55 protein-coding genes and 1 pseudogene (1 of these 56 only partly in view) are annotated in these 55374 nt (G+C 68.7%); 30 read left to right on the forward strand and 26 right to left on the reverse strand.

Annotated elements, in window-relative coordinates; translation table 11 throughout:
- The 9 genes and pseudogenes from IB278_RS10330 to IB278_RS10370 form a co-directional block, all read left to right on the forward strand.
- Nucleotides 1-221: pseudogene (locus tag IB278_RS10330) on the forward strand (hypothetical protein); the annotation flags it as partial.
- Between the two features lie 67 nt (nt 222-288).
- Nucleotides 289-627, forward strand: a complete 339-nt coding sequence (glnK, locus tag IB278_RS10335) for a P-II family nitrogen regulator (RefSeq protein WP_007833403.1) — start codon at nt 289-291, stop codon at nt 625-627.
- 22 nt (nt 628-649) lie between these two features.
- Nucleotides 650-2185, forward strand: a complete 1536-nt coding sequence (locus tag IB278_RS10340; RefSeq protein WP_186454156.1) for an ammonium transporter — start codon at nt 650-652, stop codon at nt 2183-2185.
- Between the two features lie 278 nt (nt 2186-2463).
- On the forward strand, nt 2464-3399 hold the full coding sequence (locus IB278_RS10345; RefSeq protein WP_145742951.1) for an SMP-30/gluconolactonase/LRE family protein: 936 nt from the start codon (nt 2464-2466) through the stop codon (nt 3397-3399).
- 11 nt (nt 3400-3410) lie between these two features.
- Nucleotides 3411-4292, forward strand: a complete 882-nt coding sequence (locus IB278_RS10350; RefSeq protein ID WP_192323371.1) for a LysR substrate-binding domain-containing protein — start codon at nt 3411-3413, stop codon at nt 4290-4292.
- A gap of 112 nt (nt 4293-4404) precedes the next feature.
- Nucleotides 4405-5907, forward strand: coding sequence for an FAD-linked oxidase C-terminal domain-containing protein (locus IB278_RS10355; RefSeq protein ID WP_145742948.1), 1503 nt, complete (start codon nt 4405-4407; stop codon nt 5905-5907).
- A 23-nt stretch (nt 5908-5930) separates the two neighbouring features.
- On the forward strand, nt 5931-7052 hold the full coding sequence (gene glcE, locus IB278_RS10360) for a glycolate oxidase subunit GlcE (protein WP_192323372.1): 1122 nt from the start codon (nt 5931-5933) through the stop codon (nt 7050-7052).
- Nucleotides 7053-7071: 19 nt separating this feature from the next.
- The gene (glcF, locus tag IB278_RS10365) at nt 7072-8304 is read left to right on the forward strand and encodes a glycolate oxidase subunit GlcF (protein WP_192323373.1); all 1233 of its coding nucleotides are present in this window, start codon (nt 7072-7074) and stop codon (nt 8302-8304) included.
- Nucleotides 8305-8393: 89 nt separating this feature from the next.
- Complete coding sequence (locus tag IB278_RS10370; protein ID WP_145742944.1) at nt 8394-8822, forward strand: carboxypeptidase regulatory-like domain-containing protein; 429 nt, start codon at nt 8394-8396, stop codon at nt 8820-8822.
- Between the two features lie 7 nt (nt 8823-8829).
- On the opposite strand, the gene IB278_RS10375 is transcribed toward IB278_RS10370, so the two are convergent.
- The 3 genes from IB278_RS10375 to lplT all read right to left on the reverse strand — a co-directional run bounded on the left by IB278_RS10375 (nt 8830) and on the right by lplT (nt 11741).
- Nucleotides 8830-9321, reverse strand: coding sequence for a glutathione peroxidase (locus tag IB278_RS10375; RefSeq protein WP_145742943.1), 492 nt, complete (start codon nt 9319-9321; stop codon nt 8830-8832).
- Nucleotides 9322-9334: 13 nt separating this feature from the next.
- Complete coding sequence (locus tag IB278_RS10380) at nt 9335-10225, reverse strand: DMT family transporter (protein ID WP_192323374.1); 891 nt, start codon at nt 10223-10225, stop codon at nt 9335-9337.
- Nucleotides 10226-10436: 211 nt separating this feature from the next.
- Nucleotides 10437-11741: a lysophospholipid transporter LplT gene (gene lplT / locus IB278_RS10385; protein WP_145742941.1), complete on the reverse strand. Its 1305-nt coding sequence runs from the start codon at nt 11739-11741 to the stop codon at nt 10437-10439.
- 173 nt (nt 11742-11914) lie between these two features.
- Between lplT and alr the strand changes: the two genes are divergently transcribed.
- The 3 genes from alr to IB278_RS10400 all read left to right on the forward strand — a co-directional run bounded on the left by alr (nt 11915) and on the right by IB278_RS10400 (nt 14397).
- Nucleotides 11915-13015: an alanine racemase gene (gene alr, locus IB278_RS10390; protein WP_192323375.1), complete on the forward strand. Its 1101-nt coding sequence runs from the start codon at nt 11915-11917 to the stop codon at nt 13013-13015.
- Nucleotides 13012-13746: a hypothetical protein gene (locus IB278_RS10395; protein WP_145742939.1), complete on the forward strand. Its 735-nt coding sequence runs from the start codon at nt 13012-13014 to the stop codon at nt 13744-13746. Before alr ends, IB278_RS10395 begins: the two co-directional genes overlap by 4 nt.
- Nucleotides 13747-13863: 117 nt before the next feature.
- The gene (locus tag IB278_RS10400; RefSeq protein ID WP_186454155.1) at nt 13864-14397 is read left to right on the forward strand and encodes a DUF4329 domain-containing protein; all 534 of its coding nucleotides are present in this window, start codon (nt 13864-13866) and stop codon (nt 14395-14397) included.
- Nucleotides 14398-14424: 27 nt separating this feature from the next.
- Here the strand turns inward: IB278_RS10400 and IB278_RS10405 are convergent, their stop codons facing one another.
- The 14 genes from IB278_RS10405 to hpaR form a co-directional block, all read right to left on the reverse strand.
- Nucleotides 14425-15402 (reverse strand): 2-dehydropantoate 2-reductase, encoded by a 978-nt coding sequence (locus IB278_RS10405; protein WP_145742937.1) that lies wholly within the window; start codon nt 15400-15402, stop codon nt 14425-14427.
- A gap of 1 nt (nt 15403) precedes the next feature.
- A complete protein-coding gene (locus tag IB278_RS10410; RefSeq protein ID WP_145742936.1) occupies nt 15404-16201 on the reverse strand; it encodes a class II aldolase/adducin family protein in 798 nt (265 codons plus the stop codon).
- 138 nt (nt 16202-16339) lie between these two features.
- Nucleotides 16340-17329, reverse strand: a complete 990-nt coding sequence (locus IB278_RS10415; RefSeq protein WP_192323376.1) for a Bug family tripartite tricarboxylate transporter substrate binding protein — start codon at nt 17327-17329, stop codon at nt 16340-16342.
- 35 nt (nt 17330-17364) lie between these two features.
- A complete protein-coding gene (gene ilvD / locus IB278_RS10420) occupies nt 17365-19095 on the reverse strand; it encodes a dihydroxy-acid dehydratase (RefSeq protein ID WP_145742934.1) in 1731 nt (576 codons plus the stop codon).
- 14 nt (nt 19096-19109) lie between these two features.
- Nucleotides 19110-19931 carry a 4-hydroxy-2-oxoheptanedioate aldolase gene (gene hpaI, locus IB278_RS10425; RefSeq protein WP_145742932.1) on the reverse strand — a complete coding sequence of 274 codons (822 nt, stop codon included), beginning with the start codon at nt 19929-19931 and terminating at the stop codon, nt 19110-19112.
- A 10-nt stretch (nt 19932-19941) separates the two neighbouring features.
- A complete protein-coding gene (hpaH, locus tag IB278_RS10430; protein ID WP_145742930.1) occupies nt 19942-20745 on the reverse strand; it encodes a 2-oxo-hept-4-ene-1,7-dioate hydratase in 804 nt (267 codons plus the stop codon).
- A gap of 5 nt (nt 20746-20750) precedes the next feature.
- A complete protein-coding gene (locus IB278_RS10435) occupies nt 20751-21155 on the reverse strand; it encodes a 5-carboxymethyl-2-hydroxymuconate Delta-isomerase (protein WP_145742928.1) in 405 nt (134 codons plus the stop codon).
- Nucleotides 21156-21164: 9 nt separating this feature from the next.
- Entirely contained in the window at nt 21165-22028 is an 864-nt protein-coding gene (gene hpaD, locus IB278_RS10440) for a 3,4-dihydroxyphenylacetate 2,3-dioxygenase (RefSeq protein WP_145742927.1), read from the reverse strand.
- Nucleotides 22029-22049: 21 nt separating this feature from the next.
- Complete coding sequence (locus IB278_RS10445) at nt 22050-23024, reverse strand: tripartite tricarboxylate transporter substrate binding protein (RefSeq protein WP_192323377.1); 975 nt, start codon at nt 23022-23024, stop codon at nt 22050-22052.
- Entirely contained in the window at nt 23021-24487 is a 1467-nt protein-coding gene (gene hpaE / locus IB278_RS10450) for a 5-carboxymethyl-2-hydroxymuconate semialdehyde dehydrogenase (protein WP_192323378.1), read from the reverse strand. The genes IB278_RS10445 and hpaE overlap by 4 nt, the downstream gene beginning before the upstream one ends.
- Before the next feature lie 20 nt (nt 24488-24507).
- A complete protein-coding gene (locus tag IB278_RS10455; RefSeq protein WP_145742921.1) occupies nt 24508-25500 on the reverse strand; it encodes a Bug family tripartite tricarboxylate transporter substrate binding protein in 993 nt (330 codons plus the stop codon).
- Between the two features lie 41 nt (nt 25501-25541).
- Nucleotides 25542-26312: a fumarylacetoacetate hydrolase family protein gene (locus IB278_RS10460; RefSeq protein ID WP_145742920.1), complete on the reverse strand. Its 771-nt coding sequence runs from the start codon at nt 26310-26312 to the stop codon at nt 25542-25544.
- Nucleotides 26309-26944, reverse strand: coding sequence for a fumarylacetoacetate hydrolase family protein (locus IB278_RS10465; RefSeq protein ID WP_145742918.1), 636 nt, complete (start codon nt 26942-26944; stop codon nt 26309-26311). Before IB278_RS10465 ends, IB278_RS10460 begins: the two co-directional genes overlap by 4 nt.
- Nucleotides 26941-27375: a homoprotocatechuate degradation operon regulator HpaR gene (hpaR, locus tag IB278_RS10470; protein WP_192323379.1), complete on the reverse strand. Its 435-nt coding sequence runs from the start codon at nt 27373-27375 to the stop codon at nt 26941-26943. The genes IB278_RS10465 and hpaR overlap by 4 nt, the downstream gene beginning before the upstream one ends.
- A gap of 99 nt (nt 27376-27474) precedes the next feature.
- Between hpaR and radA the strand changes: the two genes are divergently transcribed.
- Together radA and IB278_RS10480 are read left to right on the forward strand one after the other, a co-directional pair.
- The gene (gene radA, locus IB278_RS10475) at nt 27475-28863 is read left to right on the forward strand and encodes a DNA repair protein RadA (protein WP_192323380.1); all 1389 of its coding nucleotides are present in this window, start codon (nt 27475-27477) and stop codon (nt 28861-28863) included.
- Nucleotides 28864-29113: 250 nt separating this feature from the next.
- Complete coding sequence (locus IB278_RS10480; protein WP_192323381.1) at nt 29114-29557, forward strand: glycerate kinase; 444 nt, start codon at nt 29114-29116, stop codon at nt 29555-29557.
- 24 nt (nt 29558-29581) lie between these two features.
- Here IB278_RS10480 and IB278_RS10485 read toward each other — a convergent pair whose 3' ends face one another.
- A complete protein-coding gene (locus tag IB278_RS10485) occupies nt 29582-30586 on the reverse strand; it encodes a recombination-associated protein RdgC (RefSeq protein ID WP_192323382.1) in 1005 nt (334 codons plus the stop codon).
- A 130-nt stretch (nt 30587-30716) separates the two neighbouring features.
- Between IB278_RS10485 and IB278_RS10490 the strand changes: the two genes are divergently transcribed.
- The 3 genes from IB278_RS10490 to IB278_RS10500 are packed head-to-tail and all read left to right on the forward strand — an operon-like array spanning nt 30717 to nt 32306.
- The gene (locus IB278_RS10490; RefSeq protein WP_124958353.1) at nt 30717-31670 is read left to right on the forward strand and encodes a branched-chain amino acid transaminase; all 954 of its coding nucleotides are present in this window, start codon (nt 30717-30719) and stop codon (nt 31668-31670) included.
- 7 nt (nt 31671-31677) lie between these two features.
- Complete coding sequence (locus IB278_RS10495; RefSeq protein WP_012745419.1) at nt 31678-31887, forward strand: zinc-finger domain-containing protein; 210 nt, start codon at nt 31678-31680, stop codon at nt 31885-31887.
- Nucleotides 31884-32306 carry an ABZJ_00895 family protein gene (locus IB278_RS10500; protein WP_145742909.1) on the forward strand — a complete coding sequence of 141 codons (423 nt, stop codon included), beginning with the start codon at nt 31884-31886 and terminating at the stop codon, nt 32304-32306. The genes IB278_RS10495 and IB278_RS10500 overlap by 4 nt, the downstream gene beginning before the upstream one ends.
- On the opposite strand, the gene IB278_RS10505 is transcribed toward IB278_RS10500, so the two are convergent.
- The 7 genes from IB278_RS10505 to IB278_RS10535 all read right to left on the reverse strand — a co-directional run bounded on the left by IB278_RS10505 (nt 32307) and on the right by IB278_RS10535 (nt 40939).
- Complete coding sequence (locus IB278_RS10505) at nt 32307-33566, reverse strand: O-antigen ligase family protein (protein ID WP_192323383.1); 1260 nt, start codon at nt 33564-33566, stop codon at nt 32307-32309.
- 70 nt (nt 33567-33636) lie between these two features.
- On the reverse strand, nt 33637-34836 hold the full coding sequence (locus IB278_RS10510; protein WP_145742906.1) for an ATP-binding protein: 1200 nt from the start codon (nt 34834-34836) through the stop codon (nt 33637-33639).
- A 7-nt stretch (nt 34837-34843) separates the two neighbouring features.
- Nucleotides 34844-35566 carry a response regulator transcription factor gene (locus IB278_RS10515; RefSeq protein ID WP_012745423.1) on the reverse strand — a complete coding sequence of 241 codons (723 nt, stop codon included), beginning with the start codon at nt 35564-35566 and terminating at the stop codon, nt 34844-34846.
- A complete protein-coding gene (locus IB278_RS10520; RefSeq protein WP_145742904.1) occupies nt 35563-37269 on the reverse strand; it encodes an NAD(P)/FAD-dependent oxidoreductase in 1707 nt (568 codons plus the stop codon). The genes IB278_RS10515 and IB278_RS10520 overlap by 4 nt, the downstream gene beginning before the upstream one ends.
- A 6-nt stretch (nt 37270-37275) precedes the next feature.
- Nucleotides 37276-38115 (reverse strand): beta-ketoacyl synthase chain length factor, encoded by an 840-nt coding sequence (locus tag IB278_RS10525; RefSeq protein ID WP_192323384.1) that lies wholly within the window; start codon nt 38113-38115, stop codon nt 37276-37278.
- A 112-nt stretch (nt 38116-38227) separates the two neighbouring features.
- Nucleotides 38228-39424 carry a beta-ketoacyl-[acyl-carrier-protein] synthase family protein gene (locus IB278_RS10530; RefSeq protein WP_192323385.1) on the reverse strand — a complete coding sequence of 399 codons (1197 nt, stop codon included), beginning with the start codon at nt 39422-39424 and terminating at the stop codon, nt 38228-38230.
- 129 nt (nt 39425-39553) lie between these two features.
- Nucleotides 39554-40939, reverse strand: a complete 1386-nt coding sequence (locus IB278_RS10535; protein ID WP_145742901.1) for an AmpG family muropeptide MFS transporter — start codon at nt 40937-40939, stop codon at nt 39554-39556.
- A 58-nt stretch (nt 40940-40997) separates the two neighbouring features.
- Here IB278_RS10535 and IB278_RS10540 point away from each other — a divergent pair, with 58 nt between their 5' ends.
- The 13 genes from IB278_RS10540 (at nt 40998) to IB278_RS10600 (ending at nt 53888) form a co-directional block, all read left to right on the forward strand.
- Nucleotides 40998-41864, forward strand: a complete 867-nt coding sequence (locus IB278_RS10540; RefSeq protein ID WP_192323386.1) for a M48 family metallopeptidase — start codon at nt 40998-41000, stop codon at nt 41862-41864.
- Nucleotides 41865-42002: 138 nt separating this feature from the next.
- Nucleotides 42003-43712, forward strand: coding sequence for an allophanate hydrolase (gene atzF / locus IB278_RS10545; RefSeq protein WP_192323387.1), 1710 nt, complete (start codon nt 42003-42005; stop codon nt 43710-43712).
- A gap of 17 nt (nt 43713-43729) precedes the next feature.
- Nucleotides 43730-44734 (forward strand): ABC transporter substrate-binding protein, encoded by a 1005-nt coding sequence (locus IB278_RS10550; protein WP_192323388.1) that lies wholly within the window; start codon nt 43730-43732, stop codon nt 44732-44734.
- Between the two features lie 2 nt (nt 44735-44736).
- Nucleotides 44737-45567: an ABC transporter permease gene (locus IB278_RS10555; RefSeq protein ID WP_145742895.1), complete on the forward strand. Its 831-nt coding sequence runs from the start codon at nt 44737-44739 to the stop codon at nt 45565-45567.
- 123 nt (nt 45568-45690) lie between these two features.
- A complete protein-coding gene (locus IB278_RS10560; RefSeq protein WP_192323389.1) occupies nt 45691-46524 on the forward strand; it encodes an ABC transporter ATP-binding protein in 834 nt (277 codons plus the stop codon).
- Nucleotides 46521-46901 (forward strand): oxalurate catabolism protein HpxZ, encoded by a 381-nt coding sequence (gene hpxZ, locus IB278_RS10565; protein ID WP_192323390.1) that lies wholly within the window; start codon nt 46521-46523, stop codon nt 46899-46901. Before IB278_RS10560 ends, hpxZ begins: the two co-directional genes overlap by 4 nt.
- A 48-nt stretch (nt 46902-46949) precedes the next feature.
- On the forward strand, nt 46950-48068 hold the full coding sequence (locus tag IB278_RS10570; protein ID WP_192323391.1) for a BMP family ABC transporter substrate-binding protein: 1119 nt from the start codon (nt 46950-46952) through the stop codon (nt 48066-48068).
- A gap of 25 nt (nt 48069-48093) precedes the next feature.
- Nucleotides 48094-49155 (forward strand): ABC transporter permease, encoded by a 1062-nt coding sequence (locus IB278_RS10575; RefSeq protein WP_192323392.1) that lies wholly within the window; start codon nt 48094-48096, stop codon nt 49153-49155.
- Nucleotides 49152-50075 (forward strand): ABC transporter permease, encoded by a 924-nt coding sequence (locus tag IB278_RS10580; protein WP_145742885.1) that lies wholly within the window; start codon nt 49152-49154, stop codon nt 50073-50075. The genes IB278_RS10575 and IB278_RS10580 overlap by 4 nt, the downstream gene beginning before the upstream one ends.
- Nucleotides 50076-50080: 5 nt before the next feature.
- On the forward strand, nt 50081-50785 hold the full coding sequence (locus IB278_RS10585; protein WP_192323393.1) for a cysteine hydrolase family protein: 705 nt from the start codon (nt 50081-50083) through the stop codon (nt 50783-50785).
- Between the two features lie 7 nt (nt 50786-50792).
- Complete coding sequence (locus tag IB278_RS10590; protein WP_145742881.1) at nt 50793-52388, forward strand: ABC transporter ATP-binding protein; 1596 nt, start codon at nt 50793-50795, stop codon at nt 52386-52388.
- Nucleotides 52389-52455: 67 nt separating this feature from the next.
- On the forward strand, nt 52456-53127 hold the full coding sequence (locus tag IB278_RS10595; RefSeq protein ID WP_192323394.1) for a cysteine hydrolase family protein: 672 nt from the start codon (nt 52456-52458) through the stop codon (nt 53125-53127).
- Nucleotides 53124-53888, forward strand: coding sequence for a GntR family transcriptional regulator (locus tag IB278_RS10600; RefSeq protein ID WP_192323395.1), 765 nt, complete (start codon nt 53124-53126; stop codon nt 53886-53888). The genes IB278_RS10595 and IB278_RS10600 overlap by 4 nt, the downstream gene beginning before the upstream one ends.
- Before the next feature lie 26 nt (nt 53889-53914).
- Here the strand turns inward: IB278_RS10600 and IB278_RS10605 are convergent, their stop codons facing one another.
- A protein-coding gene (locus IB278_RS10605) for a DUF4034 domain-containing protein (RefSeq protein ID WP_192323396.1) crosses the window boundary here: on the reverse strand, nt 53915-55374 show its 3' portion. Its footprint extends 526 nt past the window's final position; only the last 1460 of its 1986 coding nucleotides appear in the window; its start codon lies off the right edge, out of view — the gene reads right to left on this strand; its stop codon occupies nt 53915-53917.

Here is a 55374-nt window from a genome sequence, read left to right on the forward strand (position 1 = left end):
GCAGCCTGGGCTACAAGAGCTACGTGGACTACAACGTGGGCGTGTCGTACGACTTCGGCAACGGCCTGGCGCTGGCCGGCTCGGTGCAGGGCGCCAACAAGAAGAGCTCGTACCTGGCGGTGGCCAATCCCGGCTACGACTTCGGCTTCGGCACCTTCGGCCAGACCACCTATTCGCCCAACAAGGCGCGCTTCATCGTTACGCTCAGCAAGACGCTGTAAGCAGGCACAAGAACAAGGTGCGGCCCAAGCTGCCGCACCATTCATTCCATCCAAGAAGGAGAAAGTCATGAAGCTGGTCACAGCCATCATCAAACCGTTCAAGCTCGACGAGGTGCGCGAAGCCCTCTCGGCCATCGGCGTGCAGGGCATCACGGTCACGGAGGTCAAGGGCTTCGGCCGCCAGAAGGGCCACACCGAGCTGTACCGCGGCGCGGAGTACGTGGTCGACTTCCTGCCCAAGGTGAAGATCGAGGCGGCGGTCTCCGACGACCTCGTCGACCGCGTGATCGAAGCCGTGGAGGGTGCGGCGCGCACCGGCAAGATCGGTGACGGAAAGATTTTTGTCTACAACCTCGAGCAGGTCGTTCGCATCCGCACCGGTGAAACCGGCCGCGAAGCCCTCTGATCCAGCCCGGAAAACAACAACCATGAAAAAACTGCTTGTTTCTCTCGCGCTCGGCCTGAGCCTGCTCGCCGCAGGCACGGCGAGCTTCGCCCAGGCGCCTGCTGCTGCCACGCCCGAGGCGCCCGCGGCATCGGCGCCCGCAGCCGCCGCACCGGCACCCGCGGCCGCCCCGGCCGCCGCCGCGCCTGCAGCTGCTGCCGAAGCAGCGCCCGCCGCGGCGCCTGCCGCTCCTTCGTTCAACAAGGGCGACACCAGCTGGATGATGCTGTCCACGCTGCTTGTCATCATGATGACCATCCCCGGCCTGGCGCTGTTCTACGGCGGCCTGGTGCGCAGCAAGAACATGCTGTCGGTGCTGATGCAGGTGATGGTCACCTTCTCGATGATCGTGGTGCTGTGGCTCATCTATGGCTACAGCCTCGCGTTCACCGAGGGGAATGCCTTCTTCGGCGGATTCGACCGGCTCTTCATGAAGGGCGTGTTCGATCCGGCCACCGGCGTGTTCGCGCCCGGCGCCACCTTCAGCAAGGGCGTCTACATCCCCGAGCTGCTGTTCGCCGCCTTCCAGGCCACCTTCGCCGGCATCACCTGCTGCCTGATCGTGGGTGCCTTCGCGGAGCGCGCCAAGTTCTCGGCCGTGCTGCTGTTCATGGTGATCTGGTTCACCTTCAGCTATGCGCCGCTCGCGCACATGGTCTGGTTCTGGATGGGCCCTGACGCCTATGCCAGCAAGGACGTGGTCGACGCCATGAACGGCAAGGCCGGCCTGATCTGGCAATGGGGCGCGCTCGACTTCGCAGGCGGCACCGTGGTGCACATCAACGCCGCCGTGGCGGGCCTGGTCGGCGCCTACGTGATCGGCAAGCGTGTCGGCTACGGCAAGGAATCCTTCACGCCGCACTCGCTCACGCTCACCATGGTCGGCGCTTCGCTGCTGTGGGTCGGCTGGTTCGGCTTCAACGCAGGTTCGGCCCTCGAAGCCGGCACCAGCGCCGTGCTCGCCTTCATGAACACCTTCTCGGCCACCGCCGCGGCCGTGCTCGCATGGTGCATCGGTGAAGCGCTGATGCGCGGCAAGGCCTCGATGCTGGGTGCCGCTTCGGGTGCTGTCGCAGGCCTTGTGGCCATCACCCCGGCTGCCGGCAACGTCGGCCTGATGGGCGCGATCATCATCGGCTTCATCGCCGGCTTCGCCTGCCTCTGGGGCGTCAACGGCCTCAAGAAGATGCTCGGCGCGGACGACTCGCTCGACGTGTTCGGCGTGCACGGTGTCGGCGGTATCGTCGGCGCGCTGCTCACCGGCGTGTTCAACACCCAGTCACTCGGCGGCCCCGGCCTCGTGGGCGACTGGGTCACGGCCAGCGTGGTGTCCAACGGCATCGGCGCGCAGGTCTGGATCCAGCTCAAGGGCGTGCTGCTGACCATCGTGTGGTCGGGCGTGGTGGCGTTCATTGCCTTCAAGATCGCCGACCTCACCATCGGCCTGCGTGTGTCGGAAGAAGAAGAGCGCGAAGGCCTCGACATCTCCTCGCACGGCGAGACCGCATATAACAGGTAACCCCAAAAAATAGGCAACCCCCCAGTCTTCGCGCACTTCGTGTCGCTACGCCAACCCCCCTGCTGGGGGCAACACCAGAGGCCCGGCAAAGCCGGTTCCTCGGTGTTTCTGGAAGAAGGCATGCGGTGTACAGGCTGGCTATAAGAATTACACGGAACTCTTTTTCAGCGAGGTCTCCTTTGGATGTTCAGCCCGCGAGCGCTTCGGCGCCAGCGGGCTTTTTTTTGCCTGCGTTTTTCCTCTGGAGCGGCGATGCCCGCCCATGCACAATTCCGGGCATGTGGACCTCCATCGACAACAGCCTCTGCGAGCTCGGCGAATCGCCGTTCTGGCATCCGCGGGAACGCGCCCTGTACTGGCTCGATATTCCGGGCCGCGCCGTGCTGCGAACGCGCGGCGAGATCGGCACGCCTTCCGCCACGGTCGAGCGCTGGGCCTTGTCCACCGAGCCCGGCTGCATGGCACCGGCGCGCAGCGGCGGCCTCGTGATTGCGCTGCGCGACGGCATCTACCGGGCGCGCGAGTGGGGCGGTGAACTCGTCGCCATCGCGCGCGTGGAACACGACGTGCGCACCATGCGCTTCAACGACGGCAAGTGCGATGCGCTCGGCCGCTTCTGGAGCGGTTCGATCAACGAGGCGAAAGACCGCGCCAACGCCGCGCTCTACTGCCTCGACGCGCGCCCCGGCCGCGGCGTGGCGCCGACCCTCACGCTGATGGCCAACCAGGTGACCACGGCCAACGGGCTCGCGTTCTCGCCCGATGCGCGCACCCTGTACTGGGCCGATACGCCCGCGCACCAGGTGCGCGCCTGGGACTGGGACGCCGAGGCCAACACGCTCTCGCAGCCCCGCGTGTTCCGCCAGTTCGACGCCAAGCCCGAAGGCTGGACCCCCGATTCGCCGATGCTGCGCTACGCAGGCCGCCCCGACGGCGCCACCGTCGATGCGCAAGGCCACTACTGGGTTGCGATGTTCGAAGGCGCCCAGTTGCTGCGCCTCGCGCCTTCGGGCGAGACCGTGGCCGCCGTTCCCGTTCCGGCGCAATGCCCCACCATGCCCTGCTTCGGCGGCGACGACCTGAAGACCCTCTTCGTCACCACCGCCCGCAAGGGCCGGCCCGCCGCCGAGATCGAGCGGCTGCCGGCCTCGGGCACGGTGGTCTCCATGCGCGTCGACACCCCGGGCCTGCCGGTCGCCTTCTTCGAAGATTGAGCGGCCCCCGCATGGCCCTGCAGCACATCCCGCCGATCCAATGCCTGCTGACCTTCGAGGCCGTGGCACGGCTGCGGCATGCGGGCCGCGCGGCCGATGAGCTGTGCGTGACCGCCAGCGCCGTGAGCCACCGCATCCGCCAGCTCGAGGCGCACGTGGGCTTCAAGCTCTTCGGCCGCGGCGACTTCAGCCTCACGGCCGACGGCGCGGCCTACCTCGCCAACGTGCGCACCGGCCTCGCGGCGCTGCAGGCCACGCCGCTGAGCGCCACAACGCAGCGCGCCACGCGCCTGCGCATCGCCGTCACGCCCACCTTCAGCCGCGTGTTCCTGATGCCGCGGCTCGAACTGTTCCGCAACATCTACCCCGACATCGAGCTGGTGCTGCAGGTGTCGATCCCGCTGCTCGACGTGACGGCCGAGCAGGCCGACCTCGAGGTGCGCTACGGCAGCGGCGCCTATGCCGACTGCGAGCACCGGCTGCTGCTCGAGGAAGAAGTGCTGCCCGCCTGCAGCCCGAGCTATCTCAACGAATTCGGCCCGTTCGACGGCTTTCGCACCGCGGCGGAAATTGCGAGCGCGCGGCTGATCCGCAGCCCGCTCGAACCCTGGGGCACCTGGTTCGCGAGCTGCGGCCTCGACCAGCCCGAGCCGCACGTCGGCTCCCAGTTCAACGACTTGGGCCTGGTCTACGACGCGGCCGCGAGCGGCTTCGGCGTGGCGCTGGTGCGCCAGAAGATGGGCGCCGCCTGGTTCGAATCGGGCCGGCTGGTGCCGCTGTCCGACCGGCCCGTGCCCTCGCCGCACCGCCACACCATCTGCTGGCAGCCCGGCACGCTCGATCGCTGGGAATGCGCGGCTTTTGCCGACTGGCTGGCGCTGGCGCTGCGCTGAGCCGGCGGCCGGCCGCCGCATGCGGCAAAGTTCTCTCAAGCCCGGCGCAAAAAAGCTTCAACCCGGTGCCGCCGCATTTTGCGTAGAGTGCAGGGCACCACGAGAGACATCCATGAACGCGCCGCTCACCGCCGCCCAGCACGATTCGCTGCAGAAAACCGACCGCCAGTCGCAGATCGTGCGCGCCCTGCAGGCCCACCTGCCGGCGCACGCGCTGATCTGGCACGCCGAGGACACCACGCCCTACGAGTGCGATGGCCTCACCGCCTACCGCCAGCGCCCGCTGGTGGTGGCCCTGCCCGAGACCGAGGCGCAGGTGGCGGCCGTGCTCAAGACCTGCCACCAGCTCGGCGTGCCCGTGGTGGCGCGCGGCGCGGGCACCGGGCTTTCGGGCGGCGCCATGCCGCATGCGCTGGGCGTGACGCTGTCGCTCGCCAAGTTCAACCGCATCCTGAAGATCGACCCGGTGGGCCGCACGGCCGTCGTGCAGTGCGGCGTGCGCAACCTGGCCATCAGCGAGGCCGCCGCGCCCTTCAACCTGTACTACGCACCCGACCCGTCGAGCCAGATCGCCTGCACCATCGGCGGCAACGTGGCCGAGAATTCGGGCGGCGTGCACTGCCTCAAGTACGGCCTCACGCTGCACAACGTGCTGCGCGTGCGCGGATTCACGGCGGAGGGCGAGCCCGTCGAATTCGGCGGCGAGGCGCTCGACGCGCCGGGCCTGGACCTGCTCGCGCTGGTCATCGGCAGCGAAGGCATGCTGGCCGTGACCACCGAGGTCACCGTCAAGCTGGTGCCCAAGCCGCAGCTCGCGCGCTGCATCATGGCCAGCTTCGACGACGTGCGCAAGGCCGGCGATGCGGTGGCCGCGGTGATTGCGGCCGGCATCATTCCCGCGGGGCTCGAGATGATGGACAAGCCGATGACAGCCGCCGTCGAAGATTTCGTGCACGCGGGCTACGACCTCGATGCGGCCGCGATCCTGCTGTGCGAATCTGACGGCACCGCCGAAGAGGTGGAAGAAGAAATCGGCCGCATGACGGCCGTGCTGCGCTCCTCCGGCGCCACCGCCATTGCGGTGAGCACCAGCGAAGACGAGCGCATGAAGTTCTGGAGCGGCCGCAAGAACGCCTTCCCCGCCTCGGGCCGCATCAGCCCCGACTACATGTGCCTCGATTCGACCATTCCGCGCAAGCGCCTGGCCGACATCCTGCTGGCCATCCAGCAGATGGAGAAGAAATACAACCTGCGCTGCTGCAACGTGTTCCACGCGGGCGACGGCAACCTGCATCCGCTGGTGCTGTTCGATGCCAACGACCCCGACGAGCTGCACCGCTGCGAGCTCTTCGGTGCCGACATCCTCGAGACCAGCGTCGCCATGGGCGGCACCGTGTCGGGCGAGCATGGCGTGGGCGTGGAGAAGCTCAACAGCATGTGCGTGCAGTTCACCGCGGCCGAGAACGAGCAGATGTCCGGCGTCAAGCGGGCCTTCGACCCGGCCGGCCTGCTGAACCCCGGCAAGGTGATCCCCACGCTGCAACGCTGCGCCGAATACGGCAAGCAGGTGGTGCGCGGCGGCCGGCTGCCGCATCCCGACCTGCCGCGCTTCTGAGAACGACAACAAGAACACGGACGATGGAACCCGCCCTCCGCCAGATCGCCGAGCGCATCCGCGCCGCGGCCGCCGACGCCACGCCCCTTCGCATCCGCGGCGGCGGCACCAAGGACTTCCATGGCGAGACACCGCACGGCGAAGTACTGAGCACCACCGCGCTCACCGGCATCACGAGCTACGAACCCAGCGAACTGGTGGTCACCGTGCGCGGCGGCACGCCGCTCGACGAACTCGAAGCCGTGCTGGCCGAAAAAGGGCAGTGCCTGCCTTTCGAGCCGCCGCACTTCGGCGCGGCGGGCGCGGGCACCGTGGGCGGCATGGTGGCCGCCGGGCTCAGCGGCCCAGCGCGTGCCAGCGTCGGCGCGGTGCGCGACTACGTGCTGGGCGCGACGCTCGTCAATGGCCGCGGCGACGTGTTGAGCCTCGGCGGCCAGGTCATGAAGAACGTGGCCGGCTACGACGTCTCGCGCGTGCTCGCGGGTTCGCTCGGCACGCTGGGCGTGATTGCCGAAGTCAGCCTCAAGGTGCTGCCCGTCGCGCCGGCCGAGGCCACGCTCGAATTCGCCTGCAGCCAGGCCGATGCACTGCGACTGCTCAACGAATGGGGCGGCCGGCCGCTGCCGCTGAATGCGAGCTGCTGGTTCGAACAGGCGGGCACCGGCATCCTGCAGCTGCGCCTGCGCGGCGCGGTCGCGGCGGTGGAAGCCGCCTGCGCGCACCTCGGCGGCGAGCGCAAGGACAACGCGCAGGCCGCGGCGCACTGGCAGGCGCTGCGCGACCAGCGGCTGCCATGGTTCGACACGGGCGCGAACGCACTGTGGCGCCTGTCGGTGCCGCAGACCGCATCGGCGCTTGCATGGGGCGATGGCGATGGCGATGGCGCCGCGCCGCTGGTCGAATGGCATGGCGCACAGCGCTGGTACCAGGCACCGCCCGCGCAGGCCGCGCGCATCCGCGAAGCCGCGCGCGCGGCGGGCGGGCACGCCACGCTGTTCCGCATGCCCGCGGGCCACGCCGCGGACAACCGCGTGCCGCGCTTCGACGCACTGAGCGCGCCCGTGGCCCGCATCCACCAGGCGCTGATGCACGAATTCGATCCGCATCGCATCTTCGATCGCGCACGGCTGCTCGCCGGCGCCTGAAAAACCAAGAACACCCGCGATGCAAACCGAACTCGCCCCCGAATTCCGCGGCACCGACGAAGGCCGCGAAGCCGAAGCCATCCTGCGCAAATGCGTGCACTGCGGCTTCTGCACCGCCACCTGCCCCACCTACCAGTTGCTCGGCGACGAGCTCGACGGTCCGCGCGGGCGCATCTACCTGATCAAGCAGGTGCTCGAAGGCAAGGCCCCCACGCGCAGCACGCAGCTGCACCTGGACCGCTGCCTGACCTGCCGCAACTGCGAGAGCACCTGCCCGAGCGGCGTGCAGTACGGCCACCTGGTCGACATCGGCCGCAAGATCGTCGACGAGAAAGTGCCGCGCCCCGCCATGGAGTCGGCCACGCGCTGGCTGCTGAAGGAAGGGCTGCCGTCGCCGCTCTTCGGCCCGGCGATGAAGCTCGGCCAGTCGGTGCGCGGCCTGCTGCCCGAGGCGCTCAAGGCCAAGGTGCCGCCCAAACAGGAGGCCGGCGCCTGGCCCACCGCGAGGCATGCACGCAAGATGCTGATGCTCGCGGGCTGCGTGCAGCCCTCGATGATGCCCAACATCAACAGCGCCACCGCGCGCGTGCTCGACGCGGCCGGCATCCAGGCGGTGGTCGCGCCCGAGGCCGGCTGCTGCGGCGCCGTCAAGTTCCACCTCAACGACCAGGAGGGCGGCAAGGCGCAGATGCGCGCCAACATCGACGCCTGGTGGCCGATGGTCGAACGCAACGAAGTGGAAGCCATCGTGATGAACGCCTCGGGCTGCGGCGTCACGGTGCGCGAGTACGGCCACATCCTGCAGCACGACGCAGCCTACGCCGCCAAGGCCGCGCGCATCAGCGAACTGACGCGCGATTTGAGCGAGCTGCTGCCCGATCTGGTGCCTGCGCTGAAGGCCCGCGTGCGCGCGCCGGCTGGCGTGGTCGCCTACCACCCGCCCTGCACGCTGCAGCATGGCCAGAAGCTGCGCGGCGGCGTCGAGACGCATCTGCGCGCCCTCGGCTTCGACGTGCGCGTGGCCTTGAACGAATCGCACCTGTGCTGCGGCTCGGCCGGCACCTACTCGGTGCTGCAGCCCGAACTGGCCTACCCGCTGCGCGACCGCAAGCTCGGCCACCTGGAGCAGCTGCAGCCGAGCGTCATCGCCTCGGCCAACATCGGCTGCATCACGCACCTGCAAAGCGGCAGCCGGGAGACACCCGTGCGGCACTGGGTGGAACTGCTGGACGCGGCGCTGGCGGCGGCCTGATCGCACACCGAAGAGCGCCCTGGTCCGACTCGCGCCAAGGCGATTCGCGCCGCATCATGGCGACACCGATTTTCCAAGGAGCAAGCCTCATGTCTTCCGTTCCAGCTTTCATCGCCTCCAGGACCTTGCGGCGTGCCTTGCTGGCTCTCGCCTGCGCGGCCGGCGTCTTCGCAGTGCAAGCCCAGTCGGCCATGCCGCAATGGAAGGGCGAGGGCGCGGTGCGCTATGTCTGCGGCGGCATCGGCTCGGACGAATCGACCGCGATGCGCGCGGCCATGAAGGAGCATCCGCTGGCGCTGCTCTTCGCGCGCTCCGACGGCGCCTACCTGGCAGATGTCCAGGTCGACATCAAGGGCGCCGACGGCGCGCCTTCGCTGGGCCTGCGCGCCAGCGGGCCGGTCTGCCTGGTCGACCTGCCGGCGGGCCGCTACACCATCGACGCCGCCATGGCCGGCAGTGCCAAGAGCCAGACGGTGACGGTGGGCGGCGGCTCGAAGACCGTCGATTTCAGGTTCTGAGCGGGCCTCAGCCCGCCGCCAGCGCCGCCTCGATGTCGCGCGCGATTGACGCGGGCGTGTCCAGCGGTGCATAGCGCTTGAGTACCCGCCCGTCGCGGCCGACCAGGAACTTGGTGAAGTTCCACTTGATGGCCGTGCTGCCCAGGAGGCCCGGCTTTTCCTTGGTGAGCCATTGGTAGAGCGGCGCGGCGTTGCTGCCGTTGACGTCGATCTTTTCCATCATCGGAAAACTCACGCCGTAGTTGGTGGTGCAGAACGCGCCGATCTCCTCGTTGGTGCCCGGGTCCTGCGAGCCGAACTGGTTCGACGGAAAGCCCAGCACCACGAGCCCCTGGCTGGCGTACTTTTCGTACAGCTCCTCGAGCCCTGCGAACTGCGGCGTGAAGCCGCATTGGCTGGCCGTGTTGACGATCAGCAGCACCTTGTCCCGGAAGTCCGAGAGCTTCACGTTCTTGCCGTCGATCCGCTTGGCTTCGAAGTCGTAGATGCTGGTGGTCATGACGCTGCCTCGGTCAGGTGGGGGACGAAAGCCGATCATCGCCCCGCGCCGGCATTCGCGCAAACGCCGACCACACGGCGGCCAGCACGATCAGCGCGCCGCCCGCCAGGATGCGCGGATCCATCTGGGCCGCGCCCAGCGCCACGGAAGAGACGCTGGCAAAAAGCACCTCCGACAGCATGATCACCGCCGTGGCGCTGGCCGCCAGCCGCGCCGCGCCGTACTGCAGGCAGACGTTGGCCACCACGAAGCCGGTGCCCAGCAAGGCCGCCCACCCGATCCAGCCCGGCTCCGCGGCAAGCGGGGAGCCGAAGGCGCCCAGCAGGGTGCCGGCCGCCGCCGCGATGGCCGCCACCGTTGCGCATCCGCAGAACATGGCCAGCGCGCGCGATTCGCCGGGCGCGTCGCGCAGGTGGCGCAGCACGATGTTGGTCACGGCAAAGCTGAAGCCGGCTGCCAGGCCCAGCCAATCCGGCAGGCTCGAGGGCACCGGCCATTCGACGCCGGGCGTCTTGAGCACCACGGCCACGCCGGTCAGCGCCAGCGCCACGCGCGCGAGCGCGCCGCCGGTGGGCCGCTCGCCCAGCACGGCCCAGCCCAGCAGCACGCTCCACAGCGGCATCAGGTAGAACAGCAGCACCACGCGCACCACGTCGCCCTGCGTCACCGCCCAGTTGAAGCCCAGGTTGGTGAAGCCCGCCGCCAGGCCCAGCAGCACCAGCATCGGATACGCCGCGAAGCCGCGCCAGGCGTGCCGGCGAAAGAAGCCCATCACCGCGGAAATGGCCACGTAGATGATGCAGGTGGTCCAGACGGGATGCAGCCCGTGGCTTTCGATGTGCCGGAACGGGAACCACGAAACGCCCCACACAAAGGCATTAAAGATCAGTGCAAGAGCAGGCATGAAGACGGAATTTTCGTGGAACACCGCGGAACCGGCTTTGCCGGGCCGCTGGTGTTGCCCCCGGTGAGGGGGAAGGCGAAGCGACACGCAGTGCGCGAAGCCTCGGGGGTGAGCCCAGGACTACCGCGGAACCGGCTTTGCCGGGCCGCTGGTGTTGCCCCCGGTGAGGGGGTGGGCGAAGCGACACGAAGTGCGCGCAGCCTGGGGGAGGTCAATGATGCTTGTCGCTGCGGGCGATGGCGAGCAGGTGCTCGACTTCCTCGGGGTATTTGCGCAGGTTGTGATGATGCCAGCGCTGGATCAGCCACATGCAGCCCGCCACCACGCCGCCGAAGGCGCCGATGGCCGCGAAGGCCGACAGGCCCAGGCCGGTGCAGGCGCTGTAGAAGCCGCCGAGCAGCAGGATGCAGGCCTGTTCGTTGAAGTTCTGCACGGCAATCGAGCGGCCCGCGCCCATGAGGTTGTGGCCGCGGTGCTGCAGCAGCGCGTTCATCGGCACCACCAGGAAGCCGCCCAGCCCGCCCAGCAGGATCAGAAAGGGCACCGCGATCCAGACGTTGCCGATCAGGTTCATGCTGATGACCAGCAGCCCCATGCCGATGCCCATGGGAATCACGCGCGTGGCCATGTCCAGCCGCATGCGCATCGACGCGACAATGGCGCCCACCGCCATGCCGATGGTGACCACGCCGGTGAGCGCCGTGGCCTGCGTGGTGTTGTAGTCGAGCGCAAGCGCGGCCCAGGCCAGCACGATGTACTTGAGGTTGGCGCCCGCGCCCCAGAACAGCGTGGTGGTGGCCAGCGAGATCTGGCCGAGCTTGTCGCGCCACAGGCGTGCGTTGCAGTGCCAGAAGTCGGGCAGCAGCGAGAACATGTTGCGCGCCAGGCCATGCGCCGGATTGGCGCGCAGCGGCCGCATCTCGACGCCGGTGTGCGGAATGCGCGTGTTGAACCAGGCCGCCAGCATGTAGACGAAGATCAGCACCGAGATGGCCGCCTCGGCCGGTGAATCGACCCCCGTGTTGATCAAAGGCATGTCGAACGACAGCAGCCGGCTGGAGACCGCATGCCCCACCAGCGAGCCGCCGAGCACGATGCCCAGCAGGATCGAGGCGATCGTGAGCCCTTCGATCCAGCCGTTGGCTTTTACCAACTGCGAAGCGGGCAGCAGCTCGGTCAGGATGCCGTACTTGGCCGGCGAATAGGCCGCCGCGCCCAGCCCCACGATCGAATACGACAGCAGCGGATGCGAGCCGAACAGCATCATCAGGCAGCCGATCACCTTGATGGCGTTGCTGATGAACATCACCCGCCCCTTGGGCAAGGCGTCGGCGAAGGCGCCCACCAGCGGTGCCAGCACCACGTAGAAGACGGCAAAAATCGGCACCAGCGCCGCGCGCTGCCATTCGGCCGCGCCCGTGCTTCGCATGAGCTCGACCGCCACGACAAAGATCGCGTTGTCGGCCAGCGACGAAAAGAACTGGGCCGACATGATCGTGTAGAAACCGCGCTTCATCGATGGGCTGGCTGGCCAGGAAGGTGCTGGCAGTAGTGAGAAAGTGTCGCGTCTTTTGGGCGAATGGGCGGTTATAGCATGGGGGTACGACAGCGAAATCAGCGTTCCCATCCTGGACGGCCTGGTCCGGGAAGATGCTAAAACCCCATCTGTTCACCATTCGACGCCCCCCAATGCCGCGCCCCATTCTCGCCACTGTCCACACCGCCGCACTTCGCCACAACCTCGACCGGGCACGGCGTGCCGCGGTCGATGCCCGCGTCTGGGCCGTGGTCAAGGCCAATGCCTATGGCCACGGCATCGAGCGGGTCTATGAAGGCCTGCGCGGCGCCGACGGCTTTGCGCTGCTCGACCTGGCCGAGGCCGAACGCGTGCGCGCCCTCGGCTGGCGCGGCCCGGTGCTGCTGCTCGAGGGCGTGTTCGAGGCGCGCGACCTGGAGCTGTGCTCGCGGCTCGACCTGTGGCACACGGTGCACTGCGACGAGCAGATCGACATGCTCGCGGCCCACAAGACGCTCAAGCCGCAGCGCGTGTTCCTCAAGATGAATTCCGGCATGAACCGCCTGGGCTTCGCGCCCGAGCGCTTCGGTTCGGCCTGGACGCGGCTGAACGCGCTGCCGCAGGTCGACGAGATCTCGCTGATGACGCATTTCAGCGACGCCGACGGCGCGCGCGGCATCGCGCACCAGCTGGAGGTGTTCGAGCGCGTCACGCACGACCTGCCGGGCGAGCGCTCCATCGCCAACAGCGCCGCCACCCTGCGCCATGCCCGCCAGACCCGCGGCGACTGGGTGCGCCCGGGCATCGTGCTGTATGGCAGCGCCCCCGACTTTCCCGAGCACGACGCGGCGCACTGGCAGCTGCAGCCCACCATGACGCTCTCGACCAAACTGATCGGGATTCAGTCGCTGAAGGCCGGCGACACCATCGGCTACGGCTCCAACTTCACGGCCGAGGGGCCGCTGACCATCGGCGTGGCCGCGGTCGGCTATGCCGACGGCTATCCGCGCCACTGCAACACCGGCACGCCGGTGCTGGTGAACGGCGTTCGCACCCGCATGGTGGGCCGCGTGAGCATGGACATGATCACCGTCGACCTCACGCCCGTGCCCGAGGCGAAGTTCGGCACCGAGGTCACGCTGTGGGGCCGCTCGGCCGTGAGCGGCGCGGTGCTGCCCATCGACGAGGTCGCGCAGGCCGCCGGCACCGTCGGCTACGAGCTCATGTGCGCGGTGGCGCCGCGCGTGCCCTTCGCCCCGGCCGACGACGAATGAAGGTGCTCTCCAACTGGCGCTCGGTGCGCCTGTGGGAGACGCAGCTCGAGCGCGACCTGCACCGCAACTACAGCCTGCGCACGCATGGCATCCTGATCGGCAGCTTCACGCTGCTGCTGATGTGGGGCGTGTCGGCGCTGCAGATGCATGTGTTCGGCGTGCAGTCGCTGGCGGTGCGCTATTTCCTCACGCTGGGCGTGGGATATCTCGGCTACCTGGGGGTGCTGCGCTGGTGGGCCCGGCGGCTGGTCGAGAACCGCGCCGGCTTCAACCTCGATGCGGGTGACGTCGTCGATGCGGGCGATCTGGCGTTCGATGCGGGCGGCAGCCCGGCCGGCGGCACCGGCGGCAGCGCGCTGTCCGATGCAGCCAGCGGCGCGCTCGAGGTGGCGGGCGCCGCGGACGAAGGCGCCGTCGTCGTGGTGCCGGTGGTCGCCATCTTCCTGATCTGCACGGCCATCGTGCTCGGCGCCGGTTCGCTGGTGCTGCTCTACTTCAGCTGGGACGCGCTGCTGGCCGTGGCCGTCGAGGTGGCGTTCTCGTACGTGTCGGCGCGCGCCGCGGTGCGCGTGGCGCGCGAAGGCTGGCTGATGGCGGCCGTGCGGCTGACGTGGAAGCCGCTGCTGGGGGCTGTCTTTTGTGCGGTGGTCCTCGGCGCCGCGCTCGACCATTTCATGCCCCAGGTCAATTCGCTGCCCGAGGCGGTGCGGGTCCTGCTGAAGAAGCACTGAGCTTCTTCCGGCGGCTGCATTGTGGGTGGCCGCGATGCCTGCCTGCCCCTGACCGGTCGATCGTCATACGCAGTCCGTCGGATGGTCTGGCGCCCGCAGAGCCACCACACTCGCGGCATGGCTGAACCACTTCCCGCACCCGCATTCCCTCTCGAGTACGAGCTTTTCAACACCGTCACCGAGGCGGCGCGCGCGGCACTGGAGTCCGTGCTGATCGAGTCGATCGAACGCCGCAAGGAGTTCGGCGCCATGATCTGCCAGCAGGGCAACCAGTTCTTCGCGATGCCGCCGCGCGAGGGCGACACCAACACGGTCGACGTCGGCCACCGCCTCGGCAACGGAGGCTGCCCCGAGGGCACGACGGCGGTGGCTTATTACCACACGCATCCGGCCTACAAGGGCGCAGGCTTCAACATGGAGCCCGACCGCTTCTCGCCCGAGGACCGCGGCGTCGCGAACGACATGAAGATCGACGCCTACGTGGGCAGCGTCTCAGGCCTGTTCCTGCGCTACGACCACCGCCTGCGCAAGATCATGGTGGCCGGACCGCGCCTGCGCAACGCCCGCGACCTGCCGCAGCCGGTTCCGGTGAAGAAGCCCGCGCCGAAGACGCTGCGGCGACGCATCATCCCGGCGCCGCGGCTGCTTTGAAGCGCGTGCGCCGGCGCCCCGCGGCGCTCAATACAGCCCGAGCTGCCGCATCTTCAGCCGCGCCAGCCCCAGCAGCGCATCGGTGAACGGCGTGGCCACCGCCGTCAGCTCGCCGAGCTCGCGCACCACGGTGACCAGCGCATCGAGCTCCACCGAACGCCCGGCTTCCACGTCCTGCAGCATCGAGGTCTTGAACGCGCCGAGCTTCATCGTCACCGCATGCCGGTCTTCGGGGCTCTGGGTGATCTCGATGCCGATGCGCTGTCCGATCTCCTTGGCCTCGAGCATCACGGCCGAGATGAAGCCGCGCACGTAGTCGTCGCCCATGATCAGGTCGGTGGTGACGCCCGTGAGCGCGCTGATCGGGTTCACCGTCATGTTGCCCCAGAGCTTGAACCACACGTCCTTCTGGATCTGCGGCGACAGCGTGGCGTCCAGGCCCGCGCGCTGCAGCAGCGCGACCAGCTTCTGCACGCGCGGCGTGGCTTCGCCCGAAGGCTCGCCCACGATCAGCCCGTTGCCGAAGTGATGCCGCACCACGCCGGGCCCGTCGAGCGAACAGCTCGCGTGCACCACGCAGCCGATCACGTTGCGCGAGGGAATGGCCCTTGCGATTGCGCCGTCGGGGTCCACGGCCGCCAGGCGGTGGCCGGTGATGGCGCCGCCGAAGCCGCCTTCGAGGAACCACCACGGCACGCCGTTCATCGCCACCAGCACCAGCGTGTCGGGCCCGATCAGCGGGCCGATGCGTTCGGCCACGCCGGCCAGCGCCGGCGCCTTCACGGCGATGACCACGAGGTCCTGCGTGCCGAGCGCTTCGGGGTCGGCCACTGCGTTGACCGGCACGCGCGTGCGCACGTCGCCGCGCATCAGCGAAAGGCCGCCTTGCTGCAGTGCCTCGAGCGTGGCGCCGCGCGCCACCACGTTGAGCCGCTCGCCGGCCTGCGCCAGGCTGGCGCCGATCCATCCGCCGATCGCGCCGGCGCCGTAGATGCAGATCTTCATGTCAGTTCTTGTAGCTGGCGTCGATGCGGTCGATCTGGCGCACCAGCGCGTCGAACACGTCCTGCCCCGCGCCATGCTCGGGGCTGAACTGCAGCGCATCGCGCGTGCAGCGCTGCGCAATCTCCTCGCTCACCGGAATGGCCGCGCCCATCGAGAAGGTGGCCATCTGGATCTCGCAGGCGCGCTGCAGGGTCCAGAGGATCGCGAAGGTCTGCGGCAGCGTCTGCCCCCAGGCCAGCAGGCCGTGGTTGCGCAGGATCACGGCGTTGCGGTCGCCGATGCTCCTGAGCAGGCGCGGGCCCTCGTCGGCGTGGATGGTGATGCCCTCGAAGTCGTGGTAGGCCACCATGCCGTGCAGCTGCGCGGTATAGAAATTGGTCTGCTGCAGGCCGCCCTGCAGGCAGGCCACGGCCACGCCGGCGGTGGTGTGCGTGTGCATCACGCAATGCGCACCGGGCAGGCCGTCGTGGATGGCGGCGTGCACCGTGAAGCCGGCCGGGTTCACCGGATGCGTCGAGCCGTCGAGCACCTTGCCGTGCAGGTCGATCTTCACCAGGTTGCTGGCCGTGACCTCGCTGTAGTGCAGGCCGAAGGGGTTGATGAGGAACTGCTTCTCCCCGCCCGTCACGCTGTCGGGCAGCCGAAGGGTGATGTGGTTGTAGATCATTTCCGTCCACCCAAGCATCGCAAAGATGCGGTAGCAGGCCGCGAGCTGCTCGCGCGCGGCGCGCTCGTCGGGATGGATCGAGGGATGGACCGGCGCCGACGGCGGCACGCGGGTGGCGAGTGTGGTGTTCATTGCAGTTCCTTTCAGATGACGCTTGTCTTGTCCCCGAGCTCTTTGCGGGGAACACCGCGGAACCGGCTTTGCCGGGCCGCCGGTGTTGCCCCCTTGAGGGGGAGGCGGCTACACGCAGTGAGCTGCTTCGGGGGTGGGCTAGCCCTCCGCGGTGAAGCCGACCTCTTTCACGATCGGCGCCCACTTGGCGGTGTCTTTCTTGAGCAGATCGGTCAGCTCGGCGGGCGTGGAGGACATGGCTTCCAGGCCGAAGGTGCCGAGGCCGTCGATCACGTCCTTCTGCGCCAGCGCGTTCTTCATCGAGGTGTTGAGCTTTGCGACCAGCTCCGGCGAGGCCTTGGCGGGCAGGAAGAAGGCGAACCATTCGCTGTGCGCCATGTCCTGGATGCCCTGTTCGCCGAAGGTTGGCACCTCGGGCGCGAAGCGGCTGCGCTTGGCGCCCGAGACGCCCAGGATGCGCACCTTGCCCGAGGCCAGGTGCTGCGTGATGTCGCCGATCGGGCCCGAGACGGCTGAGATGTTGCTGCCCAGCAGGTCCAGCATGGCCGGCTGCGTGCCGCGGTAGGCCGCGTGCTTGAGCTCGACGCCGCCCTTCTTGCCCAAGAGCGCGCCGATGAAGTGCGGCGTGGAGCCCGCGGCCGGCGAGCCGAAGTTGGCGCCGGCCGGGTTGGCCTTGGCCCAGGCCAGGAACTCGGGCACCGTCTTCACGCTGGCGGGCACTGCGGGGCCGACTGCAAAGCCGAAGTCGAAGATGCAGGCGATGCTGACCGGCGTGAGGTCGACCATCGGGTCGTACGGCAGCTTCTTGTAGATGTGCGGGTAGATCGTGAGGATGGAGGTGGGCGTCTGCAGGATGGTGGCGCCGTCGGCGGGCCGGCCCTTCACGTAGCTCACGGCGATCTGGCCGCCCGCGCCGGTGCGGTTTTCGACCACGGCGGCCTTGGCGTAGTCGGGGCTGAGCTTCTGCGCGATGCGCCGGCAGGTGGTGTCCGAGGTGCCGCCGGCCGCAAAGCCGGTGACGATGGTGGCGGTTTCGAGCGAGGCCTGCGCGAAGGCGCGCTGGCCCAGGCTGGCGAGCAGCGCCGAGGCGCCGGTGGTCTGCAGCAGCTGGCGGCGGGTGAAGGTCATGGTCTGTCTCCGGGGTGTTGTGGGTTGCGTTTCACTCAAGACTCGTCGCGCAGCCAGGTGACTGCGCCCGAATGGGTCACGGCGCCCTGGTGAGCGGGCCGCACGGTGAGCGCGTATTTTTCCAGCAAGCCGCGGTGCGGGACCCCCGCGTTTACCTGACGTCGGGAGAGCCGCAGTGCAATCTCTTCCGCCGTCAGTTCCACCGAAATGGCGCGCGCTTCGGCCCGCGCGTCGATGGCGATCATGTCGCCGTCCTGCAGCGCCGCAATCGGCCCGCCGTCGGCCGCTTCGGGCCCCGCATAGCCGATGCACAGGCCGCGCGTGGCGCCCGAGAAGCGCCCGTCGGTCAAAAGCGCCACCTTGTCGCCCATGCCCTGGCCGTAGAGCAGCGCGGTGATGCCCAGCATCTCGCGCATGCCGGGACTGCCCTTCGGGCCCTCGTTGCGGATCACGATCACGTCGCCGGGCTGGTAGCGGCGGTTCTGCACGGCGGCCTGCGCTTGTTCCTCCGAATCGAAGACGCGCGCCGGGCCGCGGTGCACCAGCGTCTGAAGGCCCGCGGTCTTGAGCAGCGCGCCGTCGGGACAGAGGTTGCCCTTGAGCACGGCCAGGCCGCCGTCGCGCGTGATCGGATCTCCTGGCGCGCGCACCACGCGGCCGTCGGGCGCGGCGGCATCGGCCAGTTCCTCTGCCAGCGTGCGGCCGGTGAAGCTGAGCGCATCGCCGTGCACGAAACCCTGCTCCATCAGCGTGCGAAGGATGACGCCCGCGCCGCCGATGTAGAACACGTCGCGTGCCAGGTACTGCCCGCCCGGGCGCAGGTCGGCGATGAGCGGCGTGCGCGCGAACACCTCGGCCACGTCGTCGAGGTGGAACCTGATGCCGGCCTCGTGCGCGATGGCCGGCAGGTGCAGCGCGGCGTTGGTCGAGCCCCCGGTGGCCGACACCACGGCGCAGGCGTTCTCGAGCGCCTTGCGCGTGACGATGTCGCGCGGCAGCGGGCTGTCTCCCAGCACCGCCTTCATGAGGTTCTTCGCGGCGCGGCGCATCAGTGGTGCGCGTTCGCTGAACACCGCCGGCACCATGCTCGAGCCGATGGGCGCGAGGCCCAGCGCTTCCGACACCATGCCCATGGTGTTGGCCGTGAACTGGCCCGCGCAGGCGCCGGCCGTGGGCAGGCAGGCGCGGCTCATGGCGTCGAGCTCGCCGTGTGTGGCGGTGCCGGCCAGCACCTTGCCGATGGTTTCGTAGGTATCGACCACATTGAGGTCGCGGCCGTCCGGGCCCGGCATCTGCCCCGGCAGCGCCGAGCCGCCATGCACGAACACGCTCGGCACGTTGCAGCGCACCATGCCCATCATCAGGCCCGGCAGGTTCTTGTCGCAGGCGCCGATGGCGAAGATGCCATCCCACTGGTGGCCGCGCGTCGAGGCCTCGACGCTGTCGGCAATCAGCTCGCGCGAGATCAGCGAGAAGCGCATGCCCGAATGCGCCATGGTGAGCCCGTCGCTCACCGACACCACCGGGCATTCATGCGGCGTGCCGCCGCCCGCGTAGATGCCGGTCTTGGCGTGCTGCGCCTGTTCGCGCAGGTTGAGGTTGCACGGGCTCATCTCGCCGCCGGTGTGGAAAACGCCGATGTGCGGGCGCTCGATGTCCTCGTCGTCCTGCCCCAGCGCATGCAGGAAGCTGCGCGTGGTCGCGCGGATCGTGCCCTCGCGGATGGTGGCGGAGCGGAATCGCTTGGGATCGGTCGGGGAAGTCATGGCGCGAAGGAGCGTCAGTAGCCGCTGGGCGTTACGGCGCTCGCGGCGCTCTTGTATCGGGACGACAGCTGCCTGGCCGCCGCCGTGAGCAGGATGGTGTCCACGCCCACCGCCACGAACTGCGCGCCGGCGGCCAGCCACTTGCGCGCCTGCTCCTCGGTGGTCGACAGGATGCCCGGCGCCTTGCCGGCCTTGCGGATGCGCGCGATGGCGTCGGCGATCATGGCCTGCACCTCGGGATGGTTCGGCTGGCCGACGAAGCCCATCGAGGCCGACAGGTCGGCCGGCCCGATGAACACGCCGTCCACGCCCGGCGTGGCCGCGATGGCGTCGAGGTTCTTCATGGCTTCCACGGTCTCGGCCTGCACCAACAGGCAGGTTTGCGCGTTGGCCTCGTGCAGGTAGCGCGGATAGGCCTGCCAGCGCGAGGCGCGCGCCAGGGCGCTGCCCATGCCGCGGATGCCTTCGGGCGGATAGCGCATGCCCTGCACCATGCGCGCCGCCTGCTCGGCGGTGTCGACCATCGGCACCAGGATGGTCTGCGCGCCGATGTCCAGGTACTGCTTGAGCAGCGTGACGTCACCCACCGGCACCCGCACCACGGGATGCGAGCGTTCCGAATCGGGCTGTGCCGACCAGGCGCTGGAGATGCCCTGCAGCTGCGCGAGCACCGAGCGCACGTCGTTGGGCGCGTGCTCGCCGTCGACCAGCAGCCAGTCGAAGCCGGTGCCGGCCAGGATCTCGGCCGCATAGCCGTCGGCCAGGCCGACCCAGAGGCCGATCTTCTGTTCGCCGGCCTGCATGGCCTGCTTGAAGGTGTTCAGGGGTGTTTGCATGGTGTGTCTTTTAGATGAGACGAAAGGCAATGCTGCCCAGAGGGCCGTAGTCGGCATGGAAGGTGTCGCCGGGCAGGGCGGTGGTGGGCCGCGTGAACGAGCCGCCCAGCACCACTTCGCCGGCTTCGAGGCATTCGTCCCACGGCGCGAGCTTGTTCGCGAGCCAGGCCACGCCCGTGGCCGGGTGGTTGAGCACGGCCGCGGCCACGCCCGACTCCTCGATCACGCCGTTCTTGTAGAGCAGCGCGCTCACCCAGCGCAGGTCGACCGCGTCGGGCTTGACCGGCCGGCCGCCCATCACGATGCCGGCGTTGGCCGCGTTGTCGGCAATGGTGTCGAACACCTTGCGCGGCGCCTTGGTGTGGCGGTCGAACTGCTCGATGCGCGCGTCGATGATCTCGATGGCCGGCACCACGTAGTCGGTGGCGGCCAGCACGTCGAAGATGCTCACGTTCGGCCCCTGCAGCTTCCTGCCGAGGACGAAGGCCAGCTCCACCTCGATGCGCGGCGCGATGAAGCGCTTGAACGGAATGTCGCCGCCCTGCTCGAAGAACATGTCGTCGAGCAAGGTGCCGTAGTCGGGTTCGTCGATCTGGCTGGACTGCTGCATGGCACGCGAGGTCAGGCCGATCTTGTGGCCCTTCACGACGCGGCCCTCGGCGATCTTCTGCCTGACCCATTCGCGCGAGATGGCGTAGCCGTCCTCGAGGGTCATTTCCGGAAAGCGCTTGGAGAAATGCTCGACCTGCACGCGCGACCTTTCGCTTTCGTGCAGTTCGGCGGCCAGCTGGGCGATGGTGTCGGCGGTGAGCATGGTTTCTACTTGTTGAAGAGCGGATGCAGGTTGCTGTGCTTGCCGTCGTACACCTGGCCCGGGCTTTCGTCGATCTGCAGTGTGATGCCGATGTGGCGCTTGTCGAAGATCGGTTCGAAATGCGTGCGCACGGCGGCCAGAAGTTCGTCGCCGGCTTTTTTCTTTACGGCCTCCGAGCGCCCCGCGGCCATGCGGATGTTGAGGTACACGAAGGCATAGTCGGCCTTGCCGTCGGCCACCGCGCAGTGCGCAGCGGGATAGGCCAGCACGCGCGTGCCGCCGATGGGGAACACCGGTTTGCCGGTCTCGTCCTGCTGCGCGAGCATGGTGTCGGCCAGCGTGCGGCACAGCGCCGACATGTCGGTCTCAGCTTCGATGTTGGGCGTGTAGAGAATGACGAGGTGGGGCATGGTGCGTGCTCAGACGGGAAGGGGTGTGACCGGGAAGATCGCATTGATCTGCCCCGTGCCCGAGCTGCCGAAGTAGGGCGTGACCACCTCCACCGGCGCGGTGTAGCGGTCCCAGCCCAGCAGGCCCAGCAGCATCGCGGTGTCGTGCATGTCGCCTTCGCCCCAGCACTTGTCGGCGTACATCGGCAGCATGCCGACGAAGGTCTGCCAGTCGCCGGCCTTCCACAGTTCGACCACGCGGCGGTCCACCTGCTCGAGGAAGGGATCGTAGACCTTGTGCATGAATTCGGGGGCGCGGCCGTTGTCCGCGAAGTGGTGCGAGAGCGAGCCGCTCGCGAACACCGCCACCGTGCCCTCGTAGCGCTCCTCGATCGCGCGGCGCACCGCGAGGCCGAAGCGGCCCGACTCGGTGAGGTCGTGCCAGTCGCACCAGCCGCTGATGCTGATCACCTTGTAGTGCTGGTCGGGGTTCATGTAGCGCATCGGCACCAGCGTGCCGTACTCCAGTTCGAGCGTGGTGTCGCTGTGCGCGCGGCTCTTCACGCCCATCTCGTTGGCCATGTCGGCGATCAGGTGGCCCAGCGCCGGGTTGCCGGGGTAGGCGTAGGGCATGTTCTTGATGAAGTGCGGCAGTTCGTTGCTGGTGTAGGTACCGCCGAACTTCGGGCCGCAGTTGATGTGGTATTCGCTGTTGACCTGCCAGTGCACGTCGAACACCACGATGGTGTCCACGCCCAGCGCGCGGCAGCGCCGGTCGATTTCCTTGTGCCCGTTGATCGCGGCGTCGCGGCAGCCGAAGTTCGGTCCCGGGAATTCCGAGAGGTACATCGACGGCACGTGCGTGATCTTGGCGGCGAGAGCGAGTTGGCCCATGTCCGTATCTCCTTGTTCCGTTCAGGCTTCGAGCTGGATGTTGGCCTTGCGGATCACGTCGCCGTACTTCGCGATCTCGCTCTGGATGAAGGCCGCGAAGCGCTCCGGCGTGCCCGGCAGCGGCGCGATGCCGCCCTTCTGGAAGGCTTCGGCCACCGCGGGGCTCGCGAGCGCGCGGTTCACCTCGGCGTTCATGCGCTGCACGATGGCATCGGGCGTGCCAGCGGGCGCCAGCAGTCCGTTCCACGAATTGGACTCGATGGGCACGCCCTGTTCCGCCAGCGTGGGTATGGCGCTCGCGTATTGCGAGCGCTGCGCGGTCGCCATGCCCAGCGCCACCAGCTTGCCGCCCTGCACGTGGCTACGGAACTCGGGCCAGTTGCCGAACATCATCGTCACCTGCCCGCCGAGCAGGTCGGTGAGTGCGGGGCCCTGGCCCTTGTAGGGCACGTGCATGATGTCCAGGCCCATCTGCAGCTTGAGCATCTCGCCCGACAGGTGGGCCGAGGTGCCGTTGCCGAAGGAGGCGAAGCTCAGCGTGCCGGGCTTGGCCGTGGCGGCGTTGCGCAGGTCGGCCAGCGTCTTCAGGCCGCTCGCGGGATGCGTGGCCAGCACATGCTCCGACATGCCCATGAGCGCGACGGGGCGCAGGTCTTTCTGCGTGTCGTAGGGCAGCTTGCGGACCAGCGTCTGGTTGGCCGTGAAGCTGTTGGCCACGCAGACGAAGGTATAGCCGTCGGGCGCGGCCTTGGCCGCCGAGTCGACGCCGATCACCGTGCCCGCGCCGGGCTTGTTCTCGACGATCACCGGCTGGCACAGCGCCTTCGCCACCTCGGTGCCTACGAGGCGCGCGACGAAGTCGGTGGTGCCGCCGGGCGGGAAGGGCACGATCACGCGGACCGGCTTGTGGGGCCAGGCGGTCTGTGCCCGCGCGAGCGAGGGCAGCGCGGCGAGTGCGGCCGCGCCCTGCAGCAGCGTGCGGCGCCGCGTGTTCATGCCATGCCCCAATGCGGGATGTGGTGCGAGCCCATCGATACCGCAATGTTCTTCGGCTCGCAGAACACTTCGTAGCTCCACGTGCCGCCCTCGCGCCCCGTGCCCGAGGCCTTGGTGCCACCGAAGGGCTGGCGAAGGTCTCTGACGTTCTGGCTGTTGACGAAGCACATGCCGGCCTCCACCGCGGCGGCCACGCGGTGCGCCCGGCCGATGTTCTCGGTCCAGACGTAGCTGCTGAGGCCGTAGGCGATGTCGTTGGCGAGTTCGATTGCGTGCGCCTCGTCCTTGAACGGAATCAGGCAGGCGACCGGTCCGAAGATCTCGTCCTGCGCGATCTTCATGCGGTTGTCGACATCGGCGAACACGGTGGGCATCACGTAGTTGCCCTTCTTCACGCGGTCGGGCAGGTTCGCTGGCGCCTCGAGGCCACCGCACAGCAGCGTTGCGCCTTCCTTCGGCCCCAGCTCGATGTAGCTGCGCACCTTGGCCAGGTGCGCCTGCGAAATCATCGGGCCCACGATGGTCTTCTCGTCGAGCGGGTCGCCCACGGTGATGCGCCTGGCGCGCTCGGCGAACCTGGCGGCAAAGTCCGCGTAGATCGACTGCTGCACCAGGATGCGCGAGCCGGCCGTGCAGCGCTCGCCGTTGTTGCTGAAGATCATGAACACGGCCGCGTCGAGCGCGCGGTCGAGGTCGGCGTCGTCGAAGATCACGAACGGGCTCTTGCCGCCGAGTTCCATGCTGAACTTTTTCAGGCCCGCGCTCTTCACGATGCGGTTGCCCGTGGCGGTGGAGCCGGTGAACGAGATCGCGCGCACATCGGGGTGCGCCACGAGCGGCTCGCCGGCTTCCTTGCCGTAGCCGTGCACCAGGTTCAGCACGCCGGCGGGAATGCCCGCTTCGAGCGCGAGTTCGCCCAGGCGCGCAGCTGTCAGCGGCGAGAGCTCGCTCATCTTCAGTACCGCGGTGTTGCCGAAGGCCAGGCAGGGCGCGACCTTCCAGGTGGCCGTCATGAACGGCACGTTCCACGGGCTGATGAGTGCGCACACGCCCACCGGATGGAACAGCGTGTAGTTCAGGTGCGTGGGCGTGGGATAGGTGTGGCCGTCCACGCGCGTGCACATCTCGGCGAAGTAATAGAAGTTGTCGGCCGCGCGGGGGATCAACTGCTTGCCCGTTTGCGAAATGACCTGGCCGCAGTCGTTGGTCTCGGTCTGCGCGATTTCGGGCACGTGCCGGGCGATCAGGTCTCCGAGCTTGCGGATGAGCTTGGCGCGCTCGGGCGCGGGCAGGCCGGCCCACTTCGGGAAGGCCTCCTTGGCGGCGGCCACGGCCGCATTCACTTCGGCCTCGCCGCCCGAGGCGACTTCGGCCAGCACCTCCTGCGTGGCGGGGTTGACGGTTTCGAAGTAGTCGCTGCCGGCGACGGACTTGCCGCCGATGAGATGGTCGATCTGTTGCATGGAGAAATGTCCGGTCCGGTTCAATCGAGTTTGATGTCGCGCGCCTTGATCAGGGCATGCCACTTCTTGCGCTCGGCGTCGGTGTAGCGCGTCATTTCGGCGGCGTCTGCAGGGCGGGCTTCCCAGCCCGCGTCGTAGAGCTTCTGGCGCACGCCGCCATCGGCCATGGCCTTCTGCAGCTCCGCGCCCAGCTTCGCCTGCACTTCCTTCGGCGTGGCGGCGGGTGCGACGAGGCCTTGCCAGGTGTAGGCCTCGACGTTGGCGTAGCCCAGTTCCTTGGCGGTGGGCACGTTGGGCAGTTGCGCAATGCGCTCGGCCGACATCGCGAGCAGCGGCACCACCTTGCCGGCCTTCACGGCGCTCACACCGCTGGGCAGGTCGAGCATCATCAGCGGCACCTGCCCGCCCATCAGGTCCTGCAGCGCCGGCGCGCCGCCCTTGTAAGGCACGTGCAGCATCGACACGCCGGCCTCGCGCTGGAACAGTTCCATCGCCAGGTGGTGCGGACTGCCGGTACCCGGCGTCGCGATGCTGTACTTGCCGGGCGATGCCTTGAGCGCGGCGAGCAGCGCCTTCGCATCGGCGATGCCGGCATTGGGCGCGGCCGTGATGATGAGCGGCGAGCGGCCCATCATGCCGACGAGCGCGAAGTCTTTCTCGGCGTCGTAGGGCAGTTTCCTGTAGAGCGCGGGGTTGTAGATCAGCACGCCGTTGTCGGCCGAGAACACGGTGTAGCCGTCGCCGGGCGAGCGCGCCACGTTCTCCGACGCGATGATCGCGCCCGCGCCGGGCTTGTTGTCGACCAGCACCGGCTGGCCCATCTGCTGCGACACCTGCGCGCCGACCGTGCGTGCGAGAAAATCGGTGCCACCGCCGGCCGGGTAGCCCACCACCCAGCGCACGGGCTTGGCCGGGTAGGCTGCGGTTTGCGCGGACGCGCCGAGCGCGAGCACCGAGGCGCTCAGCGCCACGAGCATGGCTGCCACGCCGGGCATTTTCTTTCTGGCTTTCATGGTGCTTGTCTCCGCTTTTTTTGTGTGTGACAGGAAAAAATTCAGGCCGCGTCGATGGTGTTGACCAGGGCCCCGATGCCTTCGATCGCGCAGACGACCACATCGCCCGGCTTGCAGTCGACCACGCCGTCGGGCGTGCCCGTGAGGATCAGGTCGCCCGGCGACAGCGTCATGAAGCGGCTGAAATACTCGATGAGGAAGGGCGCGTCGAAGATCATGTCGCGCGTGCTGCCCTGCTGCGTGACGGTGCCGTTCACCGTGGTCTTCAATGCGAGCGCCATCGGATCGGGCACGTCGGCCGCATCGACGAACCACGGGCCCAGCGGCGTGCAGGTGTCGCGGTTCTTCACGCGCAGGTTGGGGCGGTACCAGTTCTCCAGGTAGTCGCGGATCGCGTAGTCATTGGCCACGGTGTAGCCGCCGATGAAGTCGCAGGCGTCATCGCGCTTCACGTGCTTTGCGGTCTTGCCGATCACGATGGCGAGCTCGCACTCGTAGTGCATGAACTGCACGCCAGCCGGCCGGTGCGTGAACTGCCGGTGGCCGATCAGCGTGCTCTGGCCCTTGATGAACACCAGCGGCTCCTCGGGCGCCTTGAACTCGAGTTCCTTCGCGTGATCGGCGTAGTTGAGGCCGAGCGCGAGGATGGTGCGCGGGCGCGGCGTGGGCGCGAGCGGCGGCAGCCAGACGAGCTGTTCCTGCGGCACGACGCGGCCGTCGTCCAGCCGCACGGCGGCGTCGGCCTGGCCGTTGAAGTCGTGTGCGGTGCCGGTGTGCTCGCGGCCTTCGAAGATGACGCGTGCGTGCTTCATGCGGCGGCCTCCTGCACGAGCGTGTTGCAGAGGCTCTCGAACCCCGGCGCGGAAATCTCGATGCGGTCGCCCGCACGCGCCAGCGGCCGGCCGGCGTCGCAGCCGAGCATCAGCACGTCGCCATGCGCGAGCGTCATGAACTCGCCCACGTCGGTGAGCAGCTGCTGCGCCGGCCGCACGAGCTGCGAGAAATCGATCGATTGCTTCAACTCCCCATTGATGCGCACCTCGACGTGGAAGTGCGCGGGGTCGGCCACCTCCTGCGCATCGCGCAGCACCGGGCCGATGCCCAGGAACCCATCGACGCACTTGAACTTCACGGGCGGGCGGAAGAAGCTCGCATGCGGAATCGAGAGGTCGTTCATCAGCACGAAGCCCTCGACGTCGCCCTCGGCACCGATCACCATGCCGATGCTCGCGCCGATCTCCACTTCTGGCACGGACGAAGGCACCGCGATGGCGCTGCCGTGCGGGCTCCAGGTGTTGGCCGTCTTCACATAGAGCACCGGCGCCTTCGGCGGTGCCTTGTAGGGTGGCTGCGTCATCTGCGGCGCGAGCGCATCGAGCTCGGCGCGGAAGTTCAGCAGCGTGCCGTACACGGTGCCGGTCGGCAGGAAAGGAGAGGAGGTCATTCGGGTTGCTCCAGCGCGATCAGTTCGTCCAGCAGCCCATACAGCTGCGTCAGCTTGGCCTTGCCCAGCGACTGCTCCAGCCACTGGTAGTGCGACTCGATGCTCGAGGACAGCTTCTTCACCAGCTTCATTCCGTGCGCCGTCGCCTCGACCACGGTGCGGCGCTGGTCCTCGGGGTCGCGGCTGCGGGTGATGAGGTCGTCTCGCTCCATGCGCGCGAGCACGCCCGTGAGGCTGGGGCCGAGGATGAAGGCCTCGCGCGCCACGCGGCCGGTTTCGACCGCACCGTTCTCGCCGAGCACGCGCAGCACGCGCCACTGCTGGTCGGACAGCGCGTGCTCGCGCAGGCTGGGCCGCGTGTGGGCCATGACGGCTTCGCGCGCCTGCAGCAGCAGACGCGGGAGGTTGCGGTGGGCGAAGGTGGTGCTCAAGCGCGGTGCCTTTCCAAATTACTTAACATGTTAAATGATTGGCAAACGCTTTCCAAGCCGTTCGGCATCAGGGTTTGTGCGGACACCTAAACTCGCTGCATGGCCAAGGACAAAACAACTTTCGTCTGCAGCGAATGCGGCGGCACCAGCCCCAAGTGGCTCGGCAAGTGCCCGAGCTGCGGCGCCTGGAACACTCTCATCGAACAGGTGGCGGGCGGCAGCGGCCCGGCCAACAACCGCTTCGGCACGCAGTACGCCGCGCTCGCGGGCGTGTCCGAACTCGCGACCCTCTCCGAAATAGAAGCGACCGACGTCGCGCGCACGCCCACCGGGCTCGACGAGCTCGACCGCGTGCTGGGCGGCGGCATCGTCTCGGGGGGCGTCACGCTGATCGGCGGCGATCCGGGCATCGGCAAGTCGACGCTGCTGCTGCAGGCGGTCGATGCGCTGCAGCGCGCGGGGCAGAACGCGCTCTACGTCACCGGCGAGGAAAGCGGCGCGCAGGTGGCGCTGCGTTCCAGGCGCCTCGGCCTGGACCACTCGCAGGTGCAGGTGCTGGCCGAGATCCAGCTCGAGAAGATCATCGCCACGCTCGACGCCACGCGTCCGGCCATCGCGGTGATCGACTCGATCCAGACGGTGTATTCCGACCAGCTCACCTCCGCGCCAGGCTCGGTGGCCCAGGTGCGCGAATGCGCGGCGCATCTCACGCGCTTTGCCAAGACCAGCGGCACGGCCGTGGTGCTGGTGGGCCACGTCACCAAGGAGGGTGCGCTCGCGGGACCGCGCGTGCTCGAGCACATGGTCGACACGGTGCTGTATTTCGAAGGCGACACGCATTCGAGCTTCCGCCTCGTGCGCGCCATCAAGAACCGCTTCGGCGCCGTCAACGAGATCGGCGTGTTCGCGATGACCGAGCGCGGCCTGAAGGGCGTGGCCAACCCCAGCGCGATCTTCCTGAGCCAGCATGCGGAGCCGGTGCCCGGCAGCGTGGTGCTGGTCACGCTCGAAGGCACGCGGCCGATGCTGGTGGAGATCCAGGCGCTGGTCGACAACGGCGGGCCGAGCCCGCGCCGCCTCTCGGTGGGCCTGGACCGCGACCGTCTCGCGATGCTGCTGGCCGTGCTGCACCGCCACGCCGGCGTGGCCTGCATGGACCAGGACGTGTTCGTGAACGCGGTGGGCGGCGTACGCATCAGCGAGCCCGCGGCCGACCTGGCCGTGATGCTCGCCATCACCTCGAGCCTGCGCGGCAAGGCGCTGCCCAAGGGCTTCATCGCCTTCGGCGAGGTCGGCCTGGCGGGCGAAGTGCGCCCCGCGCCGCGCGGCCAGGAGCGCCTGCGCGAAGCGGCCAAGCTCGGGTTCAGCGTGGCCGTGGTGCCCAAGGCCAACGCGCCGCGCAAGGGCGCGAAGGAGATCGAGGGCCTGACCATCCATGCCGTCGAGCGCATCGAGGAGGCGATGGAGATCGTGCGCCGCCTCGACTGACCGAGGGATCGAGTGCGCAAAAAAATGCCCGGCGCACCATTGATGCGCCGGGCGATCCTCCCTGTCCCCCCGATATGTGTGACGTGTCTTCTTGTTGTGCTGGCAACCTCGGTTGCCTCTCCCTGAAGCCGGTGGCGTTGGCCCGTGCGGCGAAATGTGCCCGCTGGCGCCGCCGCGCGGGTCGCTTTTGGGGGCGAGTACCGTCCTGCGCGCCTGGCGGTAGCCGCGCCGGCTACCGCGCGAGGCGACAATGCGGCCCATGAATTTCCAGAAAATACTGGTGCCCGTGGGCGGCATCGTCCTGCTCGGGCTCGCATGGCGCAACTATGGCTGGGCCGGCGTGGCGCTGACCGGCGGCGCCATCGTGATGTTCCTGCTGCTGCACTTCAACCGCGCCATGCAGGTGCTCAAGCGCGCGGCCGACCGGCCGGTGGGCTATGTCGCGAGCGCGGTGATGCTCAACGCCAAGCTCAAGCCGGGCGTGACGCTGATGCACGTCATTGCGATGACGCGCGCCCTGGGCGAACTGCGCTCGCCCAAGGACGAGCAGCCCGAGCTCTACCGCTGGACCGACACCGGCGGCTCGTATGTCGACGCCGTGTTCAACGGCGGCAAGCTGCAGAGCTGGACGCTGACGCGGCCCGAAGCCGCGCCTGACGACGCGCCGTCTTCCGAAGAAAACAACGCGGGCTAGGAAGAAGCCAGGAAGCGCCGGCCGTCAGAACGGCGCGTCTTCTTCCTCGGCTTCGGCCTCGGCCGGTGTGGTGGTCGCGGGCACTTGCACGGCAGCCTCCGGCGCTGCTGCGCCCGTTGGGGCGCCGCTGAAGGCCGCCTCGCCGCCCAGCGCGTCGAGCAGCGCCGGCACCAGCTGGCCGAGTTCGCCGGTGGCAATGGCCACGTCGGCGTCGAAGTTGTCTTCCTTCTTGCCGCCGGCTGCGCCGTCGCCCGTGCCTTCGAGGAACACGATCTTGCGGATCAGCATGCCGTGCGTCAGCTCGAAGGACACGCGGTCGTCCCAGGTGAGCGCCAGGCGCGTCGGGCGCTTGCCGTCGGTGATGTGCTTCTGCACCTCCTCGATGTCGAGCGGGTGCTTGGCGTAGCGCACCACGGCCTTGGAGTCGTCCGAGGCCTTGAGTTCGCACTCGCGGTCGATGGTGAAGCCGGCCGGCGGCTCCTGCGTCAGCAGCCAGTTGGCCATGGCGGCGGCGGGCTCGATCTGCGTGTTGATGAGGGCCACCGCAAAGCCGTCGAGCGACTTCACGAGGCTGGTGACCACTTCGTCGGCGCGCGCGGCGTTGCCGCTGTTGATCACGAGGCGGTGCTCGGCCTTGTCGATCCACACGGCCACGCGGGCGCTGCGCGTGAAGGCCATCGGCAGCAGCTCGAGGGTGATGTCCTCCTTGAGCTCCTTCTTTTCCTTCTTGCCGGGCTTGCGGCCGGTGGCGGCCTCGATCTGCGCGCAGCGCTCGTCGAGCTTGCGGCGCACCACGGAGCCGGGCACCGCCTTGCTCTCGATCATGTATTCGACCAGCCATTGGCCGTCGATGGATTCGACCAGCGGGCCATTGGCCTCGCCGCGGGGTTCGATCCAGCCGGCGGATTTTTCCTGCGAGGGGCCGCAGGGCTCGAAACGCGCCTTGGCGAGCGCTTCTTCGGCCTCGGCCAGTGTTTGGGACCAGGCAGGTTCGATGCGATAGACGATGACGTTCTTGAATACGGACACGGAAACCCTTTTTTCCACTGGTTTGGACAACCGGCCATTGTCGGGCACGGCGTTGCGGGCTCGGCCGTAAAATCGAAAGCTTTTGCGACTTCCCCTGTCGCACCCCCACAGCTCCCAAAGGAATCAGGAAATGAGCTCGATCCCCCCCTCGCTGGACGACCGTGACGGCAAGATCTGGATGGACGGCGAACTCGTGGACTGGCGCGACGCCAAGATCCACGTGCTGAGCCACACGCTGCACTACGGCTGCGGCGCCTTCGAGGGCGTGCGCGCCTACAAGACGGCCGACGGCAGCACCGCCATCTTCCGCCTGGCCGAGCACACCGAGCGCCTGTTCAACAGCGCCAAGATCCTGCGCATGAAGATCCCGTTCACGCAGGAACAGCTCAACGAAGCCCAGAAGCAGGTGGTGCGCGAGAACAAGCTCGAAAGCTGCTACCTGCGCCCGCTGATCTGGATCGGCTCCGAAAAGCTCGGCGTGAGCCCCAAGGGCAACCGGATCCACGCCATGGTCGCGGCCTGGTCCTGGGGCGCCTACCTGGGCGAAGAGGGCATGAAGCGCGGCATCCGCGTGAAGACCTCGAGCTTCACCCGCCACCACGTCAACATCACGATGACGCAGGCCAAGACGGTGAGCAACTACACCAACTCGATCCTCGCCAACATGGAAGCGCTGGACGACGGCTACGACGAGGCGCTGCTGCTCGACGCGAGCGGCTTTGTCTCCGAAGGCGCGGGCGAGAACATCTTCGTGGTCAAGGGCGGCGTGGTCTACACGCCCGACCTCTCGGCCGGCGCGCTCAACGGCATCACGCGCAACACCATCCTGCACGTGTGCAAGGACCTGGGGCTCGAGCTGGTGCAAAAGCGCATCACGCGCGACGAGGTCTACATTGCCGACGAAGCCTTCTTCACCGGCACGGCCGCTGAAGTGACGCCCATCCGCGAGCTCGACCGCATCGAGATCGGCAACCGCGGCGACGGCGGATCGCGCGGTCCCGTCACCGAAAAGATCCAGGCTGCCTTCTTCGACATCGTGAACGGCAAGAACCCCAAATACGCCCACTGGCTCACGAAAGTCTGAGAAAACCATGCCTACCAACGCAGTCGTCGAACTCCTGGCCAGGGAGCTCAACCATCAGGGCGGCGTGTTCTGCCCCAGCCCCAAGGCCGACATGAAGCTCTGGGACACCCATCCCAAGGTCTACCTGGACGTGGCGCGCACCGGTGAAGCCAAGTGCCCGTACTGCGGCACCGTCTACCGCCTGAAGGCGGGCGAGACGGTGTCGTCGCGGCATTGACCGTTCGCGGCCTGCTCGGGCGCTTCGGCGCCGCCTACCTGCTCCTGCTGCTCATCCTGGGCCTGGCGCTGAACATGTTCGGCGTCAAGGCCAACGCGGGCGTCAATACGGCCGCGCTGCTGGGCGCCGTGATGTGGGTGTGCCTGGCCTTCGGCAAGAAGAACGGCCGGTACCTCGCGCGCGATGAAAAGACCCGCGCCGTGCTCGGCATGATCGCGATCGACCTGGCAATCCAGGCCGCGGTCTCGGTGGCGGCGGCGCTGGCGGCCGGTGCCTCGGTCCTGCAACTGGGGCCGATGCTGCTGGTGCTGCTTTTCGTGGGCGCGCTGCACGCCGCGGTGATCTACTTTTTCGTCGGCATGGCGGGCCGGCAGTTCGCGGCCGCTGAAGCCAAACGCAGCAGCAATAGCCGCAGATAGCTATCGGGATTGCGGCGGGACGTCGAGCGCCGCCGCGATGCGGCGCGTCGGCCAGAGGTCGCGCCAGGGCTGCGTGTCCCGCGGCTCCTGCGCGAGCCGCAGGTAGACCATCGCGATCCACAGCAGCGCGAGCCCGATCTGGGCGTCGCGCACGGCAGAGTTCACGCTCGACGCGATCAGCGCGATCAGCGTGGCCGCCAGCGCATAGCGCCCCGCGATGTCGGGCCGTTTCCATGCCTGCCAGACGGCGCCCGCCATGATGGCCAGCAGGCTCAGCAAGGCCGGCAGCCCGCCCTGCGCGCCGACCCAGAGGAAGTCGTTGTGCGGCATGTTCGAGTCGGCGAAGAGCGCCGGTCCGCGCTTGTGCCACTGGTCGGTCCAGCCGCCGATGCCCCAGCCGGCGAGCGGCCGGTCGGCGATCATGCGGCCGGTGTCGCGGTACATGTAGTAGCGGATGACCCAGCTGCCCTTGAAGATCTCGCCGGCCTGCGCCTTCTCGATTTCTTCCACGCCGGTCTCGACCTTGTGCTGCAGCTGCGGCAGCTGGTAGAGCCCCGCCGCCAGCACCACGGCGCCCAGCACCAGCGCGCTCACCAGCATCTTCAGGTGGCTGCGCCACTGGTGGATGCACACCACCGGGATCACCAGCAGCAGCGCGAGCACCGAGGTGCGCGAGGTCAGCGGCAGCGCCACCACCAGCCCCAGCCCGAGCATCAGCACGAAGGCGGGAATGGCGCGCAGCGGCCGGTGCGCGGCGATCTGCGCAATGCCCCAGACGGCCGCCGTGGACGCCACCACGCTGAACAGCAGCGCATTGCTGATCGACTTGTTGCCCACTTCCATGACCACCGCGCGCAGCGGCGCCCAGATCGGAAAGCCGATGGCGTAATAGGCAACGACCAGCAGGATGTTCAGCGCCGCGATCAGCAGGAAGCCGCGCAGCGCCCAGACCGCTTCCTCGCGCGCGAGCGCCATCGCCATCAGGATGGTGAGGCCGATGCGCAGGCCATGGAACAGGTTCGAGCCGGTCTCGGGGTAGTGCGGGCCGATGGCCAGCACGATGAAGGTCCAGGCCAGGTACGCCACCAGCGGCCACCACAGCGGATTGGCGCGCAGCCGCGCGAAGCGCTCGCGCAGCCCGCCGGCCAGCAGCATGGTGGCGAGCAGCAGCAGGGCCGAAAGGTAGGTGACGCCGACGGGCATGAACACCACCAGCCCCCAGAACATGGCCGCGGGCCTGACGATGTGCGATCTCTGCATAGGGGCGGGATTTTAGGTGGGGCCGGCGGACCCAGCCTGACTTGCCCCGGCGCACCCCCGGGGCGCGGGTTCAGTGCGCGGGTGCGCTCGCCGGCAGGCGGATCACGAAGCTCGCGCCGCCCTCCGGGCCGTCTTCGCAGCGCACGCTGCCGCCATGCCGCTCGGCGATCGACTTCACCAGCGCGAGCCCGAGGCCGACGCCGCCGTTGCGCTCGCTGGCGCCGGGCAGCCGGTAGAAGGGCTCGAAGATGCGTTCGCGCAGGGCCGGCGGCACGCCCGGGCCGCGGTCGGTGACGCGCACGGTGGCAAAGCCGTTGGCGCTGCCGAGCTCCACACTGATCTCGCCGGCGCCGTAGCGGCGCGCGTTCTCGAGCAGGTTGCGGATCGCGCGGCGCAACAGGCGAGGGACGCCGGGCACGGTGAGCCTGGCGTTGTCGGTGCCTGCTACCAGGTCGAGCTCGGCATTCACCTGCGAGCATTCCTCGGCCGCGAGCCCCGTGAGGTCGACGGCCTCGATGGTGCCCATGTCGGCCTCGCTCGCGTCGAGCCGGCTGGCCAGCAGGATCTCGTCGATGAGCTGGTCGAGCTCGCCGATGTTGCGCGAGATTTCCTCGCGCGCCTTGGGGCTCGGGCGTTCGCCCATCAGCTCCAGGCCCATGCGGATGCGGGTGAGCGGCGAGCGCAGCTCGTGCGATGCGTTGGCCAGCAGCGACTTGTGCGAACGCACCAGCTGTTCGATGCGCTCGGCCGACGCGTTGAAACGTTTGGAGAGATCAGCCACTTCGTCCTGCCCTTCTTCGGTCACGCGCACCGAGAGATCGCCCTCGCCCCAGCGCTGCACGCCGCGCTGCAGCGCCTCCAGTCGCTGGGTGAGCCGCCGCACGATCGGATACACGCCCAGCGCCACCGCCATGCCCACCAGCGCAATCATCCAGCCCAGCCCGAACGGCGTGCGCCAGGGCGCGAACCCGCCGGTGCCCGAGGGCCGGTCGCGCGGCGCCACGCGCAGCGTGATGGCCTTGCCGTCGCTGAGCGTCACGTCGAACTCCAGCCCCTGGCCCGGCACGCGCAGCGCCTTGCCGCTGCCGATGGTGCGGTCCTGCGCATCGAGCACCACCACGTTGCGCGGCACCGGCGCCAGCCGTTCGCGCTCGGCCTCGGCCGCCTCGCGCACGATCCAGTTGGCCATCAGCGTGAGGATGACGACGCCGCCCACCACCGCGAGCCAGATGCGCACGTAGAGGTGGCGGGAGTACAGGCCGCGCAGCATCGGCCGGTCAGTCCTGCTGCTTGGCGAACACGTAGCCCACGCCGCGCACGGTGAGGATGCGCTTGGGGTTCTTGGCATCGACCTCGATGGCGGCGCGGATGCGGCCCATGTGCACGTCGATCGAACGGTCGAAGGCCTCGAGCTCGCGGCCGCGCACGGCCTCCATGATCTGGTCGCGCGTGAGCACACGGCCGGCGCGCTCGGCCATGGCCACCAGGAGGTCGAACTGGTAGGAGGTGAGGTCGGCCAGCGCGCCGCCCACCGACACGGTGCGCGCGTTGCGGTCGATCTCGAGCGTGCCGAAGCGCATCACCGTGCTGGCTTCGGTGTCGGCATTGTTCTCGCTGCGCCGGCGCAGCACCGCGCGGATGCGCGCGAGCAGCTCGCGCGGCTCGAAGGGCTTGGGCAGGTAGTCGTCGGCGCCGATCTCCAGGCCGATGATGCGGTCCATCGGATCGCCCTTGGCGGTGAGCATCAGCACCGACACCTTGGAAGCCGGAGGCGGCAGCGAGCGGATGCGGCGGCAGATCTCCAGGCCGTCGGTGTCGGGCAGCATCAGGTCGAGGATCACGAGGTCGGGCGCGTGCTGCTGCAGCTGCTCGAGGCCGCTGGCGCCGTCGCCGGCATGCGTGAAGAGGAAACCCGACTGCGTCAGGTATTCGCCCACCATCTGTGCCAGGCGGGCATCGTCTTCGATCATCAGGAGCTGGGGGGTACTCATGCGCTTCATGGTCGTGCACCGGGGGCAACGGGGCTTGAACGCTCCGTAAAGTTGGGTAAACGCGGCTTCCGGCTGTCCTCCGGAAGTGCTGCGAAAAGCATAGCGCCGTCTTGCGCGCCGGCGGGCAGGCCGGCGATGTTTTCCGCGAGCAGCGCGGGCAGGCCGCAGCCGCGCAGGTCCGCATTGTCTGCCTGCGCGCGCGCGAGGATCTCGCCGGCCAGCTGGCGCAGCTGCGCGGCCGAGGCCCGGATGCGCGCCCTGAACTCGGCGTCGCCCAGCCGCGGATCCTTCAGGCTGCGGTTGAGCTCGGCGAACCAGGGCATGGCGGCCTGGTCGAGCATCACCGGGGTGTTGCGCCTGGCGCTGGCGGCGGACCATGCGCGCAGCAGCTGCTGCACCGCGAGGTTCAGGCGCTGGCAATGCTGCAGCTCGTCCTTCAGGCTGCCCAGCAGCATCAGGTCGGTGAGCCGCTGCTGGAAGAAGATCTGCGACAGCACGCCCCAGTAGTAGGCGTAGTCCCAGATCACCTTCACCGGCAGCACCTCGGGGTCGCCGAACAGCGGGTACTGGTCCTGGTAGAGCGCCAGCGTGCTGTCGTAGAACGAGTGGTAGATCTGGTCGTAGAGCTGCGCGCGGGCTTCCACCGAGCGGCCCGCGCGGTCGTGCGCCACCAGGTCGGTGATGTAGGTGTTGCTGATCGCGATGAAGTCGCTGCCCGGCGAATAGAAGGGGTCGAGGAACAGCCCGGCCTCGCCCGTCAGGGCCCACCGCTGGCCCGAGAACACCTGCCTGCAGCCATGCGAGAAGTGCTTGAGGAACGCGAAGTCCTGCAGCAGGTGCCGCTTGCCGTCGAGCGCGTCGTACAGCCGCGGCTGGTAGGTGGCGAACCACCGCATCGCCTTCTCGAAGGTGTCGATGGTGTCGAGCGGATGCAGCTTCGGGTCGGCCACGATGCCCACCGAATGCGAGCCCGAGGCCAGCGGAATCAGCCAGGCCCAGTAGCCCGCGCCCACCAGGTGGTTGGTCGAGAGCCAGCGCGCCTGTGGATCGCAGCGTTCGCGCCAGGCGGTGCTGTCGCTCCACTCGTCGATGGCAATGCGCTCGCCGATGCGGAACCACACGGCGTTGACGTCGTGCGCGTTGGCCTCGGCCAGGCCCAGCTTGCGCTTGAGCAGGCCGGCGCGGCCGCAGGCATCGACCAGCCAGCGCGCCTCGGCGCTGTGGGTTTGGCTGCCGCGCGTCCATTCGAGGCGGTGCGGTGCCTCGGCGTCGGAGGCCAGGTCGACGCGGCGCACCAGCGCGGCATCGTCGAAGCGCACGCCGCGCCGCACGGCCTCCTCGGCCAGGTAGTTCTCGAAGATGCCGCGGTCGATCTGGTAGCTGGGCACCGCCAGGTAGCGGCTGGCCCCGATCTCGGTGACCTGGTCGATGTCGCGCCGGCCCTCGCTGAAGAAGAAGCGGAAGCCGAACTTGCGCAGCTGCGCGCCGTCCATGTGGGGCTTGAGGCCGAGCACCGTGTCGAAGTAGTGCGCGCCGATCTCGACCGAAGACTCGCCCACCTTGTGCGCCGCATGCGGCACCGGGTGCCTGCGCCGCTCCAGCACCAGCACGTCGAGGTCCTGGAAGCGCTGCTTCAGCTGCAGCGCCAAGGTGAGGCCCGCGAGCCCGCCGCCCATGATCACTGCGTCACATCGTTGCGCAGTGCCGGTCATGGAACTTCAGTCCCGGACCTGCCGCAGCTGCAGCCGCAGCGACAGGGTGGAAGAAAGCGGCAGGCCGATGGGCGGCGGATCGTCTTCCAGCCGCGCCAGCGCTTCGAACAGGCCGAGCGCATGGGCCATCGGGTTGATGTGCGCCAGCGTTTTCGCGGCATCGGAAAGCGGCGCCGGCACGGTGCTGCCGCCGTTGTCCTGCACCGACCAATCGAGCGCGGCCACGGTGCGTTCCGTGCGCTCGGGCGCGATCACCAGCGCCACGGCCAGCAGGCCCTGGCTGTCGGTCACCGAAGTCAGCGGGCCCACCGTGGGCGTGTCGTAGCCCACCAGCAGCACCGGTGACTGGTCGGCCGCGCATTGCACGGCCGCTTCGAGCAGGCCGGCGGCAAAGCTGTTCTCGTAGGCCGAGACCGAGTTGCTGGCCGCCATGCAGCCGGTGCCGATGGTCCAGTAGCCCACGGCCGCGTTGTGCACCGAGTTGTGAAAGCGCGTGGGCGACAGCACCGTGGGATCGGTGGCCAGCGTGCTGCACATGTAGTCGTTGATCGACAGGTCGCCATGCGCCGAGACGAACACGCAGGGCACGTCGGCCGCGTTGCGGCCCGCGCCCGCCATCGACGCGGCGGCCACTTCGAGCGCCAGCGCCACGGTGTCGGGCGCGCGGCGGCGCTCGGCCGGTGCCAGCACCTGCGGCGACGGCCGCTTGGCCGGCGGATCGGCGAGCCCGCCTTCGCCGCGGAAAGCGGCGCGCGCGGCGTCCCAGCCCGGCAGGGTGGGCGTCCAGAAGGCCGGGCCTTCGATGTAGAGGGTCGGGGGCGTGGGAACGCTCATGCGGGCTGTCATTGGGGGGATTCTTCGCGAAACACCGTGGAACCGGCTTTGCCGGGCCACCGGTGTTGCCCCCGGTAGGGGGAGGGAGGAGCGACACGAAGTGCGCGGAGCCTGGGGGCGAGCTTCATTTTTTGCCGAACACCAGCGAGCAGTTGTTGCCGCCGAAGCCGAAGGAATTGGTCAGCGCGTAGCGCACCTCGCCATGCGCGGGTTCGAGCCTGATCTGCGGCCCGAAGCCTTCGTCGAGCTGGTTCGTGTTGACCGTGCCCGGCATCAGGCCGCGCTCGATCGCGAGCAGGCTGATCACCGATTCGACGATGCCCGCCGCGCCCAGCGTGTGGCCCATGAAGCCCTTGGTCGAGCTGGCGTGGGTGCGCGCCGGAAAGCGCCGCGCCACCAGCGCGCCTTCGACCTCGTCGTTCTTCTGGCTCGCGGTGCCGTGCATGTTGATGTAGTCGATCGCCTCGGGCGCGAGGCCCGCGCGCGCCAGCGCCTCGTCGAGCGCGCGTTCGGCGCCCAGCCCTTCGGGGTGCGGCGTCGACATATGGTGCGCATCGCTGGCTTCGCCGTAGCCCAGGAGCCGCAGCGGCGCGGCCGGGTCGTCCTGCACGCGTTCCACCAGCGCGAAGCCGGCCGCCTCGCCCAGGCTGATGCCCTTGCGGCTCGCGTCGAACGGCCGGCACGGCTCGCTCGACACCAGTTCGAGCGAGTTGAAGCCGAACAGCACGCTGCCGCACAACGTGTCGACCCCGCCGACCACGGCGGCATCGGCCAGGCCGAGGCGGATCAGCCGCTCGGCCGAGGCGAACACCTTGGCGCTCGACGAGCAGGCGGTGGAAATCGTCTCGCTCGGCCCGGTGAGCCCGAGCACCTGCTGCACGAACATGGCCAGCGAGTGCGGCGTGTGCACGGCCGCACGGCGCTGGTCCATGGGAAAGAGGCCGTCGGCGTCGAGCTGGGTGTAGGCCAGCTCGGTTTCGCCGATGCTGGAGGTCGAGGTGCCGAGGATCAGCGCGATGCGCGAGGGGCCGTACCTGGCCCGCGCGGCCGCCACGGCCTCGGGAAAGCCGTCCGCATGCAGGCCCAGCCAGGCCAGCCGGTTGTTGCGGCAGTCCCACGAGGCCAGCGCCTCGGGCAGGCGGATGTCCTCGAGCCCGTCGACGCGGCCGATCCAGGTGGGCAGCGGCGCATCGCCGAAATCGTTGGCGCGCAGGCCGCTGCGCGAATGCTCGAGCGCCTCGGCGAGCGGCTCCTTGCCGACGCCGACGGCCGAAGTGGCCGTGTAGGCGCTGATCTGAAGGGGAGAAATGCGGGGCGGCACGTTGCTTGTGGGTTGGCAGGCGGAAGATGAATGATCGCTCTGGGAGCGAAGCGGAGGTAACCGGAAAGTGACAGCCTACCAGTTGCGCGGGCCCCGCAGCGTCAGCTGTTTTCCTATAGGGCCCGTGCCCTATTGACGCCCGGCCGGCGCCTTGGTGGTGGTGATGCGGGCGGCCAGCGCCACCAGCAGCAGCACTGGCAGGCCCAGCAGGGCGGTGGCGGTGAAGAACTGAGCGTAGCCGTGGGCGTCGACAAAAGCGCCCGAATAGCCGGCAATGAACTTGGGCAGCAGCAGCATCAGCGAGCTGAACAAGGCGTACTGCGTGGCCGAATAGCTGATGTTCGTGAGGCTCGACAGGTAGGCGATGAAGGCCGCCGAGGCAATGCCGCCGGCCAGGTTGTCGGCCGACACCACCGCGATCAGCGCCGTCAGGTCGTGCCCGCGCGAGGCCAGCCAGGCGAAGAGCAGGTTGCTCGCGGCGCTGAGCACCGCGCCCAGCATCAGCACGCGCATCACGCCCAGGCGCATCGACAGCACGCCGCCCACGAAGGCGCCGGCCAGGGTCATGACCACCCCGTAGATCTTGCTGACGGTGGCCACTTCGTCCTTGGTGAAGCCCATGTCCACGTAGAAGGGGTTGGCCATGATGCCCATCACCACGTCGCTGATGCGGTAGATGGCAATCAGCGAGAGGATCAGCGCGGCCTGCCACTTGTAGCGGCGGATGAAGTCGGCAAAAGGTTCGATCAGCACGCCTTGCAGCCATTCGGCCGCGTTCTTCGGCTTGGGCAGCACGCGGCGCACCGGCTCGGGCGACAGCAGCACGGTGAGCACGCCCACCGCCATCGAGGCCGCCATCACCAGGTAGGCCGTCTTCCAGGCGCCGTTCTGGTAGGCCGCCGCGCCCGTGGCCGCCGCAGCCGGCGCCACCTCGGCCCAGGCCGCCACCCACAGCACGCCGGCGCCGGCCCAGATCATCGCCAGGCGGTAGCCCGTTTGATAGGCGGCGGCGAGCGCGGCCTGCTTGCGCGTTTCGGCCGACTCGATGCGGAAGGCGTCCAGCGCGATGTCCTGCGTGGCCGAGCCGAAGGCCACCAGCAGCGCGCACCAGATCAGCGGCGCGAGGCCCTGGCGCGGATCGTTGAGCGCCATGCCGACCAGCCCCGCAACCACCATCCCCTGCGCCAGCAGCAGCCAGCCGCGCCGCCGCCCGAGCAGCGTGGTCAGCGGCGGCAGCGGCAGCCGGTCGACCAGCGGCGCCCACACCCACTTGAAGCCATAGGCCAGGCCCACCCAGCTCAGGTAGCCGATGGTGGTGCGATCGATGCCCGCCTCGCGCAGGCGAAAGCTCAGCGTGCCCAGCACCAGCAGCAGCGGCAGGCCGGCGGAAAAGCCCAGCGCCAGCATGCGCAGCGTGGCGGGCTCGAGGTAGACCTTCAGCGCATCGCGCCAGGGCAGGGAGGGGGCGGTGGAGGTTTCGGCGGGCTGGGCAGACATGAGCTTCGGATTGTCCATGAGCGCGCGCCGCCTGCCGAGCCGTCTTTTTGTCGGCAATTGTTCCTATGATCCGCGCATGTGCACACGATGCGAGCTCTTCCTTCCTTCCGTGGCTTCTTCGGCTTCCCGCGCCTCGGCCTGGCAGCCGCGGCGGGCCTTCCTGCTCGCGGCGGCCGGCGCCGCGCTGGCCGGGCCGGCCCTGGCGCAGGTGAACGTGGGCAATGCCTCGGTGGCGCGCAACCTCGTGCCGGCCGACCGGATCGAGGCCGCCGGCGTGCAGCAGTACGGCCAGCTGCTCGAGCAGGCGCGCGCCAAGCGTGCGCTCGCGGGCGACGGCAATGCGCAGCTGCAGCGGCTGCGCACCATCGCGAACCGGCTGATTCCCTTTGCCACGCCGTGGAATTCGCGCGCGCGCGACTGGAAGTGGGAGGTCAACCTGATCGGCAGCAAGCAGATCAATGCCTTCTGCATGCCCGGCGGCAAGATCGCCTTCTTCACCGGCATCCTCGAGCAGCTCAAGCTCAATGACGATGAAGTCGCCATGGTGATGGGACACGAAATGGCCCATGCGCTGCGCGAGCATGCGCGTGCCCGCATGGCCAAGAGCGCGGGCACCGGCGCGGCGCTTTCCATCGGCGCGCAACTGCTGGGCCTGGGCCAGATGGGCGACCTGGCGGCGCGCGCCGGCACGCAGCTGCTCACCCTCAAGTTCAGCCGCAGCGACGAGACCGAGGCCGACCTCGTCGGGCTCGAACTCGCGGCGCGCGCGGGCTATGACCCGAAGGCCTCGATCACGCTCTGGAACAAGATGGCCACCGCCTCGAAGAACCAGGGCGGCCTGAGCTTTCTATCGACCCACCCGAGCGGTCCGGACCGCATCCAGAAGCTCGAGGCCAACCTGCCGAAGGTCGAAGGGCTTTACCGGGAAGCCAAGCGCAGCTGAGGTCTGAGCCACCTCTTCCTCTGAAAGAGGGCTGCGTCTGACTCCCTCTCCCGCCGGGAGAGGTCGCAAATCCATTACGGCCTGTTTTCGCCTGGCACATTGCTTGCATCTCGACTTGTACACAAGTTTGGATGCCTGATGATGGTGCATGAAGAAAACGGATCGGCCGCCGCAGCGTGGATTGCCCGCTTTCCCCGGCCTGTGCCCGGTGCGGGCGCAGGCCGCCTCGCCGGCCTTCGCTTCGCGGTCAAGGACAACATCGACGTGGCCGGCGTGCCCACCACGGCCGCCTGTCCGGCCTTCGACCGACGGCCCGCGCAGCATTCGGCCGTGGTGCAGAAGCTGCTCGATGCCGGTGCATCGCTGATCGGGAAGACCAACCTCGACCAGTTCGCCTGCGGCCTGAACGGTACGCGCTCGCCGTATGGCGAAGTGCCCAATGCCTTCGATGCGCGCTACGTCTCGGGCGGCTCCAGCTCCGGATCGGCCTACGTGGTGGCCGCCGGCGAGGCCGACTTCGCACTCGGCACCGACACCGCCGGCTCGGGCCGCGTGCCCGCCGGACTCAACAACATCGTCGGGCTCAAGCCCTCGCGCGGCCTGCTGAGCGCCTTCGGCGTGGTGCCGGCCGCCCAGAGCGCGGACTGCGTGTCGATCTTTGCGCGCACCGTCGGCCTGGCCGTCGAGGTGCTTCTTGCGGCCGCCGGGCCCGACGCACGCGATCCCTATTCAAGGGACGTGGCGCTGCGCCGCGAGGCATTTCCAGCCGCCTTCCGTTTCGGCGTGCCCGACACGCCGAGCTTCTTCGGCGATGCCGCGGCCGAAGAGGCCTTTCGCGATGCACAGGTGCGGCTCGCCGCCCTCGGCGGCACGGCCGTGGCGATTCCCTTTGCGCCGCTGGCGGAGGCCGCCGCGCTGCTCTACGAAAGCGCGCTCGTGGCCGAGCGCTATGCGGCGGTGCGCGGGTTCTTCGATGCGCATGGCGCTGAAGTGATCGAGCCGGTGCGCGGCATCCTCGAAAGCGGCCGCGGCTACAGCGCCGCCGACGTGTTCGAGGCGCAGACCAGGCTTCGCGCGATCGCACAGCAGGTCGAACCGATGTGGCGCGGCATCGACCTGCTGCTGGTGCCGACCGCGCCCACGCACTACACGCGCGAACAGATGCGCGCCGACCCCGTGGTGCTCAACCGCAACCTCGGCGCGTACACCAACTTCGTCAACCTGCTGGACTACGCCGCGATCTCGGTGCCGAGCTCGCTGCGCGCCGACGGCCTGCCTTTCGGCATCACGCTGATCGGCCCGTGCGGCAGCGATCTTGCGCTGGCCGAGCTGGGCCAGCGCTATCACCACGCCACCGGCCTGCCGCAGGGCGCCACAGGCTTGCCGCTGCCCGAGCCGCGCTCCATTCCGGGCCTGGGCGCTTCGCCAGTGCAGACCATGCCCATCGCCGTCGTCGGCGCGCATCTCTCGGGCATGCCGCTCAACGGCCAGCTCACCGAACGCGGCGCCACGCTGCTGCGCGCCACCACCACCTCGCCGCGCTACCGCCTGCATGCCTTGCCGGGCACCGTGCCGCCCAAGCCGGGGCTGCAGCGCAGCACGGCCGGCGGAGCAGCCATCGCGCTCGAAGTGTGGTCCGTGCCCGTGGCCGAGGTCGGCAGCTTCCTGGCCCTGATCCCGCCCCCGCTGGGCCTGGGCAGCGTCGAGCTCGCAGACGGCAGCTGGGTGCACGGCTTCATCTGCGAAGGCCATGCGCTCGCAGGCGCCGAAGACGTGAGCCACCACGGTGGCTGGCGTGCCTACATCGCAAGCCGCACGACCGCCTCTTCCCAAGCCATTCCAACCTGACCGATCGAGGAGTCTTCATGAGCATCCCTGAAAAATCGCCCGCCGCCGCGTCGCGCCGCCAGTTGCTGCAGGCCGGCGCCGCGGGGCTGGCCGTGCTGGCCGCGCCCGCCATCGTGCGCGCACAAGCCGCGCCGAAGATCCGCATCGGCTTCTGGCCCGTGGCCGCGGGCCTGCCTTTCTTTGCCGCGGTCGACCGCGGCTACTTCAAGGAAGCCGGCCTCGACGTGGAGCCGCTCAAGTTCGCGGGCGCGCAGCAGGTCATGGAAGGCATGCTCGCGGGCCGCTGCGACGGCAGCTCCAACGGCACGGGCTCGGCCAACCTCGCCATCGGCGAGATCGCGCAGCCGGGGCTCTTCAAGATCTTCTGCACCAACCCGAGCAACGCGAAGTTCGTGCTCGACGAATTCATCGTCGCCAAGGACAGCCCGATCAAGACCATGGCCGAGCTGGCCGGCAGGAAGATCGCGTCCGGCCCCGGCATCCAGAACGTGACCCTGTGCAAGACCATGCTGGAGCGCGCGGGCGCCAAGGGCGCCACCGTGAGCGAGCTTCCGATCGGCCAGCACGTGGCCGCGCTCGTCGCGGGCCAGGTCGACGCCTGCTACACGCTCGAGCCCACCGGCACCGTGGGCCGCATGAACGGCACCACGCGCGTCCTCGAGGCCGGCGTGGTCGCCAAATACATCCTCGGCGATCCGATGGCGCCCTGGCACGGCGGCGCGGCCAGCCTCACCAGCGAGTTCATCAAGAAGAACCCCGAAGCGGCGAAGAAGTACATCGCCGCCTATGCACGCGGCGTGGAGCTGGTGCGCAGCAAGCCCGACGACGCGCGCCAGCACATGAAAGGCTACACCGCCATCGAAGGCAGCCTCACGGCCGAAGTGCCGCTCGCCTCGTACATGCTCTACAACGAGTTCAAGCCGAGCGACGTCGCGTATTTCCAGAAGTTCTACGACCTGTTCACCGAGAAAGGCATCTTCGAGAAGAAGGTGCCGGTGGACGGCCTGCTCTACAAGGCCTGACCATGGCCGACGCAAGCACGACCACGGCCGCGCCGTGGACACCGCCGGCCGCCGGCGCGGCGGCGGTGGCACCGAAGCCCCCGTTGCGCGACCGGCTGCTGCCCTTCGTCGGCCCCGTGGTGCTGTTCATCGTGTGGGACCTGGCGGTGCGGCTCGGCTTCATCAAGCCGATCCTGCTGCCCACGCCCGCCGACACGGTCGCGGCGCTCATCACGGGGCTCGCGGGCGGACCGCTGCTCACCGACTTCGCGATGACCGTGTGGCGCACGCTGCAGGCCTTCGCGATTGCGGCGGTGGTCGGCGTGCCGCTGGGCGTGCTGCTCGGCAGCAATGAGCGCGCGTACCGCAGCGTCGAGTTCCTGATCGACTTCTTCCGCTCCACGCCATCGTCCGCGCTGATCCCGCTGTTCCTCCTGATCTTCGGGGTGTCGGACGTCAACAAGGTGGCCATCGCGGCGTTCGGCGCGCTGCTGATCGTGGTGTTCAACAGCGCCTATGGCGTGATCAACGCGCGCAAGCAGCGCGTGATGGCGGCGCGCGTCATGGGCGCCTCGCGCTGGCAGATCTTCAAGGACGTGCTGGTGTGGGAAAGCCTGCAGCCCAGCTTCGTGGGCCTGCGCTCGGCGGTGTCGATGGCGCTGGTGATCGTCATCGTGGCCGAGATGTTCATCGGCTCCGACACCGGCCTCGGCCACCGGATCATCGATGCGCAGCAGGTGCTCAACGTGAAGAGCATGTATGCGGCGATTCTGGCCGCGGGTGCGCTGGGCTATGCGCTGAACATTCTCTTTCTCATTGCCGAGCGTCGCATCGTGCACTGGAGCGGAAGATGATGGACCACCCCCAGGCTTGCTCGCTTCGCGTAGCCGCCACCCCCCTGCGAGGGGGCGCAGCCTGCGGGCCGGCGAAGCCGGTTCCGCGGCAGCTCACGCACAAACCGGAACAGGAACGCAACCATGCGAGCTTCAACTGAAACCGTGTTGAACGGCCCCGTGTATGCCGACGTGCCCAGGCCCGTCTTCAATCCCGGCCCGGCCGGCACGCACATCACCATCCGCGGCCTCACCAAGTACTTCGCGGGCTGGCCGCTGTACGAGAACTTCGACCTCGACATTCCCAAGCACCGGATCGTCTCGGTGTTCGGGCCCAACGGCTGCGGCAAGTCCACGCTCATCAACATGATCGCGGGGCTCGTTCCCATCGATGCGGGCGAGATCCTGTTCGACGGAAAGCAGCGCAAGGACGCCAAGATCGGCTACGTGTTCCAGAACTACCGCGAGGCGATGTTCCCGTGGATGCGCACCATCGACAACATCGCCTACCCGCTGAAGCTCGAAGGGCGCAGCAAGGCCGAGGTCGACCGCCGCATGGAAGAGCTGGTGGCGTCGTTCGACGTGAAGTTCGATCTCAAGCGGTTTCCGTACGAGCTTTCGGGCGGCCAGCAGCAGACCGCATCGATCATGCGCGCGCTCGCGCCCAAGCCCGAGGTGCTGTTTCTCGACGAGCCCTTTTCGGCGCTCGACTTCGAGATGACGCTCTTCATCCGCGAGAAGCTGCAGGAGGTGTTCATGCAGACCGGCACCACCATGCTGCTGGTCTCGCACGACCTCGAAGAGGCCGTGTACCTTGCCGACGAGGTGCTGCTGCTGACCAAGCGGCCCACCCGGGTGGCTGAGATCCTGCGCTATGGCGACGCGCGCCCGCGCACGGTCGAGACGCTGAGCACCGAGAGCTTCGTCGCAACCAAGAAGCTCAGCCTCGACATCTTCCAGCGCGAGGTCCGCCGGTGACGCCCGAGATCAACATCCCCGAGGTGCTTGCCGAAGTGACGGCCGTGTTCGCGCGCTACGAGGAAGCGCTCATGGCCAACCAGCCCGAAGTGCTCGACGCGCTGTTCTGGAACAGCCCACACACGCTGCGCTACGGCTTCTCCGAGAACCACTACGGCCATGCCGCCATCAGCGCCTTCCGCGCATCGCTGCGGGTGCAGAGCCCGCCGCGCGAGCTGCTGCGCACGGTCATCACCACCTATGGCCGCGACTTTGCCACGGCCAACTGCGAGTTCCGGCGCGAAGGCGCCACCGCTATCGGCCGACAAAGCCAGACCTGGCTGCGCACGGCCGACGGCTGGCGCGTGGTCGCCGCCCACGTGAGCCTGCCGGGCTGAGCGCGGGGCACATTTTTTGCACTCCCTTCAACCTCTGGAAAGAACGCCATGACAAGCCAAATCAATCGCCGCGATTCCCTCAAGTCCCTGGCCGCGCTGGGCGCCGCCGGCACCCTCGGAGGCTGGAGCGCCCTTGCGAGTGCGCAGGGCAAGCCGCTGACCGTCGGCGTGATCTACGTCGGCGCGCGCGACGACTATGGCTACAACCAGGCGCACGCCATGGCAGCCGCAGAAATCAAGAAGCTGCCCGGCATCAAGGTGGTCGAGGAAGAGAACGTGCCCGAGACCGCCGCAGTGCAGAAGACCATGGCCGGCATGATCTCGCAGGACGGTGCCAAGCTCCTGTTCCCCACCTCGTTCGGCTACTTCGATCCGCACATCCTGGCCATGGCGCCCAAAAATCCCGACGTGCGCTTCTCGCACTGCGGCGGCCTCTGGACCGAGGGCAAGCACCCGAAGAACGCGGGCAGCTTCTTCGGCTACATCGACGAGTGCCAGTTCCTGAACGGCGTGATCGCCGCGCACATGACGAAGAGCAACAAGATCGCCTTCGTCGCCGCCAAGCCGATCCCGCAGGTGCTGCGCAACATCAACGCCTTCACGCTGGGTGCGCGCTCGGTCAAGCCCGGCATCACCTGCAGCGTGATCTTCACCGGCGACTGGTCGATGGCCGTGAAGGAGGCCGAAGCCACCAACAGCCTGGCCGACCAGGGCTGCGATGTCTTCACCATGCACGTCGACGGCCCCAAGGTGGTGGTGGAGACGGCGGCCAAGCGCGGCAAGATGGTCTGCGGCTACCACGCGAGCCAGGCCAAACTCGCGCCCAACGCGTACCTCACCGGTGCCGAATGGAACTGGCTCACGGCCTACAAGACCGCCATCGAGGCCGCGCAGGCCGGCAAGCCGCATCCGAACTTCCTGCGCGGCGGCCTGAAGGAAGGCTACGTGAAGATGTCGGCCTACGGCCCGATGGTGCCCGACGCCGCGAAGAAGCAGGCCGACGAGATCAAGGCGAAGATGATCGCGGGCAGCTTCGACATCTTCAAGGACGGCATCAAGGACAACAAGGGCGCGGTCGTGGTGCCGGCCGGCAAGGTGCTCAAGCAGACCGACCTGGAGCTCGAAAAGATGAACTACCTGGTCGAAGGCGTGATCGGCCAGGCCTGATCGCAGCAGCACAGGCCCGCACGCCATGCGCCAAGCGCTCAAGGAATTCGCGCTGCCGGTGTTCGCCATTGCGGCGGCGCTGCTGCTGTTCGGCGTGCTCGCGGCCTTTGCCGGCGTCGATCCGCTGGAGGTCTGGGCGACGCTTTTCAAGGGCGCGTTCGGCGACTGGTTCTCCTGGCAGAACACCCTGCAGCGCGCCGCGCCGCTGATGCTCACCGCGCTGTGCGTGGCGCTGCCGGCGCGCGCGGGGCTGATCGTCATCGGCGCAGAGGGCGCGCTGGTGCTCGGTGGCCTGGCCTCTGCCGCGCTCGCGCATGCGGTGCCGCTGCCGGGCAATGCCGCGGGCACGGTGGTGGTCTGCCTCGCGGGCGCATTGGCCGGCGCGCTGTGGATCGCCCTTGCGGGCTGGCTGCGCCAGTACCGCGGCATCAACGAAACCATCAGCAGCCTGCTGCTGGCCTACATCGCCATCGGCATCTTCAAGCACCTGGTCGAAGGGCCGCTGCGCGATCCGGCGAGTCTCAACAAGCCATCGACCCATGCGCTCGCCGACGGGCTGCTGATCGGCGGCATCGGCGGCTCGGACGTGCACTGGGGCTTCGTGATCGGCGTGGTCGCCTGCCTGGCGCTCGGGTGGTGGCTGCGCGCCACCGCCTCGGGCTTCTCGGTACGCGTGGTGGGCGGCAATCCGCGCACCGCGCAGCTCGTGGGGCTGCCGGCGACGCGGCTCATCCTCGGGGCCTGCGGGCTCGGCGGCGCCTGCGCGGGGCTCGCGGGCGCGGTCGAGGTGGCGGCGGTGCATACCAACGCCAATGCCTCGCTGATCGCGGGCTACGGCTATGCGGGCATCCTGGTGTCGTTCATCGCGCGGCACAACCCGGTGGCCATCGTGCCGGTGGCGATCCTGTTTGGCGGCTTCGGTGCGGCGGGCAGCCTGTTGCAGCGGCGGCTCGGGCTGCCCGATGCCTCGGTGCTGGTGCTGCAGGGCATGGCCTTTGTGCTGATCCTTGCGAGCGAGGGGTTGCGCATGGTCGACTGGAACGCCCTGCGCGCGCGCGTTCCGCGCGGCGCGGGGGCGGTGCGATGACCGCGGACCAGTGGATCGCGCTCGCAGCCGGCATCGTCGGCGGTGCGCTGCGCGTGGGCGCGCCGTTTCTCTTCGTGAGCCTCGGTGAATGCCTCACCGAGAAGTCGGGCCGCATCAACCTCGGGCTCGAAGGCGTGCTGGTGCTCTCGGCCATGGCCGCCTTCGGCGGTGCGTACCTCACGGATTCCGCCTGGCTGGGCGTGCTGATCGGCGCGGTGGCGGGGGCGGCGCTCGCGCTGCTGCATGGCCTCCTGTGCTCGCTCGACCGCGTGAACGATGTGGCGACCGGCATCGCGCTGATGCTGCTCGGCACGGGGCTCGCGTTCTATCTTGGCAAGCCGCTGATCCAGCCGCAGGCGCCGCAGATCCCCGCGATACCGCTGGGCTTCTGGAGCGACAACACGGTGGTGCGTTCGGCGTTGCAGCTCAATGCGCTGGTGCCTGTCGGCGTGGCATTGGCGGTGCTGCTCTGGTGGGGCTTTGCGCGCACGCGGGCCGGCCTGCTGGTGCGCATGGCCGGCGACTCGGCGCAGGCGACGCGCGCGCTCGGCTACTCCGTCTCGGGCCTGCGCATTGCGGCGACCACGGCCGGCGGTTTCATCGCCGGGCTCGGCGGCGCATCGCTCACGCTGTTCTATCCGGGCAGCTGGAACGAGGGCATCTCCAGCGGCCAGGGCCTGATCGCAGTGGCGCTCGTGATCTTCGCGCGCTGGAGCCCGCTGCGCTGCGTGGGTGCGGCGCTGCTCTTCGGCGGGGCGGGGGCCATCGGGCCGGCGCTGCAATCCATCGGCATCGGCTGGGGCTATCACCTGTTCAACACCGTGCCTTACGTGCTCACGCTGATGATCCTGGTGCTGACCTGCAGACCCGGCACGGCAGCTGCCGGCGCGCCGGGCGAACTTTCATCGACAAGGAGCTGAATCCCATGGCGAACACCCCATCTTCCCGCCACGTGGCTGCCGAGCCCTATGCCTGGCCCTACAACGGCGCGCTGCGGCCCGGCAACACCGCGCTCATCGTGATCGACATGCAGACCGACTTCTGCGGCAAGGGCGGCTACGTCGACGTGATGGGCTACGACCTCTCGCTGGTGCAGGCGCCGATCCAGCCGATCGCGCGCACGCTCTCGGCGCTGCGGCCGCTGGGCTTTCACATCATCCATACGCGCGAAGGCCACCGGCCCGACCTGGCGGACCTGCCGGCCAACAAGCGCTGGCGCTCGCGCCAGATCGGCGCCAACGGCGTGGGCATCGGCGACGACGGGCCGTGCGGGCGCATCCTGGTGCGCGGCGAGCCGGGCTGGGAGATCATTCCCGAACTCGCGCCGCTGCCGGGCGAGGTGGTGATCGACAAGCCCGGCAAGGGCTCGTTCTATGCCACCGACCTGGAGCTGATCCTGCGCACGCGCGGCATCGAGAACCTGATCCTCGCGGGCATCACCACCGACGTGTGCGTGCACACCACGATGCGCGACGCCAACGACCGCGGCTTCGAATGCCTGCTGCTCTCGGACTGCACGGCCGCCACCGACCATGGCAACCATCTGGCGGCGCTGAAGATGATCACCATGCAGGGCGGCGTGTTCGGCGCGCACGCCACATCGCAGGCGCTGCTGTCTGCACTGGACTGACGAACGCATGGCCGCCACGCCCCATGCCATCGGCGCGCTGCCTGCGGGCAGCGGCGCGCTCGCGCTCGACACCTACGAACTGACCAAGCGCTTCGGCGCCTTCACCGCGATGGACCGTGTGACGATGCGCGTCGAGCCCGGCACGGTGCATGCGCTGCTGGGCGAGAACGGCGCGGGCAAGAGCACGCTGGTGAAATGCGTGGCGGGCTTCCAGCGTGCGGAAGAGGGCAGCATCCTGATCGACGGGCGCGAGCAGGACATTGCCAACCCCATCGTGGCGCGCGCACTCGGCATCGGCATGGTCTACCAGCACTTCACGCTGGCGCCGGGCATGACGGTGGCCGAGAACCTGCTGCTCGCGGGCGGCAAGACGCCGGCGCTGATCGACTGGAAGGCGAAGCGCGCGGAGCTCAAGGAATTTCTTGCGACCACGCCCTTCAGCCTCGACCTCGACGTGCGGCCATCTGAACTCGCGGCGGGCGAGAAGCAGAAGCTCGAACTGCTCAAGCAGCTGTATCTGAAGCCGCGCCTGCTGATCCTCGACGAGCCGACCTCGGTGCTCACGCCGCAGGAGGCCGACGAGGTGCTGGGCCACGTGCGCGAATTCGCGAAGAGCGGCCTGTGCACCGTGCTTGTCATCACGCACAAGTTCCGCGAGGTGATGGCCTATGCCGACAGCGTGACGGTGCTGCGCCGTGGCAAGGCGGTGCACCACTGCCGCGTGGCGGACACGAACCCGGCGCAGCTGGCGCAGGCGATGATGGGCGGCGAGGGTGCTTCGGCGCCTGCGCCGGCTTCATCGCCTGTCGCGAGAAAACCGGTGCCCGATGCGGCGCCCGTCGCCTTGCACGTCGAAGGCCTCGAGGCGCAGGGTGATCGCGGCACGCTCGCGCTGCACGGGCTGAGCCTGTCGGTGCGCGCCGGCGAGATCCTCGGCGTGGCGGGCGTCTCGGGCAACGGGCAGCGCGAACTGGTCGAGGCGCTGGTCGGGCAACGCGCGCGGCTGGCCGGCAAGGTGAGCGTGATGGGCCAGCCCTACAGCGCGCGCCGCGCAGAGAACCGCAGCCTCAAGGTCCGCAGCCTGCCCGAGGAGCCGCTGCGCAACGCCTGCGTGGGTGACCTCAGCGTGGCGGAGAACATGGCGCTGCGCGATTTCGACCGGCCGCCGCTGTCGCGCGGCGGCGTGCTGAACTTCCTGTTCTGGCGCAACCGGGCGCGCGAGTGGATTGCCGAATACGGCGTGAAGACGCAGGGCGAGGGCGCACCGATCCGCAGTCTGTCTGGCGGCAACGTGCAGCGCGCGGTGCTGGCGCGCGAACTCGCCGGCGACATCAACGTGCTGATCGCGGCCAACCCCGTGTTCGGCCTCGACTTTGCCGCCGTGGCCGAGATCCACGAGCGCATCGTGCAGGTGCGGGAAAAGGGCGGGGCGGTGCTGCTGATCAGCGAGGACCTCGACGAGCTTCTCGAGCTGGCCGACCGCATCGTCGTGATGAGCGAAGGGCGGATTGTTTTCGAGACTTCGGCTGAAGGCGCCGAGCGGCATGTGATCGGGGCACACATGGGTGGCGGGCATCACGAGCCGTTGAAGGCTGCGGCATGAGTGACCTGACTGCTTTTGCTGGGCCGCACATCGCCGCCCCCCGTCCTGGAAAACAGCGAGAACAACCATGCGCATAGAAACCGCCAACCCATTTCCCTACGACTTCGAAGTGAAGAACACAGCGCTGGTCCTCATCGACATGCAGCGCGACTTCATCGAGCCCGGCGGCTTCGGTGAAACCCTGGGCAACGACGTGTCGCTGCTCGAAGCCATCGTGCCTGCAACCCAGGCCGCCCTGGAGGCATGGCGAAAGGCCGGCGGCCTCGTGGTCCATACGCGCGAGGCGCACAAGGCGGACCTCTCCGATTGCCCGCCGGCCAAGCGCAACCGCGGCAACCCGAGCCTGCGCATCGGCGACGAAGGCCCGATGGGCCGCATCCTCGTGGCCGGCGAACCGGGCAACCAGATCATCGACGCACTGGCGCCCGTCGACGGCGAAATCGTCATCGACAAGCCCGGCAAGGGCGCGTTCTACGCCACCGGCCTGCATGAACTGCTGCAGACGCGCGGCATCACGCACCTGCTGTTCGGCGGCGTCACCACCGAGGTCTGCGTGCAGACCAGCATGCGCGAAGCCAACGACCGGGGCTACGACAGCCTGCTGCTCGAAGACTGCACCGAAAGCTACTTTCCGGCCTTCAAGGCGGCCACGCTCGACATGGTTCGCGCCCAGGGCGCGATCGTCGGCTGGACCGCGCCGAGCAGCGCGCTTCTGGCGGCGCTCGGGCAGGGGCAATGACTGCGACTACCATTCCCTACGTGTCTACCGTCCGACCCCCCTCCGCTTCGTCCGCCCCTGCTTCCGACGCCACCGTTTTCCGCACGCGGGCCGACGAGGTCTACGCGCAGCTCAAGCGCGACGTGGCCGATTTCATCCTCGTGCCCGGCGACCGCTTCACCGAGAACGAGATCAGCGACCGGCTCGGCGTCTCGCGCACGCCCGTGCGGCAGGCGCTGTTCCGCCTGCAGCAGGAGGGCTTCGTCGAGGTGCTGTTCCGCAGCGGCTGGCGCGTGCTGCCCTTCGACTTCGACCAGTTCGAGCAGCTCTACGACCTGCGCATGGTGCTCGAGACCACCGCGGTGCACCGCCTCTGCGAAGCCGACCGCCGCGTCGACCGCAGCCTGCTCGACGCGCTGGCCGATATCTGGCTCGTGCCCGCGGCCCAGCGCAGCAGCGACACCGCGCAGGTGGCGCAGTGGGACGAGGCCTTTCACTGCGCGCTCGTGGCCGCGGCGGGCAACGCCGAGATGGCGCGGGTGCACGGCGACGTGACCGACCGCATCCGCATCATCCGCCGGCTCGACTTCACCCAGCAGCCGCGCATCGACGCCACCTACGAGGAGCACGGCAAGATCCTCAAGGCCGTTCGCGCCAACCGCGGCGACCAGGCCGCGATGCTGCTGCGCGCGCACATCGAGACCAGCCAGGCGGAGGTGCGCAAGATCACGCTGCACCAGGTGCACCTGGCGCGGCACGCGGGCAAGGCGGCGCCGCGCTGAAGCGGCCGGCAGTGCGTTCCCGCGCCTCAGACCATCGCGTTGTCGGCGCCCGGGATCTCGTGCGCCTTGATGCCCTTGCGATGCAGCTTGAAGTTGAGCTTGGCGATGAGGCCGTCCTCGTGGTGGATGCGCGTCATGTTCTTCACATAACCGTCGTCGGGCGCCACCGCCTGCGCGCCGAGGATCCAGCGCACGCTCTCGCGGTAGTCGTAGAGCTGCTTGTCGGCGGGGTCGGCCAGCAGGCCGGACAGCGCCGCCATGGCCGCCGGGTGGCCCCGCTGCGCGTGCTCGCGCACAAGGTCCACGTAGCGATGCCGCGCCGGAATCTCGTTCAGGTCGCCGATGAACATCAGCATGCCTTCGAGGCCGTCGGTGTGCCCCATCTCGTGCGCCTTGCGCATCGCCTCCACGGCCTCCTGCATCAGCTGCCCGCGCTCGGCGGGGTCCTTCGCGGCGAGCGAGAGGTTGTAGCAGGCGTAGCCCAGCTTGTAGGCCCCCATGTTGCCGCCGTCCTCGGCGGTCTTGCGGTAGTAGGGAACGGCCTGGCTCAGGTCGGGCGCGACATGCACGCCGTCTTCATGGAACAGTCCGAGCAGGTAGTCGCAGGAGTCTCCGCCCGCCGCCTGGCCCATCGTTGCCAGCGCGAAGGCGTCGGCCTCGCGCCCGCCGTACCGGAGGGCGGACGCCAGCTTGTTCCATGCCAGCGTGCCCGGGGCGCGCGTGCGGGCGAGTTCGAGCCAGGCCTGGCCCGCGGGCTCGTTGGGCACGAATCCCAGCACGCCCTTCAGGCTGCAGTAGCCGTGCAGGATCATCGCGGCCGGGCATTCCCCGGCATTGGCGCTGCGCACGACGGCCTGGCCCAGCCAGGACGGGTCCTGCGGCTCGAGCTGGCAGGCCAGCAGCACCGCGAGGGACATCGCGTGGTCGTCGTCGATGGGCGCGTGGACCTCGGCTTCCTTCAGGCAGGCGAGCGCCTGCGGCCGCTCGTCGCGGCCGTAGTGGCTCTTGGCGATCCAGTACAGCGTTTCCCAGCGGTGATACGGGTGCAGCGCCTCGCCCGCGCGCTGGCGGGTGGCGGCCATCCACTGGCGCACGTCCTCGGGGTCGTCGTCGCCGTCGACCTCGTTCTCCAGGTAGTCGTCGCGCCAGATCTCGTGCCGCAGGCGGTCTTTCTCGACCTCGTCGAGGTGCGCGCAGGCCGGCGATGCGATGAAGGCGCGCACCCGGTCGTGGCTGCCGCCCCAGCGCGGCTGCATGAACCAGATGCACTGGCGCAAGAAGAAGAACAGCCGCGGATGGATCTGCATCGTGGCGTGCATCCAGTACTGCTTGCCGGTCAGCATCTTCTTGCCCTGCATCGGCGACGGCAGCGCCGCGGGCGCGCTGGACGGACAGGCGATGCGTTCGTCCGCCTGCAGGCCGGAGCGCGCGAGCATGGCCAGCAGTTCCTCGCGCGCCTCGGGGGACATGCCGTCGAGCGGCAGGT

It is taken from the genome of Variovorax sp. VRV01, assembly GCF_014852545.1.
Classification (GTDB): Bacteria; Pseudomonadota; Gammaproteobacteria; order Burkholderiales; family Burkholderiaceae_C; genus Variovorax; species Variovorax beijingensis_A.

Coding starts and splice junctions, on each gene's coding strand:
- IB278_RS10375 (WP_145742943.1), bottom strand. CDS start 9,321: ATGACCACCAGCATCTACGACTTCGAAGCCAAGCGGATCGACGGCAAG.
- IB278_RS10400 (WP_186454155.1), top strand. CDS start 13,864: ATGGCTGAACCACTTCCCGCACCCGCATTCCCTCTCGAGTACGAGCTT.
- IB278_RS10535 (WP_145742901.1), bottom strand. CDS start 40,939: ATGGACAATCCGAAGCTCATGTCTGCCCAGCCCGCCGAAACCTCCACC.
- IB278_RS10465 (WP_145742918.1), bottom strand. CDS start 26,944: ATGACCTCCTCTCCTTTCCTGCCGACCGGCACCGTGTACGGCACGCTG.
- IB278_RS10520 (WP_145742904.1), bottom strand. CDS start 37,269: ATGACCGGCACTGCGCAACGATGTGACGCAGTGATCATGGGCGGCGGG.
- IB278_RS10560 (WP_192323389.1), top strand. CDS start 45,691: ATGCGAGCTTCAACTGAAACCGTGTTGAACGGCCCCGTGTATGCCGAC.
- IB278_RS10590 (WP_145742881.1), top strand. CDS start 50,793: ATGGCCGCCACGCCCCATGCCATCGGCGCGCTGCCTGCGGGCAGCGGC.
- IB278_RS10505 (WP_192323383.1), bottom strand. CDS start 33,566: ATGCAGAGATCGCACATCGTCAGGCCCGCGGCCATGTTCTGGGGGCTG.
- glnK (WP_007833403.1), top strand. CDS start 289: ATGAAGCTGGTCACAGCCATCATCAAACCGTTCAAGCTCGACGAGGTG.
- IB278_RS10460 (WP_145742920.1), bottom strand. CDS start 26,312: ATGAAGCACGCACGCGTCATCTTCGAAGGCCGCGAGCACACCGGCACC.
- alr (WP_192323375.1), top strand. CDS start 11,915: ATGCCGCGCCCCATTCTCGCCACTGTCCACACCGCCGCACTTCGCCAC.
- IB278_RS10415 (WP_192323376.1), bottom strand. CDS start 17,329: ATGACCTTCACCCGCCGCCAGCTGCTGCAGACCACCGGCGCCTCGGCG.
- IB278_RS10540 (WP_192323386.1), top strand. CDS start 40,998: ATGTGCACACGATGCGAGCTCTTCCTTCCTTCCGTGGCTTCTTCGGCT.
- IB278_RS10370 (WP_145742944.1), top strand. CDS start 8,394: ATGTCTTCCGTTCCAGCTTTCATCGCCTCCAGGACCTTGCGGCGTGCC.
- IB278_RS10550 (WP_192323388.1), top strand. CDS start 43,730: ATGAGCATCCCTGAAAAATCGCCCGCCGCCGCGTCGCGCCGCCAGTTG.
- hpaI (WP_145742932.1), bottom strand. CDS start 19,931: ATGCAAACACCCCTGAACACCTTCAAGCAGGCCATGCAGGCCGGCGAA.
- hpaD (WP_145742927.1), bottom strand. CDS start 22,028: ATGGGCCAACTCGCTCTCGCCGCCAAGATCACGCACGTGCCGTCGATG.
- IB278_RS10355 (WP_145742948.1), top strand. CDS start 4,405: ATGAACGCGCCGCTCACCGCCGCCCAGCACGATTCGCTGCAGAAAACC.
- IB278_RS10480 (WP_192323381.1), top strand. CDS start 29,114: ATGCGGCCCATGAATTTCCAGAAAATACTGGTGCCCGTGGGCGGCATC.
- lplT (WP_145742941.1), bottom strand. CDS start 11,741: ATGAAGCGCGGTTTCTACACGATCATGTCGGCCCAGTTCTTTTCGTCG.
- IB278_RS10380 (WP_192323374.1), bottom strand. CDS start 10,225: ATGCCTGCTCTTGCACTGATCTTTAATGCCTTTGTGTGGGGCGTTTCG.
- IB278_RS10510 (WP_145742906.1), bottom strand. CDS start 34,836: ATGCTGCGCGGCCTGTACTCCCGCCACCTCTACGTGCGCATCTGGCTC.
- IB278_RS10570 (WP_192323391.1), top strand. CDS start 46,950: ATGACAAGCCAAATCAATCGCCGCGATTCCCTCAAGTCCCTGGCCGCG.
- IB278_RS10490 (WP_124958353.1), top strand. CDS start 30,717: ATGAGCTCGATCCCCCCCTCGCTGGACGACCGTGACGGCAAGATCTGG.
- IB278_RS10405 (WP_145742937.1), bottom strand. CDS start 15,402: ATGAAGATCTGCATCTACGGCGCCGGCGCGATCGGCGGATGGATCGGC.
- IB278_RS10455 (WP_145742921.1), bottom strand. CDS start 25,500: ATGAAAGCCAGAAAGAAAATGCCCGGCGTGGCAGCCATGCTCGTGGCG.
- atzF (WP_192323387.1), top strand. CDS start 42,003: ATGATGGTGCATGAAGAAAACGGATCGGCCGCCGCAGCGTGGATTGCC.
- glcF (WP_192323373.1), top strand. CDS start 7,072: ATGCAAACCGAACTCGCCCCCGAATTCCGCGGCACCGACGAAGGCCGC.
- IB278_RS10575 (WP_192323392.1), top strand. CDS start 48,094: ATGCGCCAAGCGCTCAAGGAATTCGCGCTGCCGGTGTTCGCCATTGCG.
- IB278_RS10350 (WP_192323371.1), top strand. CDS start 3,411: ATGGCCCTGCAGCACATCCCGCCGATCCAATGCCTGCTGACCTTCGAG.
- IB278_RS10395 (WP_145742939.1), top strand. CDS start 13,012: ATGAAGGTGCTCTCCAACTGGCGCTCGGTGCGCCTGTGGGAGACGCAG.
- IB278_RS10410 (WP_145742936.1), bottom strand. CDS start 16,201: ATGAACACCACACTCGCCACCCGCGTGCCGCCGTCGGCGCCGGTCCAT.
- IB278_RS10525 (WP_192323384.1), bottom strand. CDS start 38,115: ATGACAGCCCGCATGAGCGTTCCCACGCCCCCGACCCTCTACATCGAA.
- hpaE (WP_192323378.1), bottom strand. CDS start 24,487: ATGCAACAGATCGACCATCTCATCGGCGGCAAGTCCGTCGCCGGCAGC.
- IB278_RS10595 (WP_192323394.1), top strand. CDS start 52,456: ATGCGCATAGAAACCGCCAACCCATTTCCCTACGACTTCGAAGTGAAG.
- IB278_RS10580 (WP_145742885.1), top strand. CDS start 49,152: ATGACCGCGGACCAGTGGATCGCGCTCGCAGCCGGCATCGTCGGCGGT.
- hpaH (WP_145742930.1), bottom strand. CDS start 20,745: ATGCTCACCGCCGACACCATCGCCCAGCTGGCCGCCGAACTGCACGAA.
- glcE (WP_192323372.1), top strand. CDS start 5,931: ATGGAACCCGCCCTCCGCCAGATCGCCGAGCGCATCCGCGCCGCGGCC.
- IB278_RS10445 (WP_192323377.1), bottom strand. CDS start 23,024: ATGAACACGCGGCGCCGCACGCTGCTGCAGGGCGCGGCCGCACTCGCC.
- ilvD (WP_145742934.1), bottom strand. CDS start 19,095: ATGACTTCCCCGACCGATCCCAAGCGATTCCGCTCCGCCACCATCCGC.
- IB278_RS10515 (WP_012745423.1), bottom strand. CDS start 35,566: ATGAAGCGCATGAGTACCCCCCAGCTCCTGATGATCGAAGACGATGCC.
- IB278_RS10495 (WP_012745419.1), top strand. CDS start 31,678: ATGCCTACCAACGCAGTCGTCGAACTCCTGGCCAGGGAGCTCAACCAT.
- IB278_RS10555 (WP_145742895.1), top strand. CDS start 44,737: ATGGCCGACGCAAGCACGACCACGGCCGCGCCGTGGACACCGCCGGCC.
- IB278_RS10600 (WP_192323395.1), top strand. CDS start 53,124: ATGACTGCGACTACCATTCCCTACGTGTCTACCGTCCGACCCCCCTCC.
- IB278_RS10435 (WP_145742928.1), bottom strand. CDS start 21,155: ATGCCCCACCTCGTCATTCTCTACACGCCCAACATCGAAGCTGAGACC.
- IB278_RS10340 (WP_186454156.1), top strand. CDS start 650: ATGAAAAAACTGCTTGTTTCTCTCGCGCTCGGCCTGAGCCTGCTCGCC.
- IB278_RS10345 (WP_145742951.1), top strand. CDS start 2,464: ATGTGGACCTCCATCGACAACAGCCTCTGCGAGCTCGGCGAATCGCCG.
- radA (WP_192323380.1), top strand. CDS start 27,475: ATGGCCAAGGACAAAACAACTTTCGTCTGCAGCGAATGCGGCGGCACC.
- IB278_RS10585 (WP_192323393.1), top strand. CDS start 50,081: ATGGCGAACACCCCATCTTCCCGCCACGTGGCTGCCGAGCCCTATGCC.